The organism is Fulvimonas sp. R45 (genome assembly GCF_030504985.1).
Taxonomy (GTDB): domain Bacteria; phylum Pseudomonadota; class Gammaproteobacteria; order Xanthomonadales; family Rhodanobacteraceae; genus Rhodanobacter_A.
In genome coordinates this window covers 109,994-165,976 of record NZ_JASERU010000003.1, presented here as the reverse complement: position 1 = coordinate 165,976, position 55,983 = coordinate 109,994, and the positions used below count along the sequence as shown (strand labels likewise).

The following is a 55,983-nucleotide window of genomic DNA, read 5'->3' as shown; positions in this document are numbered from 1 at the left end:
GGAAGTGCACCGCCAGCGCGGCCATCGGCACCTCCTGTGCCACCGTGTGCAGCATCGCGCGCGCCTTGGCCGGCGTGCCCACGCCGATGGTGTCGCCCAGCGAGATCTCGTGGCAGCCGAGTTCGTGCAGGCGGCGCGCCACGCGCACTACGTCGGCCACCGGCACCTCGCCCTGGTAGGGGCAGCCGAGCACGGTGGAGACGTAGCCGCGCACCGCCACGCCGTCGGCCCTGGCGCGTTCCAGCACCGGCACGAAACGCTCGATGGATTCGTCGATGGAGGCGTTGACGTTCCTGCGGTTGAACGCCTCGCTGGCGGCGGTGAAGACCGCGACCTCGGTGGCGCCGACCCCGCGTGCGCGCTCGTAGCCCTGCAGGTTCGGCACCAGTACCGGATAGCCCACGCCGGGCACCTTGCGGATGCCGGCGAACACCTCGGCCGCGTCTGCCAGCTGCGGCACCCATTTCGGGCTGACGAAGCTGGTGGCCTCGATGGTCTTGAGGCCGGTGGAGGAGAGCCGGTCGATCAGCGCGATCTTCACCTCGGCCGGCAGCAGGGTCTTCTCGTTCTGCAAGCCGTCGCGGGCGCCGACTTCGACGATGCGGACGTGGTTGGATGCGGTCATGGCGGTTCCGGAAATTCCGAAACCGTCACTTTAGCCGGATCAGAACACCGTCGACAGCGCGATGCCGAGCAGCACGTAGCAGGCGAGCACGGCCCAAAAGTAGCCTGGCGATTCCGTGCGGCGGATCAGCGCCCAGCGGAAGCCGGACCTGGCCTGCAGTTCGCCGCGCCATGCGGCCCAGCCCGCGTAGGCCAGCACCAGCACGCCGAGTAGCTTGAACATGCCGTGCATTCAGCGTTGCCTCAGCCGCGCGACCAGCATGCCCAGCGCGGCGCCGGGCAGCACGCAGGCAAGGCTGGCGCCGACGGCGATGGCGATCTCGAACGGCCACAGATTGTGGCTGGTGGGATCGCGGGCAGCGTCGACCAGCACGCGCAGCCATGCCACTAGCGGCGCGATGGCGCCCAGGGCCAGCATGCCGCGCAGCGCACCGGCCTGCAGGGCCGCCAGCACGAAGGCGCCGGCGCCAGCCAGCCACAGGCCGGGGAACAATGCACCCGGCAGGTTGAGCTTGCCGTAGGGCGTCAATGCATAGGGCAGGCCGATGGCCAGCACGCAGACCATCGTGCATGCGACCAGCCAGAGATGGGGCCGCCGCTTCATGCGGCTTCCCGCCGCCGCATGGCGAGGCGCGCCAGCGCCGCGCCGAGCACGGCGGCAAGGCCGAGCGCGGCGAGGCCGGTCAAGGCCAGCGGCCACAGCGACCCGCCATCGGGCCGGATGAGCATGTAACCCAGTTCTCCCAGCACGATGCATGCGGGCCAGCGCCAGACGTCGTGCGCCCGTGGAGGCCGGGCCAGCCGGACGCAGGCGGCGCCGGCCAGCGCCAGGGCAAGGCAGTAGCCGCCCAGCGAAATGTCCCACGGCTCCCGGTGCAGCAGGCCCATGCAGGCCAGCCACAGGACGAAGCCGAAACCTGCCGCCAGCAGGGCGACGAAGCTGCGCGACATGTGGTTCCCCCCACGCATCGAAAGACGCGGGGGGATTCTGGCACGGTGGCGGTCAGGACGCGAAGCGCACCAGTACGGTGTCGGCCTCGACGAACTCGCCCTGCGTCGCGTTGACGCTCTCGATGGTGCCGGCGCGCGGCGCCTTCAAGGCCAGTTCCATCTTCATCGCTTCCATCACCAGCAGTTCCTGGCCCTGCTCGACGGCGTCGCCGGGCCGGGCCTTCACCAGCACGATGCGGCCGGGCATCGGCGCGACGACCTGGTTGCCGCCGGCGGCGTCCTTCGCTTCCCATGCGTAGGCGGCGGCGCGCTCGAAGCGCCAGCGGTGGTCGTCGGCGTCGTGCAGCAGCACGCGGCGGGCGTCGGCGCGCACCGGCAGGCGCAGCGCCTCGCCGTCGAAGCGGGCGTGGAGGACATCGCCGTCGAGGCGGGCGCCGTCCACCTCGCAGCCGGTTTCGCCGTGCCGCAGGCGGTAGCGGCCGGCGTGGCCGTGCGCCTCGACCTCGAAGCGCCCGTCGCCGCGCGCCAGCGCCACGATGCGCTTGCCGGGATGACCGATGCGCCACGCGTCGGCGCTGGCCCAGGGCGAGTGCGGGTCGGCGGGATCGGCGCGCACGCCGGCCTCGTCGGCGAGCAGCGCGGCGGTGGCGGCGGCGAACAGCGTGCGTTCGTCGGGCGCGGCGTGGCCGCTGACGAATTCGTCGAGATGGCGGTCGAGGTAGCCGGTGTCGATGCGGCCTTCGACCACCGCAGGGTGGCGTGCCAGCCGTTCGAGGAAGGCGATGTTGGATTTCGGCCCCTCGATCTCGCACTCGGCCAGCGCCTGGCGCAGGCGGGCCAGGGCGCGCGGGCGGTCCTCGTCCCACACGATCAGCTTGGCGATCATCGGGTCGTAGAAGATCGTCACCGTGTCGCCCGCCACCACGCCGCCGTCGAGGCGCACGTGGCGCGACGGCGCGGGCAGGCGCAGCGCCTGCAGCTTCCCGGAGCCGGGCAGGAAGTTCTGCTCGGGATCCTCCGCGTACAGGCGCACCTCGATGGCGTGGCCGGCGGAGGCCACGTGCTCCTGCGTCAGCGGCAGCGGTTCGCCGTCGGCCACGCGCAACTGCCACTCCACCAGGTCGATGCCGTGGGTCAGCTCGGTGACTGGGTGCTCGACCTGCAGGCGGGTGTTCATCTCCATGAAATGGAAATCGCCGGCGGGGCCGACGATGAATTCCACCGTGCCCGCGCCCACGTAGTTCACCGCGCGCGCGGCGGCCACCGCGGCCTCGCCCATCGCCTTGCGCCGTTCGGGCGTGAGGAAGGGCGAGGGCGTTTCCTCCAGCACCTTCTGGTAGCGGCGCTGCGCCGAGCATTCGCGCTCGCCGAGGTGGATCACGTGGCCGTGGCGGTCGCCGAAGACCTGGAACTCGATGTGGCGCGGCTGTTCGATGTAGCGCTCCAGCAGCATGCTGGCGTCGCCGAACGCGGCCTGGGCCACGCGCTGGGCGGTGGCCAGCGCCTCCGGGAACTCGGCGTCCGAGCGCACGACCTGCATGCCCTTGCCGCCGCCGCCGGCCGAGGGCTTGATGATCAGCGGGTAGCCGATCGTGTGCGCCTGCCCGGCGAGGAAGGCGTTGTCCTGGTTGTCGCCGTCGTAGCCGGGCACCAGCGGCACGGCGTGCTTCGCCATCAGGTGCTTGGCGGCGGCCTTCGAGCCCATCGCCTCGATGCTCTCCGGGTCCGGGCCGATGAAGACGATGCCGGCCTCCTTGCAGGCGCGCGAGAAGGCGGTGTTCTCGGACAGGAAGCCGTAGCCGGGATGGATCGCCTGCGCGCCGCTCTTCCTCGCGGCGTCGAGGATGGCGTCGATGCGCAGGTAGGAATCGGCCGGGCGCGGCCCGCCGATCGGCCACGCCTCGTCGGCCTGGCGCACGTGCTGCGCGTCGCGGTCCGCTTCCGAATACACCGCGATGGTGCGGATGCCGAGCCGGCGGCAGGTGCGGATCACGCGGCAGGCGATCTCGCCGCGGTTGGCGATCAGTACGCGTTCGAACATGCGGGGTCCTTGGAGCTGTCCGAGGGGAGGCAAAGCCCCCGGAAGTTAGCAGATGCGCGCCGCCGCGCCGATGCGCAGCGCAGCAAAGCGGGGGGCTATTCGCCTTCCCAGTAGTCGCGCGCGTCGCCGGCGCGGCCGAGGTGGCGGAAGCGCGGCGGCTGGTTGTCCGCGCCCGGCATGCCGTCGGCGAACGCGCCGAACTTGCCCGAGTCCGGGTACTCGCAGATCTCCACCGGCTCCATCGTGCTCACCGCCAGGTAGCGCAGTTCCGTCGCGCCGGTGTTGATGATCTGGTGCGCGGTCTCCGGGCCGCCGGGCGGGCAGGCGACCACGTCGCCCGGGCGCAGCGGATGCCGCGCCTCGCCGTAGCGCAGCTCGCCCGCGCCTTCGAGGATGAAGAACATTTCCTCGTCGTTGCGGTGGCTATGGAACGGGCAGGCGCGCTTGCCCGGCGCCACCACGGTGAGGTTATAGCCGAGCTTGCGCGCGCCGATGCGGCTGGCGATCTCGCCCCAGCGCAGGTCGTAGCGTTCGGCGGTGGCGCCCTGCGGGGCGCCGGCGGGCGTGGCGGTCTGGATCACGACGTCATCGAGGTTGAGCACGGGGTGGGGCATGGTGGATCCTCGTGGCACGCCACGGCGTGCGGCGGATCAGGCGGGACGGTGGCAGACGGCCTCGATGTTGTGGCCGTCGGGATCGAGCACGAAGGCCGCGTAGTAGTGCGGATGGTAGTGCGGGCGCAGGCCGGGCCCGCCGTTGTCGGTGCCGCCGGCGGCGAGCGCGGCGCGATGGAAGGCGTCCACGGCGGCGCGGTCGTCCGCGACGAGGGCGACGTGCATCCTCGCGCGGGCGGGCGCCTCGCCGATCCACAGCGACGGCTTGCCGTCGCGGCCGAAACCGGCATGCGAGCGGTCGCCGGTCAGGTCCGCGCCCACCTCCAGCACCAGGCCCGCGCCCAGCGGGGCCAGCGCCTGCAGGTAGAACGCCTTGCTGTGTTCGTAGTCGGAAACCGGAAGGCCGAGGTGATCGAGCATGATCTGTCTCCTTGGTGGTGGCTTCAGCGGGATACCCACGCCGGTGCGCGCTTGTCGAGGAAGGCGGCGAGCCCTTCCTGGCCTTCCGGCGACACGCGCAGGCGGGCGATCAGCTCGGCGTTATGGTGATCGGTGCGTTCGGCGGCGTGCTCGTCCAGCCCGGCGACGCGGCAGGCCAGGCGCTTGGCCTCGTGCTGCGCCAGCGGACCGGCCTTGGCCAGCAGCTTCAGCGTGGCGGCCACCGCCTCGTCCAGCGCCCCGGGCGCGACCACCTGGTGCAGCAGGCCGATGTGCCGCGCCTCGGCGGCGTCGAACACCTCGCCGGTGAGGAACAGCCGGCGCGCCTGGCGCAGGCCGATGGCGGCGACCACATAGGGCGAGATCACCGCCGGCACCAGGCCGAGCTTCACTTCAGTGAGGCCGAACTTCGCCGTGTCCGCGCCGATGGCGATGTCGCAGCAGGCGACCAGGCCCACGCCGCCGCCGTAGGCCGCGCCGTTGACGCGCGCCACGGTGGGCTTGGGGCAGAACTGCAGGCTGCGCATCAGCCGCGCCAGGCGCAGCGAGTCGGCGCGGTTCTCCGCCTCGCTGGCGCCGGCCATGCCGCGCATCCAGTTCAGGTCCGCGCCGGCGGAGAAGCTGGCGCCCGCGCCGGTGAGCACCAGCGCGCGCACCGCCGGGTCGTGGCCGGCGGCCTCGATCGCGGCGGCCAGCTCGGCGATCAGCGCGTCGTCGAAGGCGTTGTGCACTTCGGGCCGGTCCAGGGCGAGTTCGCGCACGCCGGCGCGGTCGGTGATCCGTATGGCGGTCATTCGCGGGTTCCGCAGGGTCGGGAGGCGCCCATTCTAGGGCCCGCTCGCCATTCCGGCGCAGGCCGGAATCCAGCAGCGAGAGCGATGGGTTTTCGCGACAAGCATGCACCGACGTCACTGGATGACCAGCCCTTCGTCTGTTGAAAAGCACCTCCGGCCTGCGCCGGAATGACGGGCAGAGGACCTGCCGCCTGCAGCTTTGCGCAAAACGACGCAGGGCTGCATACCGGTGTCGAAAGGATTACAATGCGAACAATTCTTATTTGAAGTGTGGTGCCCGTGCGCCTGACCGACTTGCCGAAAGGTGCGCCTGCCGTGGTCGAACGAGTCGATGACGCCCATGCTGCCGATGCCATCGCGCAGCGCCTGCGCGACCTGGGTTTCGTCCCGGGCGAGCCGGTGCGCGTGGTCGCGCGCGGGCCGATGGGCGGCGATCCGCTGCTGATCCAGATCGGTTCCACCCGGTTCGCGCTGCGCCGCGGCGAAGCCGCGCGGGTCGAGGTCGCGGAGGCGGCGGCATGAGCGCGTCCACGCTGCGCATCGCCCTGGTGGGCAACCCCAACTGCGGCAAGACTGCGCTGTTCAACCTGCTTACCGGCGGGCGGCAGAAGGTGGCGAACTACGCCGGCGTCACCATCGAGCGCAAGGAAGGGCGCTTCGTGGCGCCCTCCGGCCGCACGCTGCAGATCCTCGACCTGCCCGGCGCCTACAGCTTCGACGCGGTGAGCCCCGACGAGCGCATCACGCGCGACGTGCTGGAGGGCAACTACCCCGGCGAGGCGCCGCCCGACCTGATCGTCTGCGTGGCCGACGCCACCAACCTGCGCCTGCACCTGCGCTTCGTGCTGGAAGTGCAGCGGCTGGGCCGGCCGGTGGTGCTGGCGCTGAACATGATGGACGCGGCGCGGCGACGCGGCGTCGTCGTCGACGTGCCGGAGCTGTCGCGCCGGCTGGGCCTGCCGGTGGTGGAGACCGTGGCGGTGCGGCGCGGCGGCGCCCGCGCGCTGGTGGAGCGGGTGGACGGCGAGTTGCCCGCGCCGGCGCCGGCGCAGCCGGACGACCCCGCCAGCCGCGCCGGCCTGCACGCACGGGTGCGCGAACTGATGGCCGCCACGGTGACCATGCCGCGCGCCACCGACCGCGTCGACGACGCGCTGGATCGCTGGGCGCTGCACCCGGTGTTCGGCCTGGCCATCCTCGCGGTGGTGATGTTCCTGGTGTTCCAGGCGGTGTACTCGGTGGGCAAGCCGATGACCGATGCCATCGGCGACGGCTTCGACTGGCTGGGCGCGCACCTGTCCGTCTGGCTGCCGGCCGGTCCGCTGCAGGGGCTGGTCACCGACGGCATCTGCACCGGCCTCGGCACCGTGCTGGGCTTCCTGCCCGAGATCCTGGTGCTGTTCTTCTTCATCCTGGTGCTGGAGGAATCCGGCTACCTGCCGCGCGCGGCCTTCCTGCTGGACCGGCTGATGGTGTCGGTGGGGCTGACCGGGCGCTCGTTCATCCCGCTGCTGTCCAGCTTCGCCTGCGCCATCCCCGGCATCATGGGCACGCGCTCGATCACCGACCCGCGCGACCGCCTCGCCACCATCCTGGTCGCGCCGCTGATGACCTGCTCGGCGCGCCTGCCGGTGTACGCGCTGCTGATCGGCGCCTTCATCCCGTCGCGCGCGGTGCTCGGCGTGTTCAACCTGCAGGGCGTGGTGCTGTTCGCGCTGTACGCCGCGGGCATCCTCGGCGCGATGCTGGTGGGCTGGGTGATGAAGCGCATCCGCGGCGACCAGGGCGAGCACGCGCTGCTGATGGAACTGCCGTCCTACCGCCTGCCCAAGGCGCGCGACGTGGGCATCGGCCTGTACGAGCGCGGCATGATCTTCGTCAAGCGGCTGACCGGCGTGATCCTCGCGCTGACCGTGCTGATGTGGGCGCTGTCCAGCTTCCCCGCGCCGCCCGCGGGCGCCCCCGGGCCGGCCATCGACTACAGCTTCGCCGGCTACCTGGGCCGCGGCCTGGCGCACCTGTTCGCGCCGCTCGGCTTCAACTGGCAGATGAGCCTGGCGCTGATCCCGGCCTTCGCCGCCCGCGAGACCGCGGTGGCCGCGCTGGCCACGGTGTACGCGGTGGGCGGCGACGCGGGCGCGCTGGCGCCGGCGCTGGCGGCGCAGGTGCCGCTGGCCAGCGCGCTGTCGCTGCTGGTGTGGTTCGCCTACGCGCCGCAGTGCATGTCCACGCTGGCGGTGATCAAGCGCGAGACCGATTCCTGGCGCAACGTGGCGGTCTCGTTCGGCTACATGTTCGCGATGGCCTACGTCGCCTCGCTGCTCACCTACCACATCGCGACGTGGCTGACATGAGCGCCGGGCTGCTGGTCCAGTACGTGGCGGTCGGCCTGGCCGTGGCGGCCAGCGCGCTGGTGGCGTTCCGCAAGCTGGCGCCGCGGCTCACCAGCCGCTGGCTGGCGGCGGCGTCGATCCGGCTGGCGCGGCGCGACTCGCGTTTCGCCCGGGCGCTCGCGCGCCGGCTGCAGCCGAAGCAGGCCACCGGCAACTGTGCCGACGGCTGCGACACCTGCGGCGCCTGCGGGCCAAAAAAGCCGGTCGGGGCCACGCCAGGCGCGAGCGCATCGCGTGGCGCCGGTCCGTCCGGACAGGCGCGCATGGCGGTGGAACCGATGCCGCTGCACTTCCGTCCCCGCTCGCACTGAGAGCCTGTTCAAGATCTCCCCGTAGCTCGTGTTGCCTTGCCCTGGCCGCCCGGTGGGAGTGCGTGGCGCAGCGCCTGCCTGGCTGGCTGGCTGGCAGAGCCTGCCCCTGCGAAGGCAGGGGTCCAGCCGCGCGCTGCCGCATGGCGGCCAGGGCAAGGCAACCCGGAGGGCCGGGTCTGTTGGCCCGCATCCCCGCGTCATCGCTCAGTCGTGGACGGACGTCCACTCCTTCGCTCTTCCTTGGTCTGCGCGCAAACAGCTCCCGGCGCGGGACACGGGGAGATTTTGAACAGGCTCTGAGCAGCGCCTTCACGGCGCCAGCAGGCGCCGCAGCAGGGCCAGCTGTTGTCCCGCGATGCGCCGCCGCTGCGCGGGCTTCATCGCATCCATGTGCGCCACCGACCAGCGGTCCATCGCCTGCAGCAGGGCGAAGGCCAGTTCGGCCTGGAGGCTGGCGGGCAGGTCGTCGCGGACCGCGCCGCAGGCGCGGCCGGCCTTCAGCACGGCCTGCACCCAGCGGTCCACTCCGTCGAGCAGGCGGCGCATCGCGGGGCTGCGCCCGGCCGGCACGTCGGGCAGGTAGAACAGTTTGCCGAGGGCGGTGTACCACGCCGGTTCCGCCAGCGCCGGCACCGCGCGCGCCACGAAGGCGTCCAGGCGCGGCCAGAAATCCGGACCCGCGAGTTCCACCGGTTCGGGGGCGGCCAGGTCGTGCGCCAGCAGGGCGGCGGCCTCGTCCACCACGCGGTCGAACAGCGCCTGCTTGGAATCGAAGCGGTGGTAGAACGAACTCTTGCTCATGCCGCAGGCGCGGATCACCGCATTCAGCGAGGCGCGTTCGTAGCCGGACGTGGCGAACTCGCGCGCGGCCGCGGCCAGCAGCACGTGTTCGCGTGGTGAAGACGGGGTTGTCGTGTTCATCGCGGTAGCGTAGCGGGACTGGACCAGGTGGTCCACGACATGCGAGGATGGGCTGTGGACCAACCGGTCCAATTGGAGCGGAACATGTTCGTCGCCACCCCGCTGGAAGAACAACTCGCGCACGCACAGGGCGATCGCCTGCGCGTGCTGGTCGTCGGCGCCGGCGTGGCCGGCCTCACCCTGGCCCAGGCGCTGCGTGCCGGCGGCCTGCACCCGGTGCTGCTGGAACGCGCCGACGACCACGCCGACAGCGGCTACATGCTGGCGCTGATGCCGCTGGCCGAGCCGGCGTTGCGGCTGGCTGGCGCGCGGGAGGCCTACCGCGCGCGCAGCGTGCGCTTCCACCGCTACGTGCTGCACGGGCGGCACGGCCAGCGCCTGCGCGGATACGCCATCGACAGCCTGCTCAGCCGCTACGGCGAATACCGCGGCATCGCCCGCGGCGAGCTGATGCAGGCGCTGGCCGAAGGTGGCGCCGCGGTGAGCTATGCGAGCACGCTGCAGTCGCTGCGGCAGACGCCGGAAGCGGCACATGTCGTGCTGCGCGAGGGCGACGCCACGCTGGAAGGCGCGTTCGACGCGGTGGTGCTGGCCGACGGCCTGCACTCGGCCAGCCGCGGGCTGCTGCTGCCGGCGGAACAGGTATCCACCTTCGACTGCGGCTGGGGCGGCTGGGTGGCATGGATGGACAGCGACGCCGCACATGCCGAGCGCGGCGACGAAATCTGGGGCAGCGACTTCTTCGTGGGCGTCTATCCGGTGCTCGGCCGCGCCGGCGTGTTCGTGGGCGGCCACCGCGACGACACCCGCGCCGGCCCGCAGGCCTTCGCGGCGCACATCCGCCGCCAACTGCGGCACGCCGACGACTGGCTGCTGCGTGCGCTGGACGCGGTGGCGGAAAGCCAGGCGACGCCGTATTACTGGCCGCTCACCGACTGCCGCAGCGCGACCTGGGCGGTGGATCGCGCCGTGCTGCTGGGTGACGCGGCGGCCGGCTTCGTGCCTACCGCGGGCATCGGCGCCGGCATGGCGATGGAATCGGCCGGCGTGCTGGCGCGGCGGCTGCTGGCCACCGACGCCGCCAGCGTGGCCGCGGCGCTGCGCGACTACGAGCACGCCCAGCGCCCGCGGGTGGAGGCGGCGCAGGACAATTCGCGTGCATTGACGAAGCTGATGTGCCGCCGCAGCCCCGCACTGGCGGCGGTGCGCGACGTGGTCGCGCGCTTCGTCACCCTGAAAGCGGTGCTGGGGCCGATCCGCAAGCTGCTGGACAGCGCGCCCGGCTGACACGGGTTGCCGGGCGTCGCTCGGTTCAGGCCGCCCGCCCGCTTATCCGCAGGCAGCCGCGGTGCCGCCACAGGTCCAGTCCCCACAGCAGCAGGGCCACCCCGGCGAAGACCCATGCGTCGTCCACGTGAAGGTCGTCCGGCAGGCTGGCGTGGAAGGCGTTAGACAGGGGATAGGCGAGGAAGAGGGCGAACCAGATCAGTCGCGGGGCGATGCGCGCCAGCCCGCCGCGGCTGCGCAGCAGGAGGCGGCGGAACGCCAGCCACAGGGCGAGCCCCACCGGAACCAGCGCCGCCGGATGGTGATGCGTGCCCAGCCAGCCGCCCAGCCCGATCGCGCAGAGCAGTGGCACCAGCAGCAGGTTCAGCCACGGCCAGCGCGCCGGCAGCCATTCCGGCCGGGCATGCCAGTGCTCGAACGGAAGCCAGGCCATCCACGCTGCCCAGATCAGGCAGGGCACGGCGGCCATGCCGACGACCCACGCCATCACGAGGAAGGAGAACGTCGCCGGCGGCGTGGGGGCGAGCTTGCCGAGCAGCGCGCCCACCAGCACGGCGAGCAGCAGCGCGGCGGCGCAACGCGTGCCGCCGATCAGCAGCCGCGCCCGGTTGACCTGGCCGCGCGCCGCGGCTTCCGGCCAGAAGCGCGCCTGGCGCAGGTCGACCGATGGCGGCAGGTCCTCCGGGTGGTCGCCGGTCAGCCGCGAAATGAATCGGGCCATGTCGGCGCTGGCTTCCGGGATCAGGCCGACCAGCGCCACTTGGCGCGCCTGGAACGGCCGCGACAGCTGTCGCAGCCAGCGCTGCAGCGTGTGCGGATTCGTCTCGAGGCGGCGCGCCAGCGCGCCGTGGTGCGCCGGCTGCAGTTCCCACGCCAGTTGCATCCGTCGCTGCAGTCGCTGCAACGCCACCGGGTCGTGGCCGGCCAGCACGTTGTCCATGTCGAAGAAGCGCAGCAGCACGGCCAGGCCGTCCGGCGGCAGCGGCGGCGCCTGGCGGTGGAGCTGGGCGAACAGGTGCTGCCCGGCCCGTGCCTTTGCCTGCAGCGACCACAGCGCGGGCTGGGCGACGAGCCAGGCCTGCAGCGCACTGGCGTCGCCGGCGGTGGCCTGCCGGATCGCCTCGGTGGAAAAGCCGTCGGGATCGAAGGGCGTCGTCGCCGCCACGTCCGCCGGCGCGCGCGGCGGCGCAGGCGTGGCAAGCGCGGGCGGTGGCGTGCTTCGCGCCGTGGCCGGTGCCGGCGCGCGCCGGCATTGCGCCAGGGCCGCCTGGTAGATCGCATGCAGCTGCTGGAAGCCCTCGGGATCGTCCTCGGGTCGCGTGGTGCGCAGGCGCTGGGCGTAGGCGCGCTTGACCATGCGCTCGTCGGCGTCGGCGTCGGCGCCCAGGCCCAGCCACTCCAGCGGCGACATCAGGCCGGCTCCAGCGTGTCCAGGGCGCGCTCGAAGTCGCGGCGATGCTGGCGGATCAGCGCGTCGTCCTGCGTCTCCACCGCGGCGCGGAAGCGCGCGATCCAGGCCTGCAGCTGCTCGCGCGCAGGCAGGTGTTCCTCGTACAGGCGCTCGGCGCGGGCGAGCAGGGCGATGTTTTCCTGCCGCTCGCGCGGATGGACCTTCAGCGCGGCCAGGGCCGCCAGCCGCTGGCGGATCTGCTGCGGGTCCAGCACCCCTGGGTTCTGCTCCAGCACCAGCTCGTGGCGCTGGCCGGTGGCACAGGTGGTGGCCTCCACCTGCAGCACGCCGTTGGTGTCGTAGGTGAAGCGCACCTTCACCTCGTTCTTCGCCAGCGGCAGGCGCGGGTCGATCTTCAGCGCCAGCTCACCGAGCTTGATGTTGTTCGCCACCATCGGGCTTTCGCCCTGGTAGACCTCCAGGCTCAGCTGCGTCTGCTGTTCCTGGACCGGCCAGAAGGATTCCTCGCGGCTCACCGGCACGACGCTGTTGCGCTGGATGATCGGGTGGAAGAAGCCCGGCAGCAGTTGCCCGCGCTCGTCGCGGCGCGCGACCTCGGTGCCCAGCGTGTAGGGGCAGACGTCGGTGAGGATGACTTCGTCCAGGCGCCGGTCGCGCGCCTTCAGGCCCGCCGCCACGCAGGCGCCGAGCGCGATGGCCTCGTCGGGATGCACGTGCCGCAGCGGCAGGCGGCCGAACATGCGCGAGACCATGCGCGCGATCACCGGCATGCGGCTGGCGCCGCCGACCAGCACGATGTCGTCGATCTGCTCGACCTGCAGCCGCGCGTCGCGCATGGCGCGCTCCAGCGGCGCACGCATGCGCTGCACGAGGGGCTCGGCCAGCCGCGCGAAGCGCTCCTGGTCGATGCGCCAATCCACCGGCTGTTCGCCGAGCCGGCCGGCGACGTGCACCTCCGGCTGCTGGCTCAGCTCGCACTTGGCGGCCTCCAGCCAGCGGCGCAACTGTCCGCGCTGCGGGGCGGGCAGCTGCGCCGCCTCGATGCCCAGGTCGGCGAGGCAGGCGGCCTGCAGCGCGTCGAGGAAGTCCTCGCCGCCGAGGAAGTTGTCGCCGGCGCTGGCGTGCACCTCGACCACGCCGTCGAACATCTCCAGCACGGAGACGTCGAAGGTGCCGCCGCCCAGGTCGATGACCACGAAGCGCGAGCCGTCGGGACGGTCCTGCAGGCCGTAGGCCAGCGCCGCGGCGGTGGGCTCGTTGATGAGCCGTTCGACCCGGATGCCGGCCAGCTCGCCGGCGGCGCGGGTGGCCTTGCGCTGGGCGTCGGAGAAATAGGCCGGCACGCTGATGACCGCCTCGTGCACCCGCTCGCCCAGCGCGGCTTCGGCATCGGCCAGCAAGGCGCGCAGGACCAGCGCGGAAAGCTCCTCGGGGCGGAACAGGCGTTCGCCCAGCCGGGTCTCGCGCGCGCTGCCCATCCAGCGCTTGAAGGCGGCCACCGCCTGCGCCGGGTGGCTGACCATGCGGTCGCGCGCGGCCTGGCCGACCAGCATGTGCCCGTCGCCGTCGATGCCCACCACGGACGGCGTGAGCAGGCTGCCGAGCGGATTGGCGAACAGGCGCGGACCCTGCCCGTCGTAGCAGCCGACGAGCGAATGGGTCGTGCCCAGATCAATGCCTACGATCATCCCGGTGTTCCCCCTGTGGAACGTGAAGACTTCCCCTTGGCGTGCCGTGGCGCGGGATTACATGCGGAACACGCCGTAGCGCTGCGGCTCGATCGGCGCGTTCATCGAGGCGGAGATCGCCAGCCCCAGCACGCGGCGGGTATCGGCCGGGTCGATGATGCCGTCGTCCCACAGCCGGGCGCTGGCGTAGTAGGGGTGACCCTGGCGTTCGTACTGCTCGCGGATCGGCGCCTTGAAGGCGTCTTCCTCTTCGGCGCTCCACGGCTTGCCGGCGGCTTCGAGGCCGTCGCGCTTCACCGTGGCCAGCACCGACGCCGCCTGCTCGCCGCCCATCACGCTGATCCGCGCGTTCGGCCACATCCACAGGAAGCGCGCGCCGTAGGCGCGGCCGCACATGGCGTAGTTGCCGGCGCCGAAGCTGCCGCCGATCACCACGGTGAACTTCGGCACGTGCGAGCAGGCCACCGCGGTGACCATCTTGGCGCCGTCCTTGGCGATGCCGGCCTGCTCGTACTTCTTGCCGACCATGAAGCCGGTGATGTTCTGCAGGAACACCAGCGGCACGTTGCGCTGATTGCACAGCTCGATGAAATGCGCGCCCTTGAGCGCGTTCTCGGCGAACAGGATGCCGTTGTTGGCGACGATGCCCACCGGGTAGCCGTGGATGTGCGCGAAGCCGCAGACCAGGGTCTTGCCGTAGCGCGCCTTGAACTCGTGGAACTCGGAGCCGTCGACGATGCGCGCGATCACCTCGCGGATGTCGAACGGGCGGCGCGTGTCCTGCGGGATCACGCCGTACAGTTCCTCGGCGGGGTACTTCGGCTCGGCCGGCTCGCGCAGCGCCAGCGGCACCTGCTTCTTGCGGTTGAGGCTGGCGACGATGTCGCGCGCGATGGACAGCGCGTGGGTGTCGTTCTCGGCGTAGTGGTCGGCCACGCCGGAGATGGACGTATGGACGTCCGCGCCACCCAGCGTCTCGGCGTCCACCACCTCGCCGGTGGCGGCCTTCACCAGCGGCGGGCCGCCGAGGAAGATGGTGCCCTGCTCGCGCACGATGATGGTCTCATCGCTCATCGCCGGCACGTAGGCGCCGCCGGCGGTGCACGAGCCCATCACCACCGCGATCTGCGGGATGCCGAGCGAGGACATGCGCGCCTGGTTGTAGAAGATGCGGCCGAAGTGTTCCTTGTCCGGGAACACCTCGTCCTGCAGGGGCAGGAAGGCGCCGCCGGAATCGACCAGGTAGATGCAGGGCAGGCGGTTTTCCAGCGCCACTTCCTGCGCGCGCAGGTGCTTCTTCACCGTCATCGGGAAGTAGGTGCCACCCTTCACCGTGGCGTCGTTGGCGACCACCACCACCTCGATGCCGTGCACGCGGCCGATGCCGGTGACGAGGCCGGCGCCTGGCGCGGCATCGTCGTACATGCCATGCGCGGCGAGCGGCGAGAGTTCCAGGAACGGCGAGCCGGGGTCGAGCAGGGCGCGGATGCGCTCGCGCGGCAGCAGCTTGCCGCGCGCCACGTGCTTCTCGCGGGCCTTGGCGCCGCCGCCTTCGGCACTGCGCGCCAGTTCGCGGCGCAGGTCGTCGGCCAGCGCGCGAAGCTGCGCGCTGCCGGCCTGGAATTCGGGCGAGCGGGAATCGATCTGCGAGACGAGGATGCTCATGGTCGGGCTGCCGCGGTTAAACAAACCCCGGATGATAACGGGGTGCGGTGCCGGTCCGGAAATCCATTTCCCTCGCATAAAAAAACCGGCCGCGCGGGGCGGCCGGTTTTCCGGATGCGAAACGAGGGATCAGTGACCCTTCATCGCGTCCTTGGCCTTGTCGGCGGCATCCTTCGCCTTGCCGGCGGCGTCCTTGGCGGAGTCGGCGGCGTTCTTGGCGGCGTCGGCAGCGTTGGAGGCGGCGCTCTTCATGGAGTCGGAAGCCGAGGTGCCGGCGGCGGCCGGAGCGGACGCGGCGGCGGCGGCCTGCTGGGCCTGGTCGGCAGCCTGGCCGGCGGCGGCGGCGGCGGACTGGGCCTGGTCGGCAGCCTGCTGGGTGGCGGTGCTGGGCGCCTGGGCGGCAGACTGCTGCGCCTGATCGGCGGCCTGCTGGGCCTGGTCGGCCGACTTCTGGGCATCCTGCGCGGAATTCTGCGCGCCGTTGCTGCAAGCCGCCAGCAGCGCGACGAGCGCAGAGGCGAGAAGGATACGCGTGGATTTCATGGTGGATCTCCTTAGCCGTGGAATGCCGGATGGCCGGATCATTAAAGCGCTTTCGTCGACGACGCGCCACACGTTTCATTACGCGTTTCAGTGCGCATTAAAAACGTGGTTAGCCGGCTTTCACAAATGGCAAGCACGTGTGTACGGGGTTTTGCGCGCCCATGACGATGTCGATGCAGCCGGGCCGGCGACGCAAGTCCCTGATCGGCCGGGCGGAGCCGCGCCAGGGACGCGGCCCCGACGGCGGCGTCAGTCCAGCCGCTCCACCGCCACCGCGGTGGCCTCGCCGCCGCCGATGCACAGTGCCGCCACGCCGCGCCTGAGGCCGCGCCGCTCCAGGGCATTGAGCAGGGTGACGACGATGCGCGCGCCGCTGGCGCCGATGGGGTGGCCCAGCGCGCAGGCGCCACCGTTGACGTTGAGCCGGTCGTGCGGGATGCCGAGCTCCCTCATCGGCGCCATGGCGACCACCGCGAAGGCTTCGTTGACCTCGAACAGGTCCACGTCCTCCACCTTCCAGCCGGCCTTGTCCAGCACCTTCCGGATCGCGGCGACCGGCGCGGTGGTGAACCATTCCGGCTCCTGCGAATGGGTGGCGTGGGCCACCACGCGGGCCAGCGGCCGCACGCCGCGCGCCCTGGCGTCGTCGGCCGACAGCAGCACCAGCGCGGCGGCGCCGTCGGAAATGCTGGACGAGCTGGCCGCGGTGATGGTGCCGTTCTCCTTGCGGAAGGCGGGCTTGAGGCTGGGGATCTTGCCGATGTCGGAGCGGCCGGGCTGTTCGTCGGTATCCACCACAACATCGCCCTTGCGGCCGGCCACGGTGACGGGGACGATCTCGCCGGCGAACGCGCCGGACTGCTGCGCGGCCTGGGCCCGCTTGACCGACTCGATGGCGTAGGCGTCCTGCTCCTCGCGGGTGAAGTGGAACTTGTCGGCGCACAGCTCGCCGAACACACCCATCGCCTTGCCGTCGTAGGGATTGGTCAGGCCGTCCCAGGCCATGTGGTCGACCAGCTTGCCGTCGCCGTAGCGGATGCCGGCGCGGGCGGCGACCATGTGCGGCGCGTTGGTCATCGATTCCATGCCGCCGGCGACCACCACCGAGGCCGAGCCGGCCTTGATCAGGTCGTGGCCCAGCATCAGCGCCTTCATGCCCGAGCCGCAGACCTTGTTGATGGTGGTGCAGCCGGTGCCCACCGGCAGGCCGGCTTCCAGCGCGGCCTGGCGCGCCGGTGCCTGGCCCAGGTTGGCCGGCAGCACGCAGCCCATGATCACCTCGCTGACGTCGGCGGCGGACACGCCGGACTGTTCCAGCGCGGCGCGGATGGCGGTGGCGCCCAGCTTCGGCGTGGGCACGCCGGCGAACTGGCCGAGGAAGGAACCGATGGCGGTGCGCTTGGCACCGGCGATGACGACGTCCGACATGGGGATCTCCGCAGGAACGGTAGGGCGCGACGGCCGGGGGACAGAGGACGGATTATCGCAGTCGTTGCCGCGGTGCGGCAAACCGGGTGGGGACGCGTACGTCCGTGGCACGGCCGGCATCCGCGGCCATGCGGTTGTGCCACACTGGCGCGGGGAGCCGGCGGGCGTGCCTGCCGGACGGTTTTCAAGACTGGAAATCGAGACGGGGCGAGGGATATGGGCGGGTCCATGGGTTTGTCGCGTTGCCGCGAGGCGGCGCTGTTCGTGGCGGTGGCGATGGCGCTGAGCGCTTGCGGCGGCGGAGGCAGCGGCGGCGTCAAGTCTTCGCCGAGCGGTTCCAGCCCGCCCTCCAGCCCACCCTCCAGCAGCAGCGTGCCGCAGCCGCCGTGGGATTCGCAGCTTTCGCTCACCCACACCTACGCGGCGCACGACGCCGGCTATACCGGCGCCGGCGTCACCATCGGCGTGGTGGACAGCGGCATCATGCGCAGCAACCCGACCCTCACCGGGCGGGTGACGCAGGAACTGCTGTACGTCGACCCGTCGCAGAACAACACCAGCGTCGACGACGTGGTGGGCCATGGCACCTGGGTGTCCGAGATCGCCGCCGGCGCGGCCTGGGGCGACTACCCCGGCGGCATCGCCCCGGGTGCCAGCCTGGTCTCGGCGCGCATCATCAGCGACGACGCCCCGGACGACAACGGTTCCACCCCGCCGTCGCAGGTGACCGTCAGCGACGCGCAGTTCTTCGGCCAGGTCAACGGCGATCTGGTCAAGGCCGGCGTCAACGTGATGAACAACTCGTGGGGCGGCATCACCTGGAGCACCAGCGACACCGCGGTGACCCAGGCCTTCCACGATGCCTACGCCGATTTCGTGCTGAACCACGACGGCCTGGTGGTATTCGCCGCGGGCAACGATTCGCAGAAGAACCCCAGCACCATCGCCGCGCTGCCCAGCCTCGCGCCGGACCTCGAGAAGGGCTGGCTGGTGGCGGTGGCGGTGAACAGCAACAACCCCACCCAGCTGGAAAGCTATTCCAACCAGTGCGGCACGGCGATGGACTACTGCCTGGCCGCGCCGGGCGACGTGGTGGTGCTGGACAAGGCCGCCACCGCCAGCACCACCGACCCGAAGTACTACATCGTGGAGGGCACCTCGTTCGCGGCGCCCGAGGTGTCCGGCGCCGCCGCGCTGGTATGGCAGGCCTATCCCTACTTCAGCAACGACCTGGTGCGGCAGACCCTGCTCGGCACCGCCGACGACCTCGGCGCGCCCGGCCCCGACCCGGTGTTCGGCTACGGCGAGCTGGACGTGGGCAAGGCGGTGAACGGGCCGGCGAAGTTCGACTGGGGCGACGTCACGGTGGACTTCAGCGGCACGTCGACCTGGAGCAATGCGATTTCCGGCGCCGGCGGGCTGATCAAGCAGGGCGACGGCACGCTCAACTTGTATCTTGGTGACACTTATACGGGTGCCACGCAGGTACAGGGGGGCACGCTGGCCGTGGTATCCCTGGACAGCCCCGTCAGCATCGGTGCACAGGGGACGCTGATGTCCGCGTCGTCGGCCCAGAATCCCACGGGGTTCACGATCCACAACAACGTGACCAACGCCGGCGTCATGGTGGCCCAGGGCGGCAATGTCACGATAGACGGCAATTACGTGCAGCAGGGCAACGGCCGGCTGGCGGTCTCGCTGGGTTCGGCGGTATTCGTGGGCGGCAAGGCCACGCTGTCCGGCGGCGACCTGTACGTGTTCGGCGCCGATTCGGGGTATGTCGTCAGTTCGCATACCCCCGTGCTGGATGCCGCGGGCGGTCTCACCGGCACTTTCACCGCGCTCGATACGGCGCCGGGCGTGGCGTTGAACGCCACCCTGAACTACGACGCAAACAGCGCATGGCTCGACGTGCAGCAGGTGAACCTGAGCCAGATCCAGGGCCTGCCGTACACCGTCGCCAGCTTCGGGGCAGCACAGCGCACGCAGCAGGCGTTCGAGCAGATCGACAGCCAGCTGCAGGGCGGTGGCAGCGGTTCGCCGGTCAGCGCCGGTTTCCTCGCCGGTGCCGCGAGCCTGCAGCACGCGGTGTCCACCGAGGTGATGCAGCGCTCGCTGGAAAGCCTGTCCGGCCAGTTGCACGCGGCCAGCGCCACGATGGCGTTCGAGGCCATTGACGCCGGCACGCGCGCCCTGTCCCAACGCTTCGACCAGCTGCTCGACGCGCCGCAGCTGGCCGGCCATGTCGGCGGCTGGATGCAGGGCATCGGCGGCCACGGCAGCCTGTCGCGCGGCGGCTACGGCGCCGTGGGCTTCGACCTCGGCGGCAGCCTGGTCGGCAGCGACGGCCGCCTCGGCAGCAACGGCGTGATCGGCTACGCCATCGGCCAGAGCCAGGGCCTTGGACGCCTCGCCGAAAGCGTCGACCAGGGCCGCAGCCATGCGCTGGAAGGCATGCTCTACGGCGGCCTGGTGCATGACGACTGGTACGCCATGGGCCGCGTCGGCCTGGGCGACTACCGCGAGGACATGCGCCGCATGCTGCAACTGGGCGCCGCCACGACCGGCGTGGCCAGCTACAGCAACGGCCGCTACGGCGTGGCCTACGGCGAGAGCGGCTTCCGCTTCGGCCGGGGCGCATGGCGGCTCACGCCCTACCTGGACCTGCAGTACGCGCAGCTGCGCCTGGACGGCTTCGCCGAGCAGGGCGGCGCCGGCTTCGGCCTGATGGCCGGCGCGCAGACCGTGCAGCGCTGGCAGGCCGGCGCCGGCCTGCGCGCCATGCGCGGTTGGACCCTGCCCGGCGGCAGCCGGCTGGACCTGCATGCCAGCCTGCAGTGGCAACGCGCCTTCGGCATGCGCGGCGACGTGCTCGACGCCAGTTTCACCGGCCTCGAGCAGTGGGCGCCGGTAGGCGGCATCGGCCTGTCCCGCTACGGCGGCCTGGCCGGCCTCGGCCTCGACTGGCAGGCCACGCCACGCAGCAGCCTGGGACTGGACTACCGGCAGGAGATGGCCCAGCACCTGCACGCGAAGCAGGCCACGCTGAGCTACCGCTGGACGTTCTGAGTCCCGGCGCGGTCGCCTCATGCATACCCGCCCGGCGCCTTTGGCGTCGGCGGGCGGGCTTTGGGCAGGCGTGCGACCGGGAGATCGTCACTCCGGCGCAGGCCGGAGGTGCTTTTCAACAGACGAAGGTCTGGTCATCCAGTGGCAGGGGCGGCAGGTTTTCGCGACAACCGCACACCGACGTCAATGTCCCGCTTGACCGGCCCTTCGGCTGTCGAGAGCCGCGGGAATGACGTCGAAAGGGATGGAGTGCAGGGCAGGGGCGGAGCCGTTCGGTTGCATTGGAGCAAGCGAAGCGCAGCAAACCGCGTCATCGCCTTGGTCGTCGCCGGAAAACTCACGCCTTGCCGTGGAACAACTCCCGCCCGATCAGCATGCGCCGGATCTCGTTGGTGCCGGCGCCGATCTCGTACAGCTTGGCGTCGCGCAGCAGGCGGCCGGCGGGGAATTCGTTGATGTAGCCGTTGCCGCCCAGCGACTGGATCGCCTCCAGCGCCACCTGCACCGCGTTGGTGGAGGCGTTGAGCAGGCAGGCGGCCGGGTCCACGCGCGACTTGATGCCGGCGTCGAACTGCTGCGCCACCATGTAGGCGAAGCCGCGCGAGGACTGCAGCGCGGTGTACATGTCGGCCACCTTGGCCTGCATGATCTCGAAGGTACCGATCGGGGCGTTGAACTGCTTGCGCTCGCGCACGTAGGGCAGGGTGAGGTCCAGCGCCGCCTGCATCAGGCCGATCGGGCCGCCGGAGAGCACCAGGCGCTCGGTGTCCAGGCCGCTCATCAGCACGCGCACGCCCTCGTTCACCTCGCCCACGATGTTCGCGGCGGGGATCTCGCAGTTCTCGAACACCAGTTCGCAGGTGTTCGAGCCGCGCATGCCGAGCTTGTCCAGCTTCTGCGCGGTGGAGAAGCCCTGCATGCCCTTCTCGACGATGAAGGCGGTCATGCAGCGGCTGCCGGCGGGGCGCGGCGCGGTGCGCATGTAGACCAGCAGCACGTCGGCGTCGGGGCCGTTGGTGATCCACATCTTCGAGCCGTTGGCCACCCACGTGTCGCCGTGCAGCTCGGCCTTGCAGCTCATCGAGCCGACCACGTCGGAGCCGGCGCCCGGCTCGCTCATCGCCAGCGCGCCCACGTACTCGCCCGAGCACAGCTTCGGGATGTATTTCCGCCGCTGTTCCTCGTTGCCGTTGTGGAAGATGTTGTTGACGCACAGGTTGGAGTGCGCGCCGTAGGACAGGCCCACCGAGCCCGACGCGCGCGAGATCTCCTCCATCGCCACCATGTGCGCGAGGTAGCCCATGCCGGTGCCGCCGTACTCGGTCGGCACCGTCATGCCGAGCAGGCCCAGTTCGCCGAACTTGCGCCACAGGTCGGCCGGGAACAGGTTGTCGTGGTCGATCTGGGTGGCGCGAGGGGCGATCTCCTTCTCCGCGAAGGCGTGCACGGTGTCGCGCAGCAGGTCGATTTCTTCACCGAGCGGGAAGGGGCGCATCACGAACTCCTGTAAGGGGCGGGGCTTAGCCGGGCAATGGTAGCGCAGCGCTAATGCATTCCCCTGATGCGCCGCACCAGCGGCGTCTCGCATTGCGGCGCCCGCGAATCGCCGTCCGGTCCGCGGGCGCACGCACTTCAGTGCACCTTGGCCAGCCTGGCCTTCAGCGCCACGTCGGACATCAGGAAGCCCACGCGGCATTCGTAGTTCTGCGCGTCGCGGTAGTCCTGGCCGTCCTGCACGCTGACGATGTCCACCACCGCGTTGGCGCCGGCGGCCTTGGCGGCGTCCTGCAGGCTGATCAGCGCCGACTGCAGCGCCCAGTCGCAGGTGGCCTGGTCGGACTTGCCGAAAGCATTGGTCTTCTTGTGGGTGGTGGCGTTGTCGTTGACCACGGTGACCTGGCCGGGCGGCGTGGTGCCGGCGAGGTAGAACTTCACGCTGCCGTCCAGCTTGCCGCTTTGCGTGGCGGCGGCGACGGCGTTGGCGAAGGCCAGGTGCACGGTCTTGTCCCTGGCGAGGCAAAGCCCCGGCATGGCGACGAGCAGCAGGATGGCGAGGCCCGGGGTTCTTGCGTTCATGCGGTGTTTCTCCTTGCGTCGGGTGGAAAGGGTATGACTCGCGCGCCGCGGGCTCAGCACAGCCCGCCGTTGACCGCCAGCACCTGGCGGGTGATGTAGCCGGCGTCGGGGCCCAGCAGGAACGCCACCGCGGCGGCGACGTCCTCCGGCGTGCCCATGCGCCGGGTGGGGATGGCCTTGAGGATCTCCTCCACCGGCACGTCGGCGTCCAGCATGTCGGTGTCGATCAGGCCCGGCGCCACGCAGTTCACGGTGATCCCGCGCTTCGCCAGTTCCACCGCCAGCGCCTTGGCGGCGCCGATCACGCCGGCCTTGGAGGCGCTGTAGTTGACCTGGCCGCGGTTGCCGATCAGCCCCGACACCGAGGCGATGCAGACGATGCGGCCCGGCGCGCGTCGGCGGATCATCGGCATCGCCAGCGGGTGCAGCACGTTGTAGAAGCCGTCGAGGTTGGTGCGCAGCACGCGATCCCAGTCGTCGTCGCCGAGCGCGGGGAAGGCGCCGTCGCGGGTGAGCCCGGCGTTGCACACCACGCCGTAGGGCGCGCCGTGCGCGGCCACGTCCGTTTCCAGCGCGGCGCGGCAGGCGGCGCGGTCGGCGACGTCGAACTGCAGCACGCGCGCCTGCCGGCCCAGCGCGCGGATCTCGGCGGCGGCGGCCTCGGCCTCGTCGCGGCGGGAACGGCAATGCAGCGCGAGGTCATAGCCCGCGCGCCCCAGCCGCAGCGCGATGGCGCGGCCGATGCCGCGGCTGGAGCCGGTGACCAGGATGGCGTCAGTCATGGGTGGGTGCTCCCGCGGTGGCGGCGAAGAAGGCGTCCGCGTCGGGCGGACTGAACACGTTGAGCATGGCCTCGGCGTGGCCGTGCGCGGCATCGATGCGGCAGGCGAACACGCCCATGCCGCCGTCGTCGTGGAAGCTGCGCACGGCTTCCACGCGCAGCTCGGTGCCGGGCGGGAAGGCGTCCACGTCGCAGCGGTAGTGCCGGGTGCCGAGCAGGAAGCCGAGCCGTACCGGCCGGCCCTCGTTCCGCGCCTGCCAGCCGGCCCAGGCGGCCACGGCCTGCGCCATCAGTTCCACCCCGGCCCAGGCGGGCAGGCCGCCGGCGTCCTCGAACAGGCCCTGGTCGCGCACGCGGCGCAGGCACACGATGCGCTCGGCTTCCGCCTCGACCACGGTGTCGAGCAGCACCATGTCGCCGGCGTGCGGCAGCAGGTCGGCGACGGGCGTCATGGCGCGTCGCCCAGGATCAGGCTGGCGTTGTTGCCGCCGAAGGCGAACACGTTGCTCATCAGGCGGCGCGGCCGGCCGGGGGGCAGATGTTCGCCCGCGCGCACGAGGTCCAGCGCGGGCAGTTGCGGGTCGCGGTCGCCGCCCGTCGCCTGCGGCGGCAGGCGGCGTGCGGGATCGGCCAGGCTGAGCCAGCAGAACGCGGCCTCCAGCGCGCCGGCCGCGGCCAGGGTGTGGCCGGTCAGCGACTTGGTGGAGGCGCAGCGCACGCCGGCCGGGAACACCTCGGCCACCGCGCGGCTCTCCATGCGGTCGTTGTGTTCGGTGGCGGTGCCGTGCAGGTTGAGGTAGTCGATCTGCGCCGGCTCCAGCCCGGCGTCGGCCAGCGCCGCGCGCATCGCCGCCACGGCGCCGCGGCCGTCCGGCTCGGGCGCGGACATGTGGTGGGCATCCGAGCTGGCGCCGCCGCCCAGCAGGGCCACCGGGCCGGGTTCGCGGCTCGCCAGGAACAGCGCGGCGGCCTCGCCGATGTTGATGCCTGCGCGGTCGGTCGCGAACGGGCGGCAGCGCGCGCCGTCCATCGCCTCCAGCGCGTGGAAGCCGTTCAGCGGCAGCCGCGCCAGCGTGTCCACGCCGCCGCATAGCACCGCGTCGCACACGCCCAGGTCGAGCAGGCGCCGCGCGCTGAGCAGGGCGCGCGCGCCGGAGGTGCAGGCGGTGGACAGCGCGTAGCAGGGGCCGGCCAGGTCCAGCCATTCGGCCAGGCATTCGGCCGGGCCGGCCAGTTCCTGGTGGGCGTAGCGGTAGTCGCCGGGCCAGGTGCCGTCGCGGCGCCAGCCGGCCAGGCCGGCGGTGGCTTCCTCGATGCCGCCGGTGCTGGTGCCGATCACCACGCCGATGCGGTCGCGGCCGTGGCGCGCGATGGCCGTGCGGACGTCCGTTTCGATCTCCGTCGCGGCGGCCAGCAGCAGGCGGTTGCAGCGGTTGTCTCGGTGGGCTGCCAGCGGTTCCGGGATCGGAGGCAGTGGCGCGCGCACTGTACCCATCGGTGGCGCATGCCCCGGGATCCAGCCATCCTCGGGCAGCAGCCGGCCGGCGTCGCCCGCGAACAGCGCCTCGGCCACGGCAGCCTTGCCCGCGCCGAGGTTGCAGACGATGCCGAGCGCGTTGAGGAAGACGGGACTCATGCCGCGCCTGGCTTGCGTGCGGCCACGTTCACCAGCGTTTCCTCGCGCCGGCCGGGCGGCGGCGGGGCGCGCAGGCCCCAGCGCTCGAGCAGGCCGAAGTCGCTGGCGCGGCTCCACCACAGGTAGGGCAGCGAGACGTTGGCGTCGTCGAAGACGAAGCCCTGCGCGCGCAGCATGGCGAGGTAGCCGTCGGCGCTTTTCTGCACGTGCATCGGGTGGCGGAAGAACCAGCGGATCACCCAGGTGTCGATGTAGGCCTTGGTGGACTCGGCGAACAGCAGCCGGCCACCGGGCTTGAGCACGCGCCAGAACTCGGCCAGCGCGCGTTCCTGCTCGACCAGGTGGTGGAAGGTCTGGTGGCAGAACACGACGTCCACGCTGGCGTCGGGCAGGTCGATGCGCGCGCAGTCGGCCAGCAGCAGGCGGGCGTCGATGCCTTCGCGCGCGGCTTCGGCGCGGGACAGTTCGATGCTGCGCGGGTCGGCGTCCAGCCCGATCAGCCGCCGCGGCGCGAAGGCGTCGCGCAGCAGGCGGAACGACTTGCCCTGGCCGCAGCCCGCGTCGAGCAGGGTGCCGCCCTGCGGCAGCGGCTCGCCGGCCAGGCGCTTCAGGTCGTTGATCGCCACCCTCAGCACATGGTGCTGCCAGGTGCGGGTGGCGAGGAAGCGGAAGCCGATGCGGGTTTCCTCGACGTAGGTGGGACTGGCGTAGGTCATGGATTCGCTGGTGTCTGGTGGGCGCCGGTGACGCATCCGGCCATCCTGTTCGCCCTGGGCGCGGACGTGCGGCGGCGAAGCCGGAGGCCGCGGTGTTTCGGGTTCGCCTGCCTGGGCAGGCTGCGCACGGCACGAACGCCTGTCTCGCTGTCGGGGTGGGCGTCAATCATGCGACGGCTCCGGCGTCTGCGCACCGGCGAGGCAGCGTTCGACCGCCTCCGTGAAGCAGGCCGGCGACTCCAGCTGCATCGCGCTGTCGGCGAGGCGCACGGCCACCTGCACGGTGCTGGCGCGGGTCAGCCGCTCGCCGCTGGCGGCGTCGGTGAGGGTGTAGTGGATCTTCAGCCGGTTGCACCATTCCACCAGGTCGGCGCGCACCACCAGGCGCTGTCCGAAGCGGGCGGCGCGGGCGTAGCGCAGCTGCAGGTCGATCACCGGCCACGCGTAGCCGGCGGCCTTCATGTCGTCGTAGTTGTGGCCGATGCGGTCGAGCAGGGCGCAGCGCGCCACTTCCGGGTATTTCACGTAGTGGCCGTGCCACACCACGTCCATCGAGTCGACGTCGAAGAACGGCACGGTCAGCCCGGTGTCAACGTGCAGCACGCCGTGGGTCCGCATCGCTCCCTCCTTCGTCGGCAAGCTGCCAGTAGGCGTAGAAGTTGAACCACTGCTGCGGCGCCAGCAGGCACAGCCGCGCGAGGCGGTCGGCGTAGCGCTGCGCCCAGCGGGCGATGGTGGCCTCGCGCCCCCCGCGCTCCCACTCCGCGGTGTCCAGGAACGGCTCCAGCCGGATCTGGTAGCGGCCATCGATCTTCAGGCAGCACATCAGGTTCACCGGGCAGCGCAGCAGGCCGGCCATCAGCCACGGTCCCTGCGGGAACGCGGCGGCGTGGCCGAGGAAGTCCACCACCACGCGACGGCCGTCGTGGAGCGGCACGCGGTCGCCGGCGATGGCCAGCCACTCGCCACGGTCCAGCCGCTGCGACAGGTCGAGCATCAGCGCCGCGTCCATCTCGCTCACCTGCAGCAGGCGCAGCTGGCGGTCGCCGGCCGCGCTCTGCAGGCGGTTGAACTGCGCCACGTGCCGGTTGTGCACCAGCACGTTCAGCGGCACCCGTTCCTCCAGCTCGGCCAGCGCGCGGCAGACGTCGAGGTTGCCCAGGTGGGTGCAGACCAGGATCTGGCCGCGCCCGCCGTGCACGCTGGCGCGCAGCCGTTCGCGCACGCCGGCCGGGTCGTGCAGTTGCACCTGCGCCATGCCCAGCTTGCCGCGCCACACGTCGAGGCGGTCGAGCAGGCTCTCGGCGAAGGCCATGAACTGGCCGAACACGCGGCGCGTGGTGGGACGCAGCTCGTCGCGGCCGCTCCACGCGGCCAGGCGCGACTGGTACTGCCGCACGTTGCGCCGCGCGCGACGGCCGAACACGAAGAAGTACAGCACGACCAGGTACAGCACCGGCGTCAGCGGACGGCGACCGAGCCGGCGCACGGCCAGCGCGGTGAGCCACATCAGCGCGAAGCTGCCGCGCTCCTTCTGCGCCGCCCAGTGCGGCTCGCGCGCCGGCGCGCCGTTCATGCAGCGGCCTCCACGCGCAGGCGGCCGGACGAGCAGGACCGTCCGTCCGCGCGATAGGCGAAGTGCAGCTTGCCGCGCGCGGCGTCCAGGCGCAGCTCCAGTTCGGCCTCGTCGCCGGGGCGCAGCAGGCGCTGGAACTTCAGCGCCTCCATCTCGCGGCAGCGCGGCGCCAGGCCCAGCCGCGGCGCGGCCAGCGCCAGCGCCCATTGCACCTGCAGCACGCCGGGCAGCACCGGCGCGCCGGGGAAGTGGCCGGCGAAGTGCGGCAATTGCGGCGGCACGCGCAGGCGCAGCAGCCACGCGCCGTCGTCGCGGCGACGTTGCTCCAGCAGCTCGGGCAGGCGCGCGTCGTTCATGCGCAGCGCTTGCGCAGGCGCTGGCGCAGCAGCCATTCGCCCACGAACAGGGGGCCCATGATGAAGTACACCAGCAGGCCGTTGTACAGCGTCCACCACGCCAGCGGCGCCCACAGCGTCAGCGCCGCCGACACCGCGGCGTTGAACACGAAGAAGCCCACCCACACCCAGGTGACCTTGCGCGTGTAGGGAATCGCCTCCGGCGGCAACTCCGGCTCGCGCAGGCGCGCCATGCGCTCCACGATCGGCGGCCCGCAGACCAGGCTGAGGCCGAAGGTGAGCAGCAGGAACAGGCTGATCAGGGTGGGATACCAGCGCAGCAGCGCGGATTCGCCGCTGGCCGCCAGCAGCGCGCAGTAGCCCAGCGCCACGCCCAGCATCCAGCGTCCGCCCGGTTCGCGCCACAGGAACGGCGCGCGCAGCAGCCACACCGCGGCCAGCGCCAGCGCGAACAGCGGCGGCGGCACGGTTTCCATGCCGAAGTAGACCAGGAACGGATAGGCGATCCCGATCAGTGCCAGCAGCAGGTTGGTCAGCTTGCGCATGCGGCCTGCTGGCTGGCCACGTAGGCGGCGAGGTTGGCGACGGTGGCGAAGTGGTCGCGCGCGTGCTTCGCGTCGGATTCGACCCGGATGCCGTAGCGCTTCTGCAGCGCCAGCGCCAGTTCCAGCGCGTCCACCGAGTCCAGCCCCAGGCCTTCGCCGAACAGCGGCTGGGCGGGCGGGATGTCGGCGGCGTCGAGGTCCTCCAGGTTCAGCGTGTCGATGACGAGCTGGGCGATCTCCTGCTCTAACGCGGTATGGGCCAGTGCGGCGGTGTCGGTGGCGTTCACGTGGCGGCGAGCTCCCTGGTGAAGAGTTGGTGCAGATGGTCGTTGAGGCGGCGCGCGGCGATCGGCGCGGGCGCGCCGTCGGCGAAGGCGGCGGGGTCGACCGGCTCGCCCACGCGCAGGCGCACCTGCACGCGGCGGTCGGGGATGCGGTACCACGGCTCGGCCTTGGTCAGCGTGGTGGGCTCCACGCTGACGAACACCGGCGCGATGCTGCGCGCGCCGCGCAGCGCGATCGCCGCCGCGCCGCGGTGGAACGCCGGCGCGCGGCCCGGCGCGGTGCGCGTGCCTTCCGGGAACACCAGCAGGCACTGGCCCTCGCGCAGCACCGCGGCGGCGCGTTCGAGCATGTCCAGGCTGCCGTCGTTGCCGATGTAGCGCGCCGCGCGCATCGGTCCGCGCGTGAACGGGTTGCGCAGCAGGGCGGCTTTCACCACGCAGTTGGCCTGCGGCACCTGGCCGAGCAGGAACACCACGTCGATCAGCGAAGGATGGTTGGCCACGATCAGCTGGCCGGGCCGGCCCAGCCGCTCGGCGCCTTCGATGCTGAAATCCAGCACGCGGCTGCGCTGCATGAACCAGGCGTGCAGCCGGAACGCCCGGCCGATGGCGGCGCGCGCCCGGCGCCGGCGCGCGACGGCGTCGCCGGGCAGGCAGGCCAGCAGCGGCAGGACGGCCACGCGCAGCAGCAGGCCGCCCAGCCCGAACAGCACGAAGCTGGCGCCGGTGGCGAACAGGCGCCACGGCCAGGCGTCGGTGCGGCGTGGGCTCAGCCCAGGCGTCGCCAGTTCCAGCGGCGTGCTTTCCATAAGTGTTCCAGTGTCGGTTCGTGGACGAGCAGGGCGCGCAGGAAGTCGAGCGCGTGCGGCCACGCGCACGGCGTGCCGCCCGCGTTGCGGCCCGGTTGCAGGCGCCAGTCGGCGGCGGTCGGCGACGATCCGGTTCCCCCCAGTCGCAATGCCACAGCATAGGAGAACGGCACGTCGGCGATCCACTGCGCCCAGGCCGGCGGGGGCCGTTCCTCGGCCACCACCACCAGCGCCGAGCAGGCGCCGGCGGCCAGCTGCAGGGCGCCCTCCAGCACGGCGTGCTCGAAGGCGTCGGCCTCGCCGGCCAGCGCCACCGACTCGCCGCGCTGCCCGCGCAGGATCGACCACTGGCCGGCGATGGCGTTGTGCACGGACAGGCCGAACCGGGTCGGCGACAGGGGTTGCCCGTCGACGGTGTCGGACAGCAGGGCCAGCGTGCGCGTGGTCTCGCCGTGGCGCGAGGCGAACACGAACGGCAACTGCTCGTCGTCGCCGCACAGCGGCCAGGCGGCCTCCAGCGTCATCCGCGCCAGCCGGCCGAGCCGGCGCCGCTGCATCGGCGGCAGGAAGGCGCAGGCTGGCTGCGCCTGGCCGTCGTCGGGCACGACGTGCGGCGAGCGCGCCCAGGCTTGCCAGGCCGCGGGCGTGTCGAGATCGGGGGCCCAGGCGTTCCAGGCCTCGATGCGCAGGTCGATCACGATGCGCCTCCCGCACAGCGCCGGAACATCAGCGCCGCGCAACTGCCGCCGAAGCCGAAGCTGTTGCTGAGTGCGGCGTCGATGCGTTGTTCGCGGTTCGCGGCGAGCAGGGGCGCGCCGGCGAAGGCGGGGTCGGGATCGTCCAGCGGCGCGCCGGCGGCGAGGAAGTCGTGCTGCAGCATCAGCAGGCAGGCGATGGCGTCCAGCGCGCCGGCGGCCTCGGGCGCATGGCCGACCAATCCCTTGATCGAGGAGATCGGCGGCACCGGCATGCCACGTTCGGCGAACACGCGCTCGATCGCCTGCCATTCGGCGAGGTCGCCGGCCGTGCCGCAGGCGCTGGCGTTGATGTAGCCGGGGTGGCAACCCGCGCGGTCCAGTGCCTGGCGCAGCGCGCGGGCGATGCCGCCGGCGCCGGAACCGACCATGCTGGCGGCGTCGGTGGCGCTGCCGTAGCCGGCCAGTTCCGCCAGCACGGTGGCGCCGCGCCCGTGTGCGTGCGCGAGCGATTCCAGCACCAGCACGCCCGCGCCCGCGGCCAGCGCGAAGCCGTCGCGCTCGCGGTGGAACGGGCGCGAGGCGCGCGCCGGCTCGGCCTGCGGCGACAGCGCGCCCATCGCGTCGAACCACATCGCGGTGCTGGGGTGCAGTTCCTGCGTGCCGCCGGCGATCACCACCTCCTGCCGGCCGAGCTGGATCAGTTCCATCGCGTGGCCGATGGCGTGCGCGGCGCTGCTGCAGGCCGAGCTGACCGTGCAGCTCGTGCCGCCGATGTTGAACGCATGCGCCAGGCCGGCCGAGGGCGCGCTGCTCATGCCGCGCGGCACCAGGAAGGGCGAGAGCTTGCCGATGCCCTTGCGGCGATGGACGTCCAGCGCCTGCTCGTGCTCGCTGAGCGCGGCGCCGCCGCCGAGCAGCAGGCCGCAACGGGGGTCGGCGAGGTGTTCGGGCGGCAGGCCGGCCTGCGCCAGCGCCTCGTTCGCCGCGTGCCAGGCATACAGCGCCGGCGGCGGCATGAAGCGGCGCAGCCGGCGCGGCGGCTCCGGCGGCAAGGCGGCTTCGTCCACCGGGCCGGCCACGGTGCCGCGCATGCCCAGCGCGGCGAAGGCGTCCATGCGGCGCAGGCCGTGGCGGCGCGTGCGCAGCGCATCGAGCAGCGCCGGCACGCCGGTGCCGACGCTGCTCACCGCGCCCATGCCGGTGACCGCCACGCGCGGCAGGCCGCTGGCGTCGACGAGGCGCATCAGGCGACCGCCCGGAAGATCAGCGAGGTGTTGATGCCGCCGAAGGCGAAGTTGTTGTTCATCACCACGTCGGTGGCGATGGCGCGGCCCGCGCCGGTGAGGTAGTCCAGCTCGGCGCAGTCGTCGGCGGGCCGGTCGAGGTTGAGCGTGGGCGCGAACCAGCCGTCGCGCATCATCGCGATCGCCCACCACGACTCCAGCGCGCCGCAGGCGCCCAGGGTGTGGCCCACGTAGCTCTTCATCGCGCCGACCGGCACGCGCGTACCCAGCACCCCGGCGGTGGCGTGGCTTTCGGCCGCGTCGCCGCGGTCGGTGGCGGTACCGTGGGCGCTGACGTAGCCGATCGCGCTGGCCGGCATTTGCGCGTCGTCCAGCGCCAGGCGCATCGCCACCGCCATCGTCTCGGCGGTGGGCTGGGTGACGTGGGCGCCGTCGGAGTTGCAGCCGAAGCCGACCACCTCGGCGTGGATGGTGGCGCCGCGCGCCTTCGCGTGTTCGTACTCCTCGAGGACCAGCGTGGTGGCGCCCTCGCCCACGACGAGGCCGTCGCGCTTCGCGTCGAACGGGCGCGGCGTGAGCGCGGGTTCGTCGTTGCGCGTGCTGGTGGCGAACAGCGTGTCGAACACCGCGGCGCCGGGTCCGGACAGTTCCTCCGCGCCGCCGCACAGCATCAGCTTCTGCTTGCCGTAGCGGATCGCCTCGTAGCCGTAGCCGATCGCCTGGCTGCCCGAGGTGCAGGCGCTGGAGGTGGGAATGACGCGGCCTTTCAGGCCGAAGAACACGCCCACGTTCACCGCCGTGGTGTGCGCCATGGTCTGGATGTAGCTGGTGGCGGTGATGCCCTGCATCGAACCGGTCTCCAGCATGCGCCCCACCACGCGCACCGGCTCCACGCTGCCGCCGGAGGAGCCATAGGCCACGCCCATGCGGCCGTCGCGGATGCTCGCGTCGTCGTGCAGGCCCGCGTCGCGCAGCGCCCGTTCGCTGGCGGCCACGGCGAGCTGCGCCACGCGGCCCATCGAGCGGGTCTTCTGGCGCGGCCACGGCGGCGGGGCGAAGTCGTCCACCGGGCAGCCGAGGCGGCCGTTCAGCGCGTCGAAGTAGTCCCATTCGTGCATGCGGCGCACGGCATTGCGGCCTTCGCGCAGGCGCGCGGCGATGGTGGGCCAGTCGTGGCCCAGCGCGGTGATGCCGCCCATGCCGGTGATGACGACGCGGTTCATCGTATGGGTGCTCCGTGACAGATGTGGATGGCCGCGTCGGTCTTGGGGGAAAGGCGTTTCGATCCCCTGCCGGGGACCGAGTTACTTTCTCTCGCTTGTCCGAGAGAAAGTAACCAAAGAGAGGGACACCCCGAGGGCGCGCCTTCCGGGCATCCTGCCCTCCAGGTGCGCGAGCGGGTGGCGGGGTTTTTCGACAGGGCTCCTGCCCTGACGAAAAACTGGCCGACGTCCTGTCGGCCACCCTTCGGGCTGGTCCGCCACCCGCTCGCCGCGCCCAAGGGGCCCCGGCAGAGCAGCGCGCATCCTGCGCGCACCCGGGTCGCCGCTGCGCGGCGAAAGGGCGAAAGCATGAGGCCCGCCGATTGCCGTCTGCGTACTGGCCTTTGCCGTGGCTGTGGCTTTTCTGAAAAGTGCGCGCAGGATGCGCGCTGCTCCTCTGGGGCCCCTATGGCGTGGCGGGTGGGCGGAGGAAAGTCCGAAGGATGGCTCGCAGGGATGCGAGCCAATTTTTCGGCGGCACATGGATGTGCCGTCGAAAAACCCCGTAGCCCACCCGCGCACCCGCAGGGCAGGATGCCCGGAGGGCGCGCCATCGGGGTGGCCTCTCTTTTGGTTACTTTTCTCTGGCCAAACAGAGAAAAGTGACTCGGGCCCCGGCAGGGGGCCGAAACTCCGGCCGCAGGCCGGCACGCTGCCGATATGACCATGGTCACGGCGAATCCCCGCCATCGGCACGACTAGCCGGCACCAGCACCGCGGTAAACGCGATCCCCAACAGCAGCGTCAGCCCGAAGTCCCGCAACGCCGGCAACGAAGCCAGCGACAGCAGCCCGAACGAAAGCAGCGCGGTGAGCGCCGAAAGCAGCACGCTGGCATACATCGCACCGGGCTTGTCCGCGGTATGCGGCTCCCCTTCGTGCAGGAACACCGCGTAGTTCGCGCCCACCCCCAGCACCAGCATCAGCGCCATCCAGTGGAACAGGGTCAGCGGCTGGCCGAGGTAGCCCAGCGCGGCGAGGGTGAGCGCGATGCCCAGCACCGGCGGCGCCAGCACGCGCGGGGCGCGGCGCCAGCCGTAGCGCCAGCCGAACACCGGCACGATCAGCAGCACCGCGGCGAGCAGCCACACGCTGGCGTAGCGGCGGTAGCGGCCGAACAGCGCCGACACGCTGGCGGGCTTGTCCACCAGCTGCACGCCGGGCAGTCCGGCGGCGGCGCCAGCGAGAACCGCGTCGTCGGCCGCGCCCTGCGGCAGCACGATGGAGCCGCAACCATGCGAACCGCAGCCCAGCCACAGGTAGCGGAACGGCGTGGCCAGCGGCGTCTTCAGCCAGTCCTGCAACTGCAGCGGCGTGCCGGGCCAGGCGGCGAGCCAGGCATCGATGGCGCCCGCGCGGAAGCCGGCGCCGGCGAGCAGGGCGCGCGTGCGCTCCGGATGATCCAGCAGCGGCGCCAGCAGGGCGTGGTCCGCGCGCTGGCGTGTCAGCGAGGGCGCCATGCCGGCCAGTCCGATCCAGTCCTGCAGCTTGCCGTGCGCGACCAGCGCCTGCAGTCGCTGTTCCAGCGCTTCCTCGCGCTGCAAGGTCTGCTCGGTATCGGCACCCTGCACCAGGAAGAACTGGCTGCCGTTGCCGAGGCCGGTGAGTTCGCGGATGCGCGCTTCCTGCGACAGCAGCCCGGCGGGCTGCGCGATCAGCAGGTGCACGTCGTCGTCATGGCCGAGCCGCCACCAGCCGGGCACCGCCAGCAGCACCAGCAGCAGCGCCGCGACTGCGCCGCGGCGGCCATGGGCGAGCCGGCCCACGCCATGCTGCAGCGCGCGCGCCCAGCGCACCGGCGCCGCCGACAGCGGCTTCGCCGGGCGTTGCAGCAGTGCCGGCAGCAGCCAGCACACGCCGAGGCAGGCGGCCAGCATGCCGGTCATGGCGAACACCGCCATCTGGCGCAGCGCGGGAAACGGTACCAGGCCCAGCAGGGCGTAGCCGAGCAGCGAGGTGGCCAGCGCCAGCAGCAGCGCCGGTCGCACCTGGCGCAGGCCGCCGGCGGCCTGCCAGCGCGGGCCGGCATTGGCGCGCGCGGCGAGGTACTGGATCGAGTAGTCGACCGCCTCGCCCAGCAGCGCGGCGCCGAACACCAGGGTGAGCAGGTAGATCCGGCCAAACACCAGCAGCGACACCGTGGTGGCCGCCACCACGCCCACCGCGGTGGAGAGGAAGGCCAGCAGCAGCGGCCCCGGCGAACGGAACATGCCGAGCAGCAGCAGCGCGATGCCCGCGGTGGAGATCCAGCCGACCATATGCACGTCGCGCTCGGCGCCGGCGCGCGCGGCGGCGGCGTAGAACACCGCGCCGGTGCGCAGCAGGCGGGTGCCGGGGTAGTCATGCCGGATCGCGCGCTCGGCGCCGTCCAGTGCCGCCAGCGCGTGGCGTTGCACGGCGTCGTCGTAGGACGAACCGGCCAGCGTGGCGGTCACCAGCACCTGGGTGGCGTCGCCGTGGTGCGCGACCAGCAGGTCGTCCTCGGGCAGCAGCGGCGAGCGGCTCCACGGCTGGCGGTCGAGCCAGTGTTGCAGCCAGCCGAACGGGTCGTCCGCGAGCGTGGTGCCCACGCCATCGAGGAATGGCGCGTTCAGCCGTTGCGCCAGTGCCTGCGCCGGATCGAAGCCGGACGCGGCCAGCGCGGCGCGGTCGGCGCCGGCCAGCAGCCAGAAGCGGTGCGGCAGATAGGGCGCGGTGACCTGGCCGAGGTCGAACGGCGGCAGTTCGGCCAGCACCGAAGCGAAGGCCTTGTCGTGCGCCAGTGCCTTGCCGAGCGCGCGGGCGGCGGCCTTGGCGCGCGCGTCGTCGGCGTTCTCCACCACCAGCACCATGCGGTCGCCGTTGGCGTGGGCCAGCCGCTGCACGGCGGTCTCGGCCAGCGGGTTCTGCTCAGTGGCGGGCAGCATCGCCAGCAGGTCGGTCTGGATCGGCAGCCGGCCGCGGCCGAACAGCAGGTAGGCGCCCAGCGCGGCGAGCAGCAGCGCGGCGACGGCGAACAGGCCGGCGCGCAGTCCCAGGCGGGGCGTCATGGTAGGCCGAGCGCGCGCTTTTCCAGCGCGCTCAACGGCCCGGCATCGCGCGTGTGCGCGAAGCGGATGTCGGTGGCGCCGCCATCCCGCATGCGGATGGCGATGGCCTGCAGGTAGTCGTCGCCCTGCAGCTCGATGCTGCCCAGCACACGCGCTACCCGCGCCTGCTTCGGCACGAAGCGCAGCGTCCAGTGTGCGGCGGTGCCGCTGGCGGCGACGTCGAACTGGCGCAGCGCCTCGTCGATGTGGCCGCCGAGCATGCCCTGCAGCATCTGCGCCACCTGGCTCACGCCGCGCTCGCCGCGCACCGGGTGCGGTTGGCCATCGGCGTCCACCCGCGCACTGCGGCTGCCGGTGAGGGCCAGGGTTTCCGGGTACGGCGACACCACCTGCCACAGCATGCCGTGGCCGAGCACGAACAGCAGCCGGCCCTCGCTCACCTGCGGCTTGTCCAGCGCGGGGTTGCGGCGGGTCTGGGTGAAGTCGGCGCGCACCGCCGCATGGCGGCCCAGCCGGGCCAGCACATCGTGCAGCAGGGCGGAATCGGCTTGCGCGCGGGCCAGCGGCGCGGCCAGGCACAGCAACAGCAGGATCATCAGGCGACGCATGCGGGTTCTCCTCGCCGGCGGCGCCGCAACAGCCGCGGCGCCCGGGGCAGCATGCCAAGCAACAGCCGCGTGTGCATCGCGCTGATGCGCAGGTTGTCGCGCAGCATGCGGAAGTGTGACAGCCCGTTTTCCGGATAGGTCACCCGCGTGGGCAGGTTCACCACCGGCACGCCGCGCCAATGCAGGCGCACCGCGATCTCGGTGTCGAAGTCCATCCGCGCCGGCGGCGGCCTGCGCTCGATCTCGGCGCAGGTGGCGTCCAGCGGGTACAGGCGGTAGCCGCACATCGAGTCGCGGATGTCCAGCGACAGCGTCTCCAGCCACACGCAGGCGTGGGTGACGTAGCGCCCGTACAGCCGCCCGCGCGGCACGCTGGCGTCGTAGACCGGCGCGCCGCAGACCAGCGCGTCGGGCCGGGCGCGCGCCGCGGCGAGGAAGCGCGGCGCGTCGGCGGTGTCGTGCTGGCCGTCGGCGTCGATCTGCAGCGCGTGGCTGTAGCCGGCTTCGTGCGCCGCGCGCAGGCCGGCGGCGAGCGCGCGGCCCTTGCCCTGGTTGCGCGGCAGGCGAAGCAGCCGCATCGCGCCGGGCAGTTCGCGCGCCAGCGTGTCCAGCACGGCGCGGGTGGGCGCGTCGCTGCCGTCGTCCACCACCAGCACCGGCAGGCCGTGCGCGCGCAGCGCATGCACGGTGCGCGCGATGGTGGCGCCGTGGTTGTAGATAGGGACCAGCGCGCAGGGCGCGAAGCGGGCGGCGGCGTCCGCCATGGCCGTCGGTCAGCGTTCCAGCAGGCCGCGTACGGTGGCGACCACGTCGCCCACCGAACGCACGCTCTTGAAGTCTTCCGGCTTGATGCGCATGCCGGTCATGTCCTGCACCTGGATCGCCAGGTCCACCGCGTCGATGGAATCCAGTTCCAGGTCGGTGAACAGCTGGGCGGCGGGCGTGACCCGGGCCGGGTCGATCTCGAAGGTGTCGCGCAGCACCTCGCGCAGCCGTTCCAGGATGTCCTCGTCGCTGATCCCTGCCGTGATGACGCTGCTCATGTCTACCGCCTGTTCCTGCCTGTCGTGGTTGCCGGGGCGCGGGCGGGTGCGTCGGAGTGCGACCGGCCGACGGGACGGGGCCGGCGCCCCGTTCCGCTGCTGGTGGCATGAGAACCGGCCTGGGCCGGTCGTCCCCGTGCAAGCCCCTGTTCGCCAGCTTTGCCTTTGCAGGCAAAGCCTTGCACTTCCCGCGAGGGGCGAAGTCTAGCAGGAACGCGGTCGTGGTTGACGGCGGTGGAGGGTGGGACGGCCAGCAGGGCGCCGGGGGGTGATGGCCCTGCTGGCCTCGGTCAGGGACGACCGCCCGTGAAAGGCCGCGCGCCGTGGCGGCATCCCGGCCGGCGGACCCGGCACGCGGGTCCGGGTCCGCCTCCACCGCGGGCTTCCAGGCCCGCGGCGGCGGCCATCCTTGGCCAGAGGGCGCCTCCAGCGCCCACGAACCTCAGAACTTCCAGTCGAAGCCGAAGTGGAAGCCGCCGTCGACCGCGTGGCGGCTGACCTGGCCCTGGTAGGAGAAGTCCAGCGAGGTCGATGGCGAGGCCTGCACGCCCAGGCCCACCTGCAGCGCCAGCGCGTCGTGCGCGATCGGCGCACTGGCGACGTCGAACGGGCTGCCGCCGGCGAAGGCCAGCGTGGTCCGCGGGTCCACGTAGCCGGAGGCGTGGCGCCAGCCCAGCATGCCGTGCAGGGCGACGTGGCCGCCGCCGGCGACGAACCAGGTGGCGGCGCGCGCGCCCAGGGTGGTGAACGTGGTGCCGTGGTCGTCGCCCCGGCCGTGCAGCGCCTCGATGCCGCCATGTTCGGCGAAGCTGTCGGTGGACAGCTTCACGTAGGCGGCCTGGGCGAACGGCTCCAGCATCGAGTGGCGGAAGTCCAGCCGGTAGCCCGCCTCGGCGAAGCCCTGGACGACGCGGGCCCGGTAGTCGCCCTGCGCGTGGTCGGCCAGGCCGGGCAGGGCCACGATGCGGCTGGTGTCCAGCGCGTGGCGGGTGTAGGCCAGGCCGCCGCGCAGGCCGAACCGGCCGAAGCGGGTGCCGGCGTAGGCGCCCAGGTGCAGGTCGTTGCCGGTGGCGGAGGAGCCGCGCGCGTCCGCCTTCACCGCGCTGTGCGTGAAGCCGGCCAGCACGCCGAGGCGGCTGTCGTGGCCCAGCGCCACGTCGTGGCCCACGTAGAAGCCGGCCGTGTTGTCGCGGATGCCGGCGGCGTTGCCGTCGCTGTCGTGGTGGCCCCAGCCGCTCACGAACTGGCCCCACCAGGCACGGCCGCCCGGGCCGGCCTGCACCACCTGGCCGGCGGCGTCGGCGTCGCCGTCGAGGCGGGCGTCCATCGCGTCGCGCAGGTAGCGGCTGTCGAGCAGGTAGGCGCTCTGCACGCTGGCGTGGATCTCGCCGGAGAGCTGGTCGGCGGCGCCGCGGATGGCGGCGTCGCTGGGCAGGTTGGCGAGCCGGGTGAACAGCTCGCCGGCCGGCGCCAGCGACTGCGCGCCACCCAGGGCGGCGGCCTGGTTGGGCGTGCCGGCGAGCGCGGGCAGCGGCCGCGACTGCACCACGTCGAGGTAGACGTGGTCGGCGTCGTAGGCGGCGGCCAGGCCCAGCACCGGGCTGATCGCCATGTCCGCGGCCAGCGCGTAGGTGCCGGTCACGCCCTGCGCGGCGCTGAGCACGGTGTAGCGCGAGCCGGTGCGGTACAGCGTGCCGGGCGTGGCGACGACGTCCAGGCGGGCGCCGTCGAGCAGGCTGGCGTGGCCGCCCACGGCGATGCGGCTGGACACGCCCGGGCGGCCGAGGTCGACCCGCGCCAGGTAGCTGGAGCCGGCCGCCTGCGTGAAGTCGCCGCCCACCGTCAGGGTCTGGAACGCGGCCGCGCCGGGCTGGCCCGGGGCCACCACGCCGTCCACCTGCAGCGCGCCGCCGATGCGGCCCTGGCCCAGCAGCAGGCCGCCGTCGAGCACCGAGCCGCGGATCAGCCCGTCGTCCACCAGCACGCCGAGGTTGACCGCGTTGCCGGTGAGCGCGCCGGCGAGGTCCAGCCGGCCGGCGGCGCCGATGCCGGTGGGGCCGGTGAAGCCGTTGTCGCCGGTGAGCGTTTCGCGGCCGCCGGACACGATCAGCCGCCCGCCCGTGCCGCCGCCCAGGCCGCCGTCGGTGAGGCTGCCGGCGAAGCTGCCGTGGGCGTCGGTGAGGTCGAGCGTGGCGTCGCCGAGGCGCACCGTGCCGTTGCCGGAGAGCGAGCGCACCGCGCTGGTGTGGTCGGTGCGCGAGATGTCCAGCACGCCGTCCACCTGCACGTTCGACGACTGCGCGATGCTGCCCGGGCCGGCCAGGCCCAGCCAGCCGTGCGCCGCGACGCGGGTGGCGCCGGTGTAGCTGTTGGCGGCGCTGAGGTTGGCCACGCCGCCGGCTTCCACCGTGAGCGAGCCGTGGCCGGAGATTGCGCCGGCCAGGCCGAGCAGGCCCATGGCGGGCGTCACGTCCAGGCTGGTGGTGATCGGCGCCTCGGTGACGAAGAACGGCGTGTAGGCGGTGACCTGGTTCTCCAGGTCGTACATCACCGCGTTGTGGAAGAAGAACGAGATGCCGTAGATGGCGCCGTCCGGGAAGCCACCGTACGGGCCGATGCCGACCACGTTGCTGTAGTCGCCGCTGCTCGGGTCGCCCGAGACGATGGAGCTGGGCTGGGCGCCGGGCACGTTGCCGGTGGCGGTGAGCGTGAAGCCGGGGTTGAGCGCCGAGCCCGGCGGGAAGCCGTCGTCGTTGTCGATCAGCATGATGTCCGGCGTGCCGGTGTCGAACAGGGTGGGGTAGGTGGCGCTCCACAGCGTCTGCCCGCCCTGGCTGATGAGGTAGTTGAACTCGGTGTCGAACTGGCTGGCCGAATGCGCGCCGGACAGCGCGAACGTGCCCTGCGCGCCGCCGATCCACGGCACCGCGGTGAGGAACTGCGCGCGCAGCTCGGGCGTCAGGTTCTCGATCAGGCAGGCGGCGGCGCAGTGACCCGGCGCCTTGCCGGTGCCGTTGGCTTCGACGATGTAGCCGCTGCGGCTGAGCATGCCCGGCACGCCGTTGCCGAAGTCGCCGGCGCCGAAGATGCCGTAGAACGCGCCTTCCTCGGGCGCCACGCCGTGGGCCAGGTTGTTCTGGAAATCCTCGTCGATCTTCAGCGTGGTGCCGTCGGGAAACGTCCCCACCACCGGGCCCGTGGCGGTGGTGGTCACGTAGGCGTAGTTGATCGCCACCGGCGCGCCGGCCGCCGTGGCGTAGCCGGCCACCCTGGCGCCCGTGGCGGAATCATAGAACTGCAGGCTGGCCACAGTGGTGGACGACTGCAGGTAGCCGTAGGTGCCGTCGCCGTACAGGTAGAACTGCAGCGGCCCGGTGGCCGTGCCCGGCTGGGTGGGGAACCATGCCGGGCCGCTGCCGTGCAGCGCGGTGAGGCCCACGTCGATGTTGAACGAATCCGAGCCGGTGTCGAACAGGTATTCCTTCGGCGCGGCGCCGTTGACGCCGACGTTGATGCCCAGCCGGTAGGCGTATTGCGGTCCGAAGTTCTCCTGGATGATGTCGAGCGGGATGCTGTCCGCCCAGGCCTGGGCGCAGGGCGCCAGCAGGCAGGCCAGAGCCAGGGCCAGCGGTCGGTAAGGAGTCGTGCGCACGTGTTTCCCCGAATGAATACGACGAGACCCGCGAAGGCGGGTCTCTAGGCATAACGGAATGCGGCGCGACTTCCCCCCTCTGCCGCCGCAAAAAAAGAGCCCGGCCGGAGCCGGGCTCTTGCACGGGCGGAAACGGTCTTCCGCGCGATGAAGCGGCTTACTGCCCGCGCATGCGGCCCTGGAAACGGGTGCCGTTGCCCATGTGCGGCAGCTTGATCTTGCCGATCGCGGCGATGCGCTCCTCGGCCAGGCGGTCGGCCGCCTTGTAGGTGGGCACGCCCTGCGTCTTGCTGATCTCGTAGATGCGGCCCAGGTTGTAGTAGATCGTGCGCATCATGCGCATCGCGCGCTCGCGGTTGTAGCCGTCGATCTCCAGCGACACGTTCATCACGCCGCCCGCGTTCACCGCGTAGTCCGGCGCGTACAGCACGCCGCGGCGGGTCAGCTCGTCACCGATGGCGTCGGTGGCCAGCTGGTTGTTGGCCGGGCCGCAGATGATCTTCGCCTTGATGCGGTCGATGGTCTGCTCGTTGACGGTGCCGCCCAGCGCGCACGGCGAGTACACGTCGGCATCCACGTCGTAGATCTCGTCCAGGCCCACCGCCTCGCAACCGAGTTCATCGACGCAGCGTTGCACGGCTTCCTTGTTGATGTCGGTGACGAACACCTTGGCGCCCTGCTCGCGCAGCAGCTTGATGAACTCGCCGCCGACGTGGCCGCAGCCCTGCACCGCGTAGCTGTACTTGCCTACGTCCTCGTTGCCGTACTTGAACTGCAGCGTGGCCATCAGGCCCTGCAGGGTGCCGTAGGCGGTGAACGGCGAGGGGTCGCCCGAGCCGCCGTGCACCTGGTGCACGCCGGTGACGTACTCGGTCTCGCGGAACACGTATTCCATGTCGTTGACGTCGATGCCCACGTCCTCGGCCGTGATGTAGCGGCCGTTGAGCGAGTTGACGAAGCGGCCGAACGCGCGGAACAGCGCCTCGGACTTGTCCTTCGACGGATCGCCGATGATCACCGCCTTGCCGCCGCCCAGGTTCAGGCCGGCCACGGCGTTCTTGTAGGTCATGCCGCGGGACAGGCGCAGCACGTCGTTCACCGCGTCCTGCTCGGTCTTGTACGGCCACATGCGCAGACCGCCCAGCGCGGGGCCGAGCACCGTGTTGTGGACCGCGATGATGGCCTTCAGGCCGGCGTCCCGGTTCTGGCAGAAGACGACCTGCTCGTGGTCGGTGTGGGCGATGGTTTCGAAAATCATTGGAACGTTGACTCCACGTGGTGCGGCGTCGCGAACGGCGACCGCTGGATGGCGGCGGAGGTCGATCCAGCGCGGCCCCGCCAGGGCATTGCCTGAAACTCAAAGCCCCAGCATGGGCTGGGGCGGCGAGTCGAATCCCGACAATTTTAGTACGTCGCCGGCAGGCCTGCCGTTGCGGCGCAGCAATGCACCGGGTGTGGCGTCAGTCCGCCACCCACACGCCCACGTGGAAATGCCAGCCGTCGCCGCGCTGCTCCCAGTGCGGGTGCACGTAGTGGTAGCCGGGGCGCGCCGGCCGCCAGTGGCCGGCCACGGCCACGTAGCGCGCGCCGTCCCAGCGCCAGTAGCCGTGCACCCAGACATAGCCCGGACGGGGCCCGGGGAGCACCTCGACGATGCGCGGCGGCGGCGCTTGCGGCGCCACCACTTCCACTACCTCGCGCCGCACCACCGGGCGCTCGACCACTACTTCGCGCTGTACCACGGGGCGCGGGCGATAGACCGGTTGCTCCTCGACGCAACCGGACGCCAGCGCGGCGAAACCGGCCAGCAGCAACACGACAGGACGTGACGTCATGGACATTCCTTGGGCAGGGAAGAAAACCGCCGGCGCGATGCCGGCGGCGGATGAGTCAGCGGTACCAGCCGCCGTCGCGGAAATGCCAGCGGCCGTGCGGGCCGCGCACCCAGGTGGCGGGGCGGTAGTGGTAGCCCGGGCGCACGCGCACCCAGTCGCCGGCCACCCACACGTGGCGGCGCCAACGCGCGTCCCAGCGCCAGTAGCCCGGCGCCCAGACGTAGCCGGCGCGCGGCGGGGGCATCCGCTCGATGCGCGGCGGGGGCGGCGCCACGCCGATGCCCACGCCCACGTTCACGGCCACCTGGGCGCTGGCGGGCAGGGCGAAGCAGGCAGTGCCGGCGGCGAAGGCAAGGCCGGCGATCAGGGCGAATCTGCGGGACATGGGGCGTTCTCCGTCATCGCCGCGACCGGCGGCGTGCAGGTCGGAGAACGCCACGGTGGCGGCGGTGTTGACGGGTGACGCCGGTGCCGTTCAGGCGGTATACGGCGAGCATCTCGCCGTCATGCCGGCGAAGGCCGGCATCCAGCCGCAATGCGCTGGTCCGTGCCGCACGGTCGCCAGGTCACCGGCGACAGGCAGCACCCGGAGGGCGACGTACCGCGCGCGCAGGCCTCACATCCGGCAGTTCGGCGCGCGTCCGCCGGCGCGCGCCTGCTGGTACGCCGGCATCAGTTGCTGCGCCTCGGCCGCCAGCGTCTGTGCGCGGTGCGCCGGCGAGGGATGGGTGGACAGGAAGGCCGGCACGCGGCTGCCGCCCTGCTGCTCCATCTTCTGCCACAGCACGGCGGCGGCGCGCGGATCGAAGCCGGCCCGGGCCATGTAGCGCAGGCCCAGTTCGTCGGCCTCGCTTTCCTGGGTGCGCGAGAACGGCAGCAGGATGCCCAGCTCGGCGCCCGCGCCCAGCGCCGCGGCGGCGCGGCCCGCGTCGGTGCCGCGGCTGGCGGCGTAGACGGTGCCGGCCAGTACCGCGCCCTGCGCCACGTAGTTGTCCGACACGCGCTCGGCGCCGTGCCGCGCCACCACGTGCGACAGCTCGTGGCCCAGCACCACGGCGAGCTGGTTCTGGTCGGTGGCCACCTTGAACATGCCCCGGTTCACGCCGATGCGCCCGCCGGGCAGGGCGAAGGCGTTGGCGCTGTCGTCGCCCACGATCTGCACTTCCCAGGCCTGCGTGTTCCACGGCGGCGGCAGCACCGCGATCAGTGCGTTCGCCACGCAGCTGGCGTAGGCGCGTTCGCGCGGCGCATCCACGAACTTGCCTTGCTTGCGCAGGGTGTTGAAGGCGGTCAGGCCCATCTGGCTCATCTGGGCGTCGGACACCATCATCAGTTGCGGTCGTCCGGTGGGCGAGGTGGCGCAGGCGCCGAGCAGCAGGGTGGCGCAGGCCAGGGGCAGCCATCGCGGTTTCATGCGCATCCTCCATGGTGGGCAGCCCGCGCAGGATAGCCCGATGCGGGCGGGACCGCCGTGCAGCCGGTCGCGCGGCGGCAAGGACTTGCGGTGCGGCCATTCGCCGGGCACTGGAATAGAACGAACGATCGTGCTATTCATGGCGCCATGACTTCCGCCCAAGCCGCCGGCAAGCGCGCCGCCACCCGCGACACCATCCTCGACCACGCCTACGCGCTGGCGCGCCGCGACGGGCTGGAGGGCCTGTCCATTGGCACCCTGGCGGCCGACGTGGGCATGTCCAAGAGCGGCGTGTTCGCGCATTTCGGCTCGCGCGGGGACCTGCAACTGGCCGTGCTCGATCTCGGCGCGCGGCGCTTCATGGCCCACGTGCTGCTGCCCGCGCTGAAGCAGCCGCGCGGCCTGCCGCGCCTGCGCGCGATCGTGGCGAACTGGTTCGCCTGGGCGCGCCGGCACGAGAGCGGCTGCGTGCTGCTCTCCGCCGCCAGCGAGTACGACGGCCGCGACGGCGCGCTGCACGACGCCGTGGTGGCGCAGCAATCCGGCTGGCGCGGCGAACTGCAGAAGGCGATCGCGCAGGCGGTGGACGAAGGCCACCTGCGCGCCGATACCGATGCCGCCCAGCTCGCCTTCGAGATCTATGCGCTGCTGCTCGGCCTGCATCACGACGGCGGCCTGTTCGGCTACGACGAGGCCGAGCGCCACACGGCGGCGGCGTTCGAGCGCCTGTGGCGCAGTTGGCAATCCTGAGGAAAACGACGATGTCCCCGCATGCCGCTTCCGTATCGACCCGCCTCCGCCTCGGTGCCCTGCGCGCCGGCTTCGTGCTGGGTGGCCGACTGGCGCCGAAGCGCACCGCCGACCGCGCCGCCCGCCTGTTCGCCACGCCGTTCGCCAGCAGCCGGCGTCGCGCGCTGGCGACGCCGGAGGACGCGGCGGCGCGGCGCGACGACCTGCGCGTCGGCGACGAAACCGTCGCCACCTATGTCTGGGGCGATCCCGCTACCCAGCCGTATGCGCTGCTTGCGCACGGCTGGTCCAGCTTCGGCCTGCGCTTCCTGCCGTGGGTGGACGGGTTGCGCGCGCTGGGCTACGCGGTGGTGACGTTCGACCAGCCCGGCCATGGCCGCAGCAGCGGCAAGCTGTGCACGCTGCCCGAGTTCACCGCCACGATCCGCGCGGTGGGCCTGCGCCACGGCGAGGCCGCGCTGGCGGTGGGGCATTCGCTGGGCGGCGCCGCGCTGGCGTTGGCGCAGGACGAGGACTGGCACGCGCGACGCCTGGTGCTGGTGGCGCCCGCCGCCGACATGGCCGACGCGGCCAGCCGCTACTTCCGCCTCGTGCGCCTGGGCGAGCACCTGCGTGCCGCGTTCTACGACTGGCTGCTGCGTCGCACCGGCATCAGCGTAGAGCAGCTGGAGGTGCATCGCCGCCTGCCGGCGCTGGGCCAGCCGGCCTTGATCGTGCATGACCTCGAAGATGCCGACGTGCCGTGGAGCGAGGGCGAGCGCTACGCGCGCTACTGGCCCGGCGCGCGGCTGCTCACCACGCAGGGTCTGGGCCACCGTCGCGTGCTGGACGCGCCCGCGGTGATCGCCGCGGCGCTGGCCTTCGCGCGCGGCGAGGCGGTGGGCGAGCGCGTGGTCGGCACGCCGGACCTGCCGTTCGGGGTGGCCTGAGCGCCGTTCAAATCCGCCGCACCCCCGCAAAGCCCCTTGTAAGTTGTATTCACCCTGCGCCAGACCGTTCCCCCTCTCCCGCTTGAGGGAGAGGGGGAAAAGGGCGGCCGGTACGCCTCACGCCCTCCTTCCGCGGCGCCCTCTCCCCTCCGGGGAGAGGGTTGGGGTGAGGGGCAACCTCGCGGAAGGTTCCATCGAAGCGCGTTTTCCAGGGGCATGTTCCCGCGAGCACCCGCCCCTCATCCCGGCCTTCTCCCCGCAGGGGAGAAGGGGAAAAGCCTGGCCCTTTCCGGCTGCCGCCACCCTCTCCCACACGTGGGAAAGGGATCCGCCATGTGGCGTTTCCCGCAATGACGAGGCCCGTGATCCCGGCGATTCCTACAGGCAGCTCCGCAACCGCCGCACGCCTTCCTCGATGGCGCGCTCGTCCACGCTGCCGTAGCCGAGGATCAGGCCGTGGCGCTTCGCCTTGCCGCGATAGCACGGCGACAGCGGACGTACCGAGACGCCGGCCTGCACGGCGCGACGCGACAGCGCCACGTCGTCCACGCCCGGCGGCAGCAGGGCGGTCAGCTGCATGCCCGCCTCGGCGCCCACCACCTGCAGCGCGTCCGGCAGGTGCCGCCCGATCGCCGCCTGCAACGCCGCGCGGCGTGTCGCGTACAGCATGCGCATGCGGCGGATGTGCCGCGCGAAGTGGCCTTCGTGGATGAAGTCGAGCAAGGCCCGCTGCGGCAGCATCGGCGAGCAGGTGTCCAGCGCGTCGCGGGCGGCGCGGAAGGCCGGCAGCAGGTCCTCCGGCACCACCAGGTAGCCCAGCCGCAGCGCGGGGAACAGCACCTTGCTGAAGGTGCCCACGTAGATCACCCGCGCGTCCGCGTCCAGCCCCTGCAGCGCAGCGATCGGCTTGCTGCCGTAGCGGTATTCGCTGTCGTAGTCGTCCTCGACGATCCAGCTGCCGCTGCGCGCGGCCCACTGCAGCAGCTCGATGCGCCGCGCGGCGCTCATCGTGGCGCCCAGCGGGAACTGGTGCGAGGGCGTGACGTAGGCCACGCGCGCGTCCGGCGCGCGGCGGATGCCGGTGGCCACGTCCATCCCGTCTTCGTCCACCGGCACCAGCACGGGCACGGCGCCGACCGCCGCCAGGGCCTGGTGGGCGCCGGGGTAGCCGGGCTCCTCGACCCAGGCGCGGTCGCCGGGATCGAGCAGGGCGTGCGCGCAGATCTGCACGCCATGCTGCGCGCCGCTGGTGATCATCACCTGCCCGGCGTCGGCACGGACCGCGCGCACCGTCGCCAAGTACTCGGCCACGGCTTCGCGCAGCGGGGCGTGGCCCATGGCGTCGCCGTAGACCAGCGCGTCGGCGCCGACGTGGCGCGCGTGCCGGCTGAGCAGGCGCGACCACGCGCCGTGCGGGAAGTGGTCGAGCGCCGGCACGCCGACGCGGAAGGCACCCTGGCTTTCCAGCCAAGTCTGCGGCGGCGCGGCCATCGCCGCCACGCGCGCGGCGACCCGGCGCGCGGCGGGCTTCGCGGGCGCGGCCGGCACCCGGCGTTCAGGCGCCGCCGGCGCCTCGTGCGGGATGGCCGCGGCCACGCAGGTACCGGCGCCGACCCGGCTCTCCAGGTAGCCCTCGGCATGCAGCTGTTCGTAGGCGCCGAGCACCGGCAGGCGCGATACCTTCAGTTCGGTGGCCAGCATGCGGGTGGAGGGGATGCGCTGCCCGGGCCGCAGCTGGCCCTCGGCGATGGCGCGGCGGAACCACTCCGCCAGCTGCTGGTAGATCGGCGCGCTGCCGGCCTCCAGGCGGATCGGTGGTAGCAGGCTGGCGGACACGCGCTTCATGGGCGGCTCCAAGTGGTCATGCCGAAGCAGGGCACAGTGGCTATTTGAACGTACCACTAGGCCGCCTAACGTGCCGCTGCCGGAGCGAATGGCGGAGGCGGCGGTGGGCAACGGGCGGCAGGCGGGCAGGGGCGGGCGGGGCATCCGGTGGCCGGTGATGCTTGCCGCCTGGCTGGGCATGGCCGCGGCGGTGTCCGCGCAGGATGCGGGCGCGCCGCGCCAGGCGCTGGACGATGCCTGGTGGACCGGCCCGATGCTGGCCAATTCCGCCGAGACGCTGCCGCGCGGGCACGTGCTGGTCGAGCCCTACGTCTACGACGTCGCCTCGAAGGGTACGGATGCGTTCGGCTCGCGCGCCTACGTGCTGTACGGGCTGACCGACCGGCTCACCGTGGGCCTGATCCCGATCATCGGCTACACCCGGGTGAGCAACGAGCCGGACAGCGCGGGCATCGGCCTGGGCGACCAGATCCTGCAGGCGCAGTACCGCCTGACCCGCTTCCACGAAGGCGGCTGGCTGCCCACGCTCGCGCTGCAGTTGCAAGAGACGCTGCCGACCGGCCGCCACGACCGCCTGTCGCGCGCCAGCGACGGCATGGGCGGCGGTGCCTGGGCCACCACGCTGGGCCTGAACGCGCAGAGCTACTTCTGGATGCCCAACGGCCGGCTGCTGCGCGCGCGCCTCAACCTCACCCGCACCTTCAACGGCCATGCCGGCGTGACCGGCGCCAGCGTCTACGGCACCGGCCCCGGCTTCCGCGGCACGGCGCGGCCGGGCGACGCGTTCTACCTCGGCGCATCGCTTGAATACAGCCTCACCCGGCGCTGGGTACTGGCGCTGGACGTGTTCCGCAGCCACGGCGGCGCCACCCGCGTGGACGGCCGCACCGATCCGCCCGGCGCCCTGCCGGAACCCGTGCGCACCCGCCTGGGCGGCAGCGACGCCTACGGCTACGCGCCCGCGGTGGAGTACAGTTGGACGCCCAACCTGGGCGTGCTGTTCGGCCTGCGCGTGGTCGCCGGTGGCCACGGCACGCGGCACTCGCTGACGCCGGCCATCGCCGTCAACCTCGTGCACTGAACCCGCCGCCAGGCGTCGCACTCCCTCCCCTGCATGCAGGGGAGGGTCGGGGTGGGGTGCTTTTGGCTTGGGGGAAAAGCGTTACCCCCCCTGCACGCAGGGGGAGGCAAGAACGCCGTCGCTTGACGGTGGCTTTATCCCGCGCGGTCCAGGCTGGCACGCCCGTCCCACGGAGCCCCGCCATGCCTTACCGGAACATCAACGAGCTGCCGGCATCGGTACGCGACAACCTGCCGAAACACGCCCAGGACATCTACAAGGAAGCCTTCAACCACGCCTGGGACGAATACGCCGACGCGGACAAGCGCCGCGGCGACGAATCGCGCGAGGAAACCGCGCACAAGGTGGCCTGGTCGGCGGTGAAGAAGGACTACGCCAAGGGCGAGGACGACAAGTGGCATCCCAAATGATGCCGTGACACGGCCGCGGCATGCCGCGGTGCATCATCGGGCATGCGGGGCGAGCCACTAGAATCATGGGGCTGAACCCTTACCCCACGATGCACGGAGTCCCCATGAGCTCGCCCGCCAAGCACGTCCCAGCAAGCACCTCCCGGCGCGAGGCTCACCCGCTGCGCTTCGTCACCGCCGCCAGCCTGTTCGACGGCCACGACGCGGCGATCAACATCATGCGCCGCATCATCCAGTCGCAGGGCGCGGAGGTGATCCACCTGGGCCACAACCGCTCGGTGGAGGACGTGGTGCGCGCCGCGCTGCAGGAAGACGCCGACGCCATCGCGCTGTCGTCCTACCAGGGCGGCCACGTCGAGTACTTCAAGTACATGGTGGACATGCTGAAGGAGCGGGGCGCCGGCCACATCCGCGTGTTCGGCGGTGGTGGCGGCACCATCACCCCGGAGGAGATCCGCGAGCTGCAGGCCTACGGCGTGGAGCGCATCTACCACCCCAACGACGGCATGAAGCTGGGCCTGGTGGAGATGATCGAGGACGTGATGGCGCGCACCCGCGCCGCCGTCGACCAGCGCGCCGAACTCGACGCGGAAACCCTGCCCAGGGTGGACATCGCCGACGAGATCAGCATCGGCCACATGCTCACCGCCATCGAGGAAGGCCACGTCGGCGAGGCCGAACTGGCGCGCCTGCGCAAGGCGTGGGCGCTGGCCGGCAAGCAGACCCCGGTGCTCGGCCTCACCGGCACCGGCGGCGCGGGCAAGTCCAGCGTGGTGGACGAGCTGCTGCTGCGCTTCCTGCACGCCTTCCCCGAGATGCGCATCGCCGTGCTCGCGGTCGATCCCACCCGCCGCCGCTCTGGCGGCGCGCTGCTGGGCGACCGCATCCGCATGAACTCGCTGCGCAGCCACCGCGTCTACATGCGCTCCATGGCCACGCGCCGGCAGAACGCGGCGATCAACGAGGTGCTGCACGACTGCATCGGCTTCCTCAAGGCGCAGCCCTACGACCTGGTCATCGTCGAGACCGCCGGCATCGGCCAGAGCGACTCGGAGATCGTCGACCTGGTCGACTTCGCCACCTATGTGATGACCAGCGACTACGGCGCCGCCAGCCAGCTCGAGAAGATCGACATGCTCGACTTCGCCGAGCTCGTCGTGCTGAACAAGTTCGACAAGCGCGGCGCCGAGGACGCCCTGCGCGACGTGCGCAAGCAGTGGAAGCGCAACCGCGCCGCGTTCAACGTCAAGGACGAGGACGTGCCGGTCTATCCCACCATCGCCAGCCAGTTCAACGACCCGGGCGTGACCTGGATGTTCGCCAACCTGTGCCGGTTGATGCGCGAGAAGCTGGGAACGGGGAACGGGGGGCTGGGCAGCGCGCATTGCGACTTCGCCCCGCGGGTGGATACCTCGCTGAAGGAACCGCGCGCCACCGTGCTGATCCCCGGCAGCCGCGTGCGCTACCTCGCCGAGATCGCCGAGCAGGGCCGCGGCATCAACAGCGGCATCGAGCACATGGCCGAAGCCGCCGGCAAGGCGCAGCACTACTACGAGGCGCTGAAGGAACTGGCCGACCCGCAACTGCCGCGCCCCCTCGACCTGTACGACAGTGCGGCTCTGCATCCCTCTCCCTCCGGGAGAGGGACCGAGGGTGAGGGTACGGCTCCCGCCCCAACCGGCCACGCTCCCTCGACCGTTCCCGCTGAGCGTAGCCCGCAGGGCGAAGTCGAAGCGCCCGCCCCCATCGACCGCTCCCTGCTCCTCCTCCGCCAACGCTACAACGAGGCCGTCAAGGAACTCTCCAGCGAAGCCATCCACCAACTGCGCGACTGGCCCGCGTTGCGCGAATCCGTCACCAAGGACGTCAACGAATACAAGGTCCGCGACAAGCTGATCCGCGTGGAGAACTACCGCGAGTCCCTCAGCCACCAGAAGATCCCCAAGGTCGCCCCGCCCAGGACCGAAAGCTGGGCCGACCAACTGCGCTTCCTCGGCAAGGAAAACCTGCCCGGCCACTACCCTTACACCGGCGGCGTCTACCCCTACCGCCGCACCGGCGAAGACCCCACCCGCATGTTCGCCGGCGAAGGCACGCCCGAGCGCACCAACCGCCGCTTCCACTACCTCAGCCAGGGCGGCGCCGCCACGCGCCTGTCCACCGCGTTCGACTCGGTCACCCTGTACGGCGAAGACCCGGCCCCGCGCCCGGACATCTACGGCAAGATCGGCAACTCCGGCGTCAACATCGCCACGCTGGACGACATGAAGAAGCTGTACTCCGGCTTCGACCTCAGCGCGCCCACCAGCTCGGTGTCGATGACCATCAACGGCCCCGCGCCGATCATCCTCGCGATGTTCATGAACACCGCGATCGACCAGAACGTGGAGAAGTACCTCAAGGCTGATCCCGCACGCTGGGCCGCGGCGGAAAAGCAGATCGCCGTCATGTACCCCAACGGCCGCCCGCAGTATTCCGGCGAGCTGCCCAAGGGCAACGACGGCTTAGGGCTGGGCCTGCTCGGCGTCACCGGCGACCAGCTGGTGGACGCCGAGACCTACGCCAGGATCAAGGCCGAGACGCTCAGCAGCGTGCGCGGCACCGTGCAGGCCGACATCCTCAAGGAGGACCAGGCGCAGAACACCTGCATCTTCTCCACCGAATTCGCCCTGCGCATGATGGGCGACATCCAGCAGTACTTCGTGGAGCACAAGGTCCGCAATTTCTACTCGGTGTCCATCTCCGGCTACCACATCGCCGAGGCCGGGGCGAACCCGATCAGCCAGCTCGCCTTCACCCTGAGCAACGGCTTCACCATCGTGGAGTACTACCTCGCGCGCGGCATGAAGATCGACGACTTCGCGCCCAACCTGTCGTTCTTCTTCTCCAACGGCATGGACCCGGAATACACCGTCATCGGCCGCGTCGCCCGCCGCATCTGGGCCCGCGCCATGCGCGAGCGCTACGGCGCCAGCGCGCGCAGCCAGATGATGAAGTACCACATCCAGACCTCCGGCCGCTCGCTGCACGCGCAGGAAATCCAGTTCAACGACATCCGCACCACGCTGCAGGCGCTCTACGCGCTGTTCGACAACTGCAACAGCCTGCACACCAACGCCTACGACGAAGCCATCACCACGCCCACGGAAGAAAGCGTGCGCCGCGCCGTGGCGATCCAGATGATCATCAACAAGGAACTGGGCCTCAACTTCAACGAGAACCCCTGGCAGGGCAGCTACGTGGTCGAGGAGCTGACCGACCTGGTGGAAGAGGCCGTCTACAAGGAGTTCGAAGCGATCAGCGAGCGCGGTGGCGTGCTCGGTGCCATGGACACCATGTACCAGCGTGGCAAGATTCAGGAAGAGAGCCTGTATTACGAGCACAAGAAACACGACGGCTCGCTGCCGTTGATTGGCGTGAATACGTTCCTGCCGAAGGATCATGGTGGGGAGATTGCTACCGAGATCGAGCTGATCCGCTCGACGGAAGAGGAAAAGGGGCAGCAGATCGCCAATGTGCGGGCATTCCAGAAGGCGCGGAATGCACTGGCGCCGGCGGGCGAGACTTCACATGCGCATGGCACCGATTCCACCGACGCCCCGCAACCCGTTCATCCTGAGCGTAGCCCGCAGGGCGGAGTCGAAGGGCATGGTCTGGCCTACCTGCAGAACGCCGCGCGCGTCCGCAAGAACGTCTTCGCGGCGCTGATGGAGGCAGTGAAGACGCATTCGCTGGGGCAGATCAGTCATGCATTGTACGATGTGGGTGGGGAGTATCGGCGGAATATGTGACAGTATAGGTGGGAGCCTCGTACGTTAATGGATGACAGGGGAGCGTGATGAAAAAGCGGTCTGAAGAAAAGTCAGAGGCACTCTTGTGGCCACTGCTGGACAAGGAGGCTGATCTTCATAAGGAATATCGGCGCAGAAACCCAAAATTTGACCAGCGCCGTGTGAAGCCAGAGGAGTTGGACAACGCGCTGGCTGAAGGCTGGTCTGTGCACAAGCGCCTCAAAACTGTCGTGACAGTTAGGAGAGAGCGCAAGCTCGATGAGCGTCTCGAAAATATTTGGTGGGTTCTTCTCTATAAGATGGGCTACTCGGAGCTCGGTGGCGGGCGCCGCTTCCGAATAAAGTTCAGTCGCCGAGACGTCGAAGGGGAGAAACAAATAGATGTTTTCGCCTCAGATGATGAGACTGTGATCGTTACTGAATGTAAGGCATCAGAGCGGTTGCGCAGACGAAGTCTCCAGAAGGACATAGAGGAATTCGGTGCGCTGCAAGGCGCCATGGCGAGTTCAATCAAATCGTTTTATGGGCGCGAATTTAAGCCAAAGATCCTTTGGTTTTTTGTGACTGAAAATATCATCTGGTCTGAAGAAGATATCGCACGGGCCGATGCACATAATATTCGTCGAATAACGGAAAACGAGCTGCCTTATTACACTCAGCTTGCTGATCATCTAGGTAAGGCCGCTCGTTTTCAGTTTTTGGCTGAATTTTTAAAGGATCAGCCAATTCCAGAGCTCGCAGGGGCAAAGGTGCCGGCAACTAGAGGTAAGCTCGGTGGGAGATATTTTTACTCCTTTGTAACTACCCCTAGACACCTCTTAAAAATTGCATTTGTGAATCATAGAACACTGGATGATCCCGAAGGTCATCCAACTTATCAGCGGCTTGTCCAGAAGGCACGGTTGAAGTCAATAGGAAAATTCATCGAGGCAGGTGGCTTCTTCCCTAATAATTTACTTGTCAACTTTGTTAAGCCTCCGCGTTTTGATATCCTTCAAAAGGATGTATTGACTGATGTGCACTTTGGCCACCTTTATTTGCCTGCGTCTTATAAATCTGCTTGGATAATTGATGGGCAGCACCGGTTATATGGATATGCGGGTCTAGAGGATTCATTTCTCGATCAGAAGCTAGTAGTCGTCGCATTTGATGGCATCTCAAAAAATGAAGAGGCCAATATGTTTGTGACGATAAATCACGAACAGAAGTCTGTGCCTAAAAATTTGCTTGACGATCTTGAGGGCCAGCTGAAATGGGGTTCTGATAATCCAGCCGAACGGATTGGTGCAATAGCTGCACGACTGATTCATAGCTTAAGTCGCGATCTGTCTAGTCCATTTTATGGTAGATTTTCTGCGGAGGGTATACGAGTATCGCAGAGTGCTTGTCTAACGGTCCCACAAGTGAAAATTGGCCTGAAGAGATCTGGTCTCTTGGGTCAAATTGTATTGCGTTCAAATTACGATTTGGGGCCTCTATGTGGCGCTACCGATAACGCTACTCTTCTCCGCGGCCAGAAAATTCTTAATTGGTATTTCCGGCAAATTGCAGAAGCTGATTTTTCGCGTTGGGAAAGCGGTAGGCCAGGGCGTTTATGCACCAATGAATCAGTTCAAGCGCTCACTCTACTTTTGGGTGAATTGGCCAAGTTTGTTGAGATGACTCATCGGATATCACTGCGTGGTCTGTCTGAAGTTAAATTCCAAGAAATTCTGATACCGATGATTGAGCCGATACTCAACTACTTGAAGTCGGGTGGCTCAACAGTGGACTCGTTGCTAACTGTTCCCTTTGGAAGCGGTGGACCAAGAGAGCTCTTGCTACGTTTTGCTCGCCTTGTCAAAAGCGATTTTCCGTCGTTTGCGCCTGAAGGTTATGAAGATTGGGAGAAAACCCAGTCAGAGGATCTCAGGAGGACTGCTGATCAGCAGATTCAACGAATAAATATTCTCGTCCAAAAGCATATATTTACCGTTTTTCGGCGCATGTATGGAGAGGAGCGTTCAGCATATTGGGAAAAGGGTATAAATAATAAGGAAATTAAAACTAAGGCATACGCGAAGTCGTTAGATAGTCCAGACGAAGGGCTTCCGTTAGAGACATACCTTGATTTTATTGAATTCAAAAAGATCGTTGAGAGCAAGGATCGTTGGCCCTTGTTTAAGTCGGTTATGGATATTCCCATAAATGGAACAAAAGGGCAAGCAAAGAATCTGGAGTGGATGGAGCGAGTGAATGAACTGAGGAGGATTCCAGCTCACGCATCTGAGCAGAGGAATTATAAGAGTGAGGATTTTTCACTTTTGGATGAGGTCTCTGAAACGCTTGAGCGCAGAATTAATGAGTACGATTACGATGGCATTCAGCGAGTCGAAAATGCCTAATAAAGATCTGACCCCATTTTTAAAATGGGCCGGTGGTAAGCGCTGGTTGGCACGCGATTACGTTTCATTTTTTAATATGAAAGGGATTCGACGATACGTTGAACCGTTTCTGGGGAGTGGGGCTGTGTTCTTTTCCATTCAACCGGAGTCCGCGCTGCTTAGTGACCTCAATATCGATTTGGTGGAAACGTATAGATCGATTCGTGATAATTGGCAAGCTGTAAAACGAGCTCTCGGTCGTCACCACAAGCATCATTCGCCTGAATACTACTATAAAGTCAGGAGTAGCATCCCGAAGGACGGTTTTGCTCGTGCAGCCAGGTTTATATATTTGAACCGGACTTGCTTTAATGGGCTTTATCGAGTCAACTGTAGAGGTGAGTTCAATGTCCCACTTGGCACAAAAACGTCGGTGATTCTAGATACTGATGACTTTGGGGCCATAGCGGATCGGCTGGCCCGGGTTGAGCTTGTTGCAGAAGATTTCGAGAAAGTAATTGATCGGTGCGGCGTTGGTGATTTTATTTTTGCAGATCCTCCGTATACTGTAAAACATAATAACAATGGGTTCGTCAAATATAACGAAAATTTATTTTCTTGGGCGGATCAGGAGCGATTGCAGTGCAGTCTGGCTCGAGCTGCTAGAAGGGGGGCAAGGGTCATTGTTAGTAACGCAGATCATCCATCTATAAGGGAGCTTTATAATGGATGTAGCATCAATACGCTCTGGCGTCATAGTGTTATGGCGTCAGAATCGGCGCGGAGAAAGGTAACATCTGAAGTGCTTGTTCAATTCTAGGCAAAACGGGGTCAGGTTCACTTCCGTGCTGACGCGTTGAGGGTTTGCGCCGGCCGCGAGAAGAACGGGGTCAGGTTCACTTATCCAGTGTGTGGAAGTGAATCTGCCCCCGTTCTGGTGGCTCAGATTCCGGCTCAGGAGGGAGGGGTAAAAGCCGTGCTCACTTAAACAAGAGAGAAAGCTGATTTGCCTCGTCATCCTCATGCCTTCAATCACTCCGCTAATGAAGGATGATTTAGAACAAAAGATACAT

51 protein-coding genes (1 of these 51 running past the window's edge) are annotated in these 55,983 nt (G+C 70.1%); 12 read left to right on the top strand and 39 right to left on the bottom strand.

Going from position 1 to position 55,983, the window contains the following annotated elements; translation table 11 throughout:
• From QMK61_RS03840 to QMK61_RS03805, 8 genes are all read right to left on the bottom strand, one after another.
• Nucleotides 1–625: the 5' portion of a hydroxymethylglutaryl-CoA lyase gene (locus QMK61_RS03840; RefSeq protein WP_302070539.1), read on the bottom strand. Its footprint begins 275 nt before the window's first position; 625 of the gene's 900 nt are visible here — the first part of the coding sequence; the start codon lies at nt 623–625; its stop codon lies off the left edge, out of view.
• A 39-nt stretch (nt 626–664) separates the two neighbouring features.
• Entirely contained in the window at nt 665–847 is a 183-nt protein-coding gene (locus QMK61_RS03835) for a hypothetical protein (protein WP_302070537.1), read from the bottom strand.
• Between the two features lie 9 nt (nt 848–856).
• Complete coding sequence (locus tag QMK61_RS03830; protein ID WP_302070536.1) at nt 857–1,228, bottom strand: hypothetical protein; 372 nt, start codon at nt 1,226–1,228, stop codon at nt 857–859.
• Complete coding sequence (locus QMK61_RS03825) at nt 1,225–1,575, bottom strand: hypothetical protein (RefSeq protein ID WP_302070535.1); 351 nt, start codon at nt 1,573–1,575, stop codon at nt 1,225–1,227. The genes QMK61_RS03830 and QMK61_RS03825 overlap by 4 nt, the downstream gene beginning before the upstream one ends.
• Before the next feature lie 52 nt (nt 1,576–1,627).
• Complete coding sequence (locus tag QMK61_RS03820; RefSeq protein ID WP_302070534.1) at nt 1,628–3,616, bottom strand: acetyl/propionyl/methylcrotonyl-CoA carboxylase subunit alpha; 1,989 nt, start codon at nt 3,614–3,616, stop codon at nt 1,628–1,630.
• A 95-nt stretch (nt 3,617–3,711) separates the two neighbouring features.
• Nucleotides 3,712–4,230, bottom strand: a complete 519-nt coding sequence (locus QMK61_RS03815; RefSeq protein ID WP_302070532.1) for a cupin domain-containing protein — start codon at nt 4,228–4,230, stop codon at nt 3,712–3,714.
• Between the two features lie 36 nt (nt 4,231–4,266).
• Complete coding sequence (locus QMK61_RS03810; RefSeq protein ID WP_302070531.1) at nt 4,267–4,650, bottom strand: VOC family protein; 384 nt, start codon at nt 4,648–4,650, stop codon at nt 4,267–4,269.
• A gap of 23 nt (nt 4,651–4,673) precedes the next feature.
• Nucleotides 4,674–5,462, bottom strand: coding sequence for an enoyl-CoA hydratase-related protein (locus tag QMK61_RS03805; RefSeq protein WP_302070530.1), 789 nt, complete (start codon nt 5,460–5,462; stop codon nt 4,674–4,676).
• A gap of 279 nt (nt 5,463–5,741) precedes the next feature.
• Between QMK61_RS03805 and QMK61_RS03800 the strand changes: the two genes are divergently transcribed.
• The 3 genes from QMK61_RS03800 to QMK61_RS03790 are packed head-to-tail and all read left to right on the top strand — an operon-like array spanning nt 5,742 to nt 8,166.
• Nucleotides 5,742–5,984: a FeoA family protein gene (locus QMK61_RS03800; protein ID WP_302070528.1), complete on the top strand. Its 243-nt coding sequence runs from the start codon at nt 5,742–5,744 to the stop codon at nt 5,982–5,984.
• Complete coding sequence (locus QMK61_RS03795; protein WP_302070527.1) at nt 5,981–7,816, top strand: ferrous iron transporter B; 1,836 nt, start codon at nt 5,981–5,983, stop codon at nt 7,814–7,816. The genes QMK61_RS03800 and QMK61_RS03795 overlap by 4 nt, the downstream gene beginning before the upstream one ends.
• Nucleotides 7,813–8,166 carry a DUF6587 family protein gene (locus tag QMK61_RS03790; protein WP_302070526.1) on the top strand — a complete coding sequence of 118 codons (354 nt, stop codon included), beginning with the start codon at nt 7,813–7,815 and terminating at the stop codon, nt 8,164–8,166. Before QMK61_RS03795 ends, QMK61_RS03790 begins: the two co-directional genes overlap by 4 nt.
• A 309-nt stretch (nt 8,167–8,475) precedes the next feature.
• On the opposite strand, the gene QMK61_RS03785 is transcribed toward QMK61_RS03790, so the two are convergent.
• Complete coding sequence (locus tag QMK61_RS03785; protein WP_302070525.1) at nt 8,476–9,087, bottom strand: TetR/AcrR family transcriptional regulator; 612 nt, start codon at nt 9,085–9,087, stop codon at nt 8,476–8,478.
• 84 nt (nt 9,088–9,171) lie between these two features.
• Here QMK61_RS03785 and QMK61_RS03780 point away from each other — a divergent pair, with 84 nt between their 5' ends.
• On the top strand, nt 9,172–10,374 hold the full coding sequence (locus tag QMK61_RS03780; protein WP_302070524.1) for an NAD(P)/FAD-dependent oxidoreductase: 1,203 nt from the start codon (nt 9,172–9,174) through the stop codon (nt 10,372–10,374).
• Between the two features lie 25 nt (nt 10,375–10,399).
• Here the strand turns inward: QMK61_RS03780 and QMK61_RS03775 are convergent, their stop codons facing one another.
• From QMK61_RS03775 to QMK61_RS03755, 5 genes are all read right to left on the bottom strand, one after another.
• Entirely contained in the window at nt 10,400–11,785 is a 1,386-nt protein-coding gene (locus QMK61_RS03775) for a J domain-containing protein (RefSeq protein WP_302070523.1), read from the bottom strand.
• Nucleotides 11,785–13,473, bottom strand: a complete 1,689-nt coding sequence (locus QMK61_RS03770) for a molecular chaperone HscC (RefSeq protein WP_302070522.1) — start codon at nt 13,471–13,473, stop codon at nt 11,785–11,787. Before QMK61_RS03770 ends, QMK61_RS03775 begins: the two co-directional genes overlap by 1 nt.
• Nucleotides 13,474–13,530: 57 nt before the next feature.
• Nucleotides 13,531–15,138, bottom strand: coding sequence for a carboxyl transferase domain-containing protein (locus QMK61_RS03765; RefSeq protein ID WP_302070521.1), 1,608 nt, complete (start codon nt 15,136–15,138; stop codon nt 13,531–13,533).
• Nucleotides 15,139–15,267: 129 nt separating this feature from the next.
• The gene (locus tag QMK61_RS03760) at nt 15,268–15,681 is read right to left on the bottom strand and encodes a hypothetical protein (RefSeq protein ID WP_302070520.1); all 414 of its coding nucleotides are present in this window, start codon (nt 15,679–15,681) and stop codon (nt 15,268–15,270) included.
• Nucleotides 15,682–15,930: 249 nt separating this feature from the next.
• A complete protein-coding gene (locus QMK61_RS03755; RefSeq protein ID WP_302070519.1) occupies nt 15,931–17,109 on the bottom strand; it encodes an acetyl-CoA C-acyltransferase in 1,179 nt (392 codons plus the stop codon).
• A gap of 228 nt (nt 17,110–17,337) precedes the next feature.
• Between QMK61_RS03755 and QMK61_RS03750 the strand changes: the two genes are divergently transcribed.
• Nucleotides 17,338–20,178 carry an autotransporter serine protease gene (locus tag QMK61_RS03750; RefSeq protein WP_302070517.1) on the top strand — a complete coding sequence of 947 codons (2,841 nt, stop codon included), beginning with the start codon at nt 17,338–17,340 and terminating at the stop codon, nt 20,176–20,178.
• A 337-nt stretch (nt 20,179–20,515) separates the two neighbouring features.
• Here QMK61_RS03750 and QMK61_RS03745 read toward each other — a convergent pair whose 3' ends face one another.
• From QMK61_RS03745 to QMK61_RS03630, 24 genes are all read right to left on the bottom strand, one after another.
• Nucleotides 20,516–21,673, bottom strand: a complete 1,158-nt coding sequence (locus QMK61_RS03745) for an isovaleryl-CoA dehydrogenase (RefSeq protein WP_302070516.1) — start codon at nt 21,671–21,673, stop codon at nt 20,516–20,518.
• A gap of 137 nt (nt 21,674–21,810) precedes the next feature.
• Nucleotides 21,811–22,254, bottom strand: coding sequence for an excinuclease (locus tag QMK61_RS03740; protein WP_302070515.1), 444 nt, complete (start codon nt 22,252–22,254; stop codon nt 21,811–21,813).
• 53 nt (nt 22,255–22,307) lie between these two features.
• Nucleotides 22,308–23,036 carry a 3-oxoacyl-ACP reductase FabG gene (fabG, locus tag QMK61_RS03735; protein WP_302070513.1) on the bottom strand — a complete coding sequence of 243 codons (729 nt, stop codon included), beginning with the start codon at nt 23,034–23,036 and terminating at the stop codon, nt 22,308–22,310.
• Nucleotides 23,029–23,487, bottom strand: coding sequence for a hotdog family protein (locus QMK61_RS03730; protein ID WP_302070512.1), 459 nt, complete (start codon nt 23,485–23,487; stop codon nt 23,029–23,031). The genes fabG and QMK61_RS03730 overlap by 8 nt, the downstream gene beginning before the upstream one ends.
• Complete coding sequence (locus QMK61_RS03725) at nt 23,484–24,671, bottom strand: beta-ketoacyl-ACP synthase (RefSeq protein WP_302070511.1); 1,188 nt, start codon at nt 24,669–24,671, stop codon at nt 23,484–23,486. Before QMK61_RS03725 ends, QMK61_RS03730 begins: the two co-directional genes overlap by 4 nt.
• A complete protein-coding gene (locus tag QMK61_RS03720) occupies nt 24,668–25,387 on the bottom strand; it encodes a class I SAM-dependent methyltransferase (protein WP_302070510.1) in 720 nt (239 codons plus the stop codon). The genes QMK61_RS03725 and QMK61_RS03720 overlap by 4 nt, the downstream gene beginning before the upstream one ends.
• A 162-nt stretch (nt 25,388–25,549) precedes the next feature.
• The gene (locus QMK61_RS03715) at nt 25,550–26,005 is read right to left on the bottom strand and encodes an acyl-CoA thioesterase (protein WP_302070508.1); all 456 of its coding nucleotides are present in this window, start codon (nt 26,003–26,005) and stop codon (nt 25,550–25,552) included.
• Nucleotides 25,977–26,963, bottom strand: coding sequence for a glycosyl transferase (locus QMK61_RS03710; protein ID WP_302070507.1), 987 nt, complete (start codon nt 26,961–26,963; stop codon nt 25,977–25,979). Before QMK61_RS03710 ends, QMK61_RS03715 begins: the two co-directional genes overlap by 29 nt.
• Nucleotides 26,960–27,319, bottom strand: a complete 360-nt coding sequence (locus tag QMK61_RS03705) for an acyl-CoA synthetase (RefSeq protein ID WP_302070506.1) — start codon at nt 27,317–27,319, stop codon at nt 26,960–26,962. The genes QMK61_RS03710 and QMK61_RS03705 overlap by 4 nt, the downstream gene beginning before the upstream one ends.
• Nucleotides 27,316–27,864 carry a hypothetical protein gene (locus QMK61_RS03700; RefSeq protein ID WP_302070505.1) on the bottom strand — a complete coding sequence of 183 codons (549 nt, stop codon included), beginning with the start codon at nt 27,862–27,864 and terminating at the stop codon, nt 27,316–27,318. Before QMK61_RS03700 ends, QMK61_RS03705 begins: the two co-directional genes overlap by 4 nt.
• Nucleotides 27,852–28,151, bottom strand: a complete 300-nt coding sequence (locus QMK61_RS03695) for a phosphopantetheine-binding protein (RefSeq protein WP_302070504.1) — start codon at nt 28,149–28,151, stop codon at nt 27,852–27,854. The genes QMK61_RS03700 and QMK61_RS03695 overlap by 13 nt, the downstream gene beginning before the upstream one ends.
• Nucleotides 28,148–28,957, bottom strand: coding sequence for a lysophospholipid acyltransferase family protein (locus tag QMK61_RS03690; protein ID WP_302070503.1), 810 nt, complete (start codon nt 28,955–28,957; stop codon nt 28,148–28,150). The genes QMK61_RS03695 and QMK61_RS03690 overlap by 4 nt, the downstream gene beginning before the upstream one ends.
• Nucleotides 28,918–29,655: a beta-ketoacyl synthase chain length factor gene (locus QMK61_RS03685; RefSeq protein WP_302070501.1), complete on the bottom strand. Its 738-nt coding sequence runs from the start codon at nt 29,653–29,655 to the stop codon at nt 28,918–28,920. Before QMK61_RS03685 ends, QMK61_RS03690 begins: the two co-directional genes overlap by 40 nt.
• Nucleotides 29,652–30,899, bottom strand: coding sequence for a beta-ketoacyl-[acyl-carrier-protein] synthase family protein (locus QMK61_RS03680; RefSeq protein WP_302070500.1), 1,248 nt, complete (start codon nt 30,897–30,899; stop codon nt 29,652–29,654). The genes QMK61_RS03685 and QMK61_RS03680 overlap by 4 nt, the downstream gene beginning before the upstream one ends.
• On the bottom strand, nt 30,899–32,122 hold the full coding sequence (locus tag QMK61_RS03675; protein WP_302070498.1) for a beta-ketoacyl-ACP synthase: 1,224 nt from the start codon (nt 32,120–32,122) through the stop codon (nt 30,899–30,901). The genes QMK61_RS03680 and QMK61_RS03675 overlap by 1 nt, the downstream gene beginning before the upstream one ends.
• A 709-nt stretch (nt 32,123–32,831) precedes the next feature.
• Nucleotides 32,832–35,189, bottom strand: a complete 2,358-nt coding sequence (locus QMK61_RS03670) for an MMPL family transporter (protein WP_302070496.1) — start codon at nt 35,187–35,189, stop codon at nt 32,832–32,834.
• A complete protein-coding gene (locus QMK61_RS03665; protein WP_302070494.1) occupies nt 35,186–35,797 on the bottom strand; it encodes an outer membrane lipoprotein carrier protein LolA in 612 nt (203 codons plus the stop codon). The genes QMK61_RS03670 and QMK61_RS03665 overlap by 4 nt, the downstream gene beginning before the upstream one ends.
• Entirely contained in the window at nt 35,785–36,561 is a 777-nt protein-coding gene (locus QMK61_RS03660; protein WP_302070492.1) for a glycosyltransferase family 2 protein, read from the bottom strand. The genes QMK61_RS03665 and QMK61_RS03660 overlap by 13 nt, the downstream gene beginning before the upstream one ends.
• 9 nt (nt 36,562–36,570) lie before the next feature.
• Nucleotides 36,571–36,840 (bottom strand): acyl carrier protein, encoded by a 270-nt coding sequence (locus QMK61_RS03655; RefSeq protein ID WP_302070490.1) that lies wholly within the window; start codon nt 36,838–36,840, stop codon nt 36,571–36,573.
• Nucleotides 36,841–37,282: 442 nt separating this feature from the next.
• The gene (locus QMK61_RS03650) at nt 37,283–40,492 is read right to left on the bottom strand and encodes an autotransporter domain-containing protein (RefSeq protein WP_302070489.1); all 3,210 of its coding nucleotides are present in this window, start codon (nt 40,490–40,492) and stop codon (nt 37,283–37,285) included.
• A 157-nt stretch (nt 40,493–40,649) separates the two neighbouring features.
• Nucleotides 40,650–41,750 carry a Glu/Leu/Phe/Val dehydrogenase dimerization domain-containing protein gene (locus QMK61_RS03645; protein ID WP_302070487.1) on the bottom strand — a complete coding sequence of 367 codons (1,101 nt, stop codon included), beginning with the start codon at nt 41,748–41,750 and terminating at the stop codon, nt 40,650–40,652.
• A 202-nt stretch (nt 41,751–41,952) separates the two neighbouring features.
• Nucleotides 41,953–42,327: a hypothetical protein gene (locus tag QMK61_RS03640; RefSeq protein ID WP_302070485.1), complete on the bottom strand. Its 375-nt coding sequence runs from the start codon at nt 42,325–42,327 to the stop codon at nt 41,953–41,955.
• A gap of 55 nt (nt 42,328–42,382) precedes the next feature.
• Nucleotides 42,383–42,712, bottom strand: a complete 330-nt coding sequence (locus tag QMK61_RS03635) for a hypothetical protein (protein ID WP_302070484.1) — start codon at nt 42,710–42,712, stop codon at nt 42,383–42,385.
• Nucleotides 42,713–42,943: 231 nt separating this feature from the next.
• The gene (locus QMK61_RS03630; RefSeq protein WP_302070482.1) at nt 42,944–43,741 is read right to left on the bottom strand and encodes a M48 family metallopeptidase; all 798 of its coding nucleotides are present in this window, start codon (nt 43,739–43,741) and stop codon (nt 42,944–42,946) included.
• Between the two features lie 147 nt (nt 43,742–43,888).
• Here QMK61_RS03630 and QMK61_RS03625 point away from each other — a divergent pair, with 147 nt between their 5' ends.
• Both QMK61_RS03625 and QMK61_RS03620 read left to right on the top strand, forming a co-directional pair.
• Nucleotides 43,889–44,491 (top strand): TetR/AcrR family transcriptional regulator, encoded by a 603-nt coding sequence (locus tag QMK61_RS03625; protein ID WP_302070480.1) that lies wholly within the window; start codon nt 43,889–43,891, stop codon nt 44,489–44,491.
• Nucleotides 44,492–44,502: 11 nt separating this feature from the next.
• Nucleotides 44,503–45,420 (top strand): alpha/beta fold hydrolase, encoded by a 918-nt coding sequence (locus QMK61_RS03620; RefSeq protein WP_302070478.1) that lies wholly within the window; start codon nt 44,503–44,505, stop codon nt 45,418–45,420.
• Nucleotides 45,421–45,798: 378 nt separating this feature from the next.
• On the opposite strand, the gene QMK61_RS03615 is transcribed toward QMK61_RS03620, so the two are convergent.
• Complete coding sequence (locus QMK61_RS03615; RefSeq protein WP_302070476.1) at nt 45,799–47,265, bottom strand: PLP-dependent aminotransferase family protein; 1,467 nt, start codon at nt 47,263–47,265, stop codon at nt 45,799–45,801.
• Between the two features lie 157 nt (nt 47,266–47,422).
• On the opposite strand from QMK61_RS03615, the gene QMK61_RS03610 reads away from it, so the two are divergent.
• The 5 genes from QMK61_RS03610 (at nt 47,423) to QMK61_RS03590 (ending at nt 55,730) form a co-directional block, all read left to right on the top strand.
• Nucleotides 47,423–48,346 carry a transporter gene (locus QMK61_RS03610; RefSeq protein WP_302070475.1) on the top strand — a complete coding sequence of 308 codons (924 nt, stop codon included), beginning with the start codon at nt 47,423–47,425 and terminating at the stop codon, nt 48,344–48,346.
• Between the two features lie 182 nt (nt 48,347–48,528).
• Entirely contained in the window at nt 48,529–48,756 is a 228-nt protein-coding gene (chaB, locus tag QMK61_RS03605) for a putative cation transport regulator ChaB (RefSeq protein ID WP_302070473.1), read from the top strand.
• A 104-nt stretch (nt 48,757–48,860) separates the two neighbouring features.
• Nucleotides 48,861–52,547: a methylmalonyl-CoA mutase family protein gene (locus QMK61_RS03600; RefSeq protein WP_302070471.1), complete on the top strand. Its 3,687-nt coding sequence runs from the start codon at nt 48,861–48,863 to the stop codon at nt 52,545–52,547.
• Between the two features lie 47 nt (nt 52,548–52,594).
• On the top strand, nt 52,595–54,931 hold the full coding sequence (locus QMK61_RS03595; protein ID WP_302070468.1) for a DGQHR domain-containing protein: 2,337 nt from the start codon (nt 52,595–52,597) through the stop codon (nt 54,929–54,931).
• Entirely contained in the window at nt 54,903–55,730 is an 828-nt protein-coding gene (locus QMK61_RS03590; RefSeq protein ID WP_302070467.1) for a Dam family site-specific DNA-(adenine-N6)-methyltransferase, read from the top strand. Before QMK61_RS03595 ends, QMK61_RS03590 begins: the two co-directional genes overlap by 29 nt.
• Nucleotides 55,731–55,983: the final 253 nt, after the last annotated feature.

Bases quoted from the DNA above. Each gene is read 5' to 3' on its own strand.
- QMK61_RS03835 (WP_302070537.1), bottom strand. From the start codon at position 847: ATGTTCAAGCTACTCGGCGTGCTGGTGCTGGCCTACGCGGGCTGGGCC.
- QMK61_RS03830 (WP_302070536.1), bottom strand. From the start codon at position 1,228: ATGAAGCGGCGGCCCCATCTCTGGCTGGTCGCATGCACGATGGTCTGC.
- QMK61_RS03825 (WP_302070535.1), bottom strand. From the start codon at position 1,575: ATGTCGCGCAGCTTCGTCGCCCTGCTGGCGGCAGGTTTCGGCTTCGTC.
- QMK61_RS03820 (WP_302070534.1), bottom strand. From the start codon at position 3,616: ATGTTCGAACGCGTACTGATCGCCAACCGCGGCGAGATCGCCTGCCGC.
- QMK61_RS03815 (WP_302070532.1), bottom strand. From the start codon at position 4,230: ATGCCCCACCCCGTGCTCAACCTCGATGACGTCGTGATCCAGACCGCC.
- QMK61_RS03810 (WP_302070531.1), bottom strand. From the start codon at position 4,650: ATGCTCGATCACCTCGGCCTTCCGGTTTCCGACTACGAACACAGCAAG.
- QMK61_RS03805 (WP_302070530.1), bottom strand. From the start codon at position 5,462: ATGACCGCCATACGGATCACCGACCGCGCCGGCGTGCGCGAACTCGCC.
- QMK61_RS03795 (WP_302070527.1), top strand. From the start codon at position 5,981: ATGAGCGCGTCCACGCTGCGCATCGCCCTGGTGGGCAACCCCAACTGC.
- QMK61_RS03790 (WP_302070526.1), top strand. From the start codon at position 7,813: ATGAGCGCCGGGCTGCTGGTCCAGTACGTGGCGGTCGGCCTGGCCGTG.
- QMK61_RS03785 (WP_302070525.1), bottom strand. From the start codon at position 9,087: ATGAACACGACAACCCCGTCTTCACCACGCGAACACGTGCTGCTGGCC.
- QMK61_RS03780 (WP_302070524.1), top strand. From the start codon at position 9,172: ATGTTCGTCGCCACCCCGCTGGAAGAACAACTCGCGCACGCACAGGGC.
- QMK61_RS03775 (WP_302070523.1), bottom strand. From the start codon at position 11,785: ATGTCGCCGCTGGAGTGGCTGGGCCTGGGCGCCGACGCCGACGCCGAC.
- QMK61_RS03770 (WP_302070522.1), bottom strand. From the start codon at position 13,473: ATGATCGTAGGCATTGATCTGGGCACGACCCATTCGCTCGTCGGCTGC.
- QMK61_RS03765 (WP_302070521.1), bottom strand. From the start codon at position 15,138: ATGAGCATCCTCGTCTCGCAGATCGATTCCCGCTCGCCCGAATTCCAG.
- QMK61_RS03760 (WP_302070520.1), bottom strand. From the start codon at position 15,681: ATGAAATCCACGCGTATCCTTCTCGCCTCTGCGCTCGTCGCGCTGCTG.
- QMK61_RS03755 (WP_302070519.1), bottom strand. From the start codon at position 17,109: ATGTCGGACGTCGTCATCGCCGGTGCCAAGCGCACCGCCATCGGTTCC.
- QMK61_RS03750 (WP_302070517.1), top strand. From the start codon at position 17,338: ATGGGTTTGTCGCGTTGCCGCGAGGCGGCGCTGTTCGTGGCGGTGGCG.
- QMK61_RS03745 (WP_302070516.1), bottom strand. From the start codon at position 21,673: ATGCGCCCCTTCCCGCTCGGTGAAGAAATCGACCTGCTGCGCGACACC.
- QMK61_RS03740 (WP_302070515.1), bottom strand. From the start codon at position 22,254: ATGAACGCAAGAACCCCGGGCCTCGCCATCCTGCTGCTCGTCGCCATG.
- fabG (WP_302070513.1), bottom strand. From the start codon at position 23,036: ATGACTGACGCCATCCTGGTCACCGGCTCCAGCCGCGGCATCGGCCGC.
- QMK61_RS03730 (WP_302070512.1), bottom strand. From the start codon at position 23,487: ATGACGCCCGTCGCCGACCTGCTGCCGCACGCCGGCGACATGGTGCTG.
- QMK61_RS03725 (WP_302070511.1), bottom strand. From the start codon at position 24,671: ATGAGTCCCGTCTTCCTCAACGCGCTCGGCATCGTCTGCAACCTCGGC.
- QMK61_RS03720 (WP_302070510.1), bottom strand. From the start codon at position 25,387: ATGACCTACGCCAGTCCCACCTACGTCGAGGAAACCCGCATCGGCTTC.
- QMK61_RS03715 (WP_302070508.1), bottom strand. From the start codon at position 26,005: ATGCGGACCCACGGCGTGCTGCACGTTGACACCGGGCTGACCGTGCCG.
- QMK61_RS03710 (WP_302070507.1), bottom strand. From the start codon at position 26,963: ATGAACGGCGCGCCGGCGCGCGAGCCGCACTGGGCGGCGCAGAAGGAG.
- QMK61_RS03705 (WP_302070506.1), bottom strand. From the start codon at position 27,319: ATGAACGACGCGCGCCTGCCCGAGCTGCTGGAGCAACGTCGCCGCGAC.
- QMK61_RS03700 (WP_302070505.1), bottom strand. From the start codon at position 27,864: ATGCGCAAGCTGACCAACCTGCTGCTGGCACTGATCGGGATCGCCTAT.
- QMK61_RS03690 (WP_302070503.1), bottom strand. From the start codon at position 28,957: ATGGAAAGCACGCCGCTGGAACTGGCGACGCCTGGGCTGAGCCCACGC.
- QMK61_RS03680 (WP_302070500.1), bottom strand. From the start codon at position 30,899: ATGCGCCTCGTCGACGCCAGCGGCCTGCCGCGCGTGGCGGTCACCGGC.
- QMK61_RS03675 (WP_302070498.1), bottom strand. From the start codon at position 32,122: ATGAACCGCGTCGTCATCACCGGCATGGGCGGCATCACCGCGCTGGGC.
- QMK61_RS03670 (WP_302070496.1), bottom strand. From the start codon at position 35,189: ATGACGCCCCGCCTGGGACTGCGCGCCGGCCTGTTCGCCGTCGCCGCG.
- QMK61_RS03665 (WP_302070494.1), bottom strand. From the start codon at position 35,797: ATGCGTCGCCTGATGATCCTGCTGTTGCTGTGCCTGGCCGCGCCGCTG.
- QMK61_RS03660 (WP_302070492.1), bottom strand. From the start codon at position 36,561: ATGGCGGACGCCGCCGCCCGCTTCGCGCCCTGCGCGCTGGTCCCTATC.
- QMK61_RS03655 (WP_302070490.1), bottom strand. From the start codon at position 36,840: ATGAGCAGCGTCATCACGGCAGGGATCAGCGACGAGGACATCCTGGAA.
- QMK61_RS03645 (WP_302070487.1), bottom strand. From the start codon at position 41,750: ATGATTTTCGAAACCATCGCCCACACCGACCACGAGCAGGTCGTCTTC.
- QMK61_RS03640 (WP_302070485.1), bottom strand. From the start codon at position 42,327: ATGACGTCACGTCCTGTCGTGTTGCTGCTGGCCGGTTTCGCCGCGCTG.
- QMK61_RS03635 (WP_302070484.1), bottom strand. From the start codon at position 42,712: ATGTCCCGCAGATTCGCCCTGATCGCCGGCCTTGCCTTCGCCGCCGGC.
- QMK61_RS03630 (WP_302070482.1), bottom strand. From the start codon at position 43,741: ATGAAACCGCGATGGCTGCCCCTGGCCTGCGCCACCCTGCTGCTCGGC.
- QMK61_RS03625 (WP_302070480.1), top strand. From the start codon at position 43,889: ATGACTTCCGCCCAAGCCGCCGGCAAGCGCGCCGCCACCCGCGACACC.
- QMK61_RS03620 (WP_302070478.1), top strand. From the start codon at position 44,503: ATGTCCCCGCATGCCGCTTCCGTATCGACCCGCCTCCGCCTCGGTGCC.
- QMK61_RS03615 (WP_302070476.1), bottom strand. From the start codon at position 47,265: ATGAAGCGCGTGTCCGCCAGCCTGCTACCACCGATCCGCCTGGAGGCC.
- QMK61_RS03610 (WP_302070475.1), top strand. From the start codon at position 47,423: ATGCTTGCCGCCTGGCTGGGCATGGCCGCGGCGGTGTCCGCGCAGGAT.
- chaB (WP_302070473.1), top strand. From the start codon at position 48,529: ATGCCTTACCGGAACATCAACGAGCTGCCGGCATCGGTACGCGACAAC.
- QMK61_RS03600 (WP_302070471.1), top strand. From the start codon at position 48,861: ATGAGCTCGCCCGCCAAGCACGTCCCAGCAAGCACCTCCCGGCGCGAG.
- QMK61_RS03595 (WP_302070468.1), top strand. From the start codon at position 52,595: ATGAAAAAGCGGTCTGAAGAAAAGTCAGAGGCACTCTTGTGGCCACTG.
- QMK61_RS03590 (WP_302070467.1), top strand. From the start codon at position 54,903: ATGGCATTCAGCGAGTCGAAAATGCCTAATAAAGATCTGACCCCATTT.